42 protein-coding genes and 10 pseudogenes (2 of these 52 running past the window's edge) are annotated in these 57,671 nt (G+C 73.7%); 26 read left to right on the top strand and 26 right to left on the bottom strand.

The features are described from left to right. Window positions 1-873 carry the 5' portion of an SDR family oxidoreductase gene (locus OJ254_RS17180; RefSeq protein WP_265365199.1) on the bottom strand. Its footprint begins 42 nt before the window's first position, so 873 of the gene's 915 nt are visible here — the first part of the coding sequence; the start codon lies at window positions 871-873; its stop codon lies beyond the left edge, outside the window. A gap of 124 nt (window positions 874-997) precedes the next feature. Then, complete coding sequence (locus OJ254_RS17175; protein WP_265363036.1) at window positions 998-3,061, bottom strand: hypothetical protein; 2,064 nt, start codon at window positions 3,059-3,061, stop codon at window positions 998-1,000. Window positions 3,062-3,385: 324 nt separating this feature from the next. On the opposite strand from OJ254_RS17175, the gene OJ254_RS17170 reads away from it, so the two are divergent. The 3 genes and pseudogenes from OJ254_RS17170 (at window position 3,386) to OJ254_RS17160 (ending at window position 6,312) form a co-directional block, all read left to right on the top strand. Further along, a complete protein-coding gene (locus OJ254_RS17170) occupies window positions 3,386-3,904 on the top strand; it encodes a DUF4240 domain-containing protein (protein WP_265363035.1) in 519 nt (172 codons plus the stop codon). 64 nt (window positions 3,905-3,968) lie between these two features. Beyond that, window positions 3,969-4,859 carry a TIGR01777 family oxidoreductase gene (locus OJ254_RS17165; protein ID WP_265363034.1) on the top strand — a complete coding sequence of 297 codons (891 nt, stop codon included), beginning with the start codon at window positions 3,969-3,971 and terminating at the stop codon, window positions 4,857-4,859. A gap of 212 nt (window positions 4,860-5,071) precedes the next feature. Next, window positions 5,072-6,312 (top strand): annotated as a pseudogene (locus OJ254_RS17160) (FAD-dependent oxidoreductase). Between the two features lie 57 nt (window positions 6,313-6,369). Here OJ254_RS17160 and OJ254_RS17155 read toward each other — a convergent pair. Beyond that, window positions 6,370-7,853 (bottom strand): annotated as a pseudogene (locus OJ254_RS17155) (NsdA family TPR-like regulatory protein). Between the two features lie 337 nt (window positions 7,854-8,190). On the opposite strand from OJ254_RS17155, the gene lipB reads away from it, so the two are divergent. The 4 genes from lipB to OJ254_RS17135 all read left to right on the top strand — a co-directional run bounded on the left by lipB (window position 8,191) and on the right by OJ254_RS17135 (window position 11,226). Further along, complete coding sequence (gene lipB, locus OJ254_RS17150; protein WP_265363033.1) at window positions 8,191-8,964, top strand: lipoyl(octanoyl) transferase LipB; 774 nt, start codon at window positions 8,191-8,193, stop codon at window positions 8,962-8,964. A 146-nt stretch (window positions 8,965-9,110) separates the two neighbouring features. Continuing rightward, window positions 9,111-10,061: a lipoyl synthase gene (lipA, locus tag OJ254_RS17145; RefSeq protein ID WP_265363032.1), complete on the top strand. Its 951-nt coding sequence runs from the start codon at window positions 9,111-9,113 to the stop codon at window positions 10,059-10,061. Window positions 10,062-10,199: 138 nt separating this feature from the next. Further along, the gene (locus OJ254_RS31880; RefSeq protein WP_481004901.1) at window positions 10,200-10,505 is read left to right on the top strand and encodes an SCO2195 family GlnR-regulated protein; all 306 of its coding nucleotides are present in this window, start codon (window positions 10,200-10,202) and stop codon (window positions 10,503-10,505) included. Window positions 10,506-10,515: 10 nt separating this feature from the next. Then, complete coding sequence (locus OJ254_RS17135; protein WP_261951917.1) at window positions 10,516-11,226, top strand: DUF4191 domain-containing protein; 711 nt, start codon at window positions 10,516-10,518, stop codon at window positions 11,224-11,226. Between the two features lie 124 nt (window positions 11,227-11,350). Here OJ254_RS17135 and OJ254_RS17130 read toward each other — a convergent pair whose 3' ends face one another. After that, a complete protein-coding gene (locus tag OJ254_RS17130) occupies window positions 11,351-11,818 on the bottom strand; it encodes an RDD family protein (RefSeq protein ID WP_265363031.1) in 468 nt (155 codons plus the stop codon). Window positions 11,819-12,112: 294 nt separating this feature from the next. On the opposite strand from OJ254_RS17130, the gene glnA reads away from it, so the two are divergent. Beyond that, complete coding sequence (glnA, locus tag OJ254_RS17125) at window positions 12,113-13,522, top strand: type I glutamate--ammonia ligase (RefSeq protein ID WP_261951915.1); 1,410 nt, start codon at window positions 12,113-12,115, stop codon at window positions 13,520-13,522. Between the two features lie 205 nt (window positions 13,523-13,727). Here the strand turns inward: glnA and OJ254_RS17120 are convergent, their stop codons facing one another. The 3 genes from OJ254_RS17120 to OJ254_RS17110 all read right to left on the bottom strand — a co-directional run bounded on the left by OJ254_RS17120 (window position 13,728) and on the right by OJ254_RS17110 (window position 16,271). Beyond that, window positions 13,728-14,195: a YybH family protein gene (locus OJ254_RS17120; RefSeq protein WP_265363030.1), complete on the bottom strand. Its 468-nt coding sequence runs from the start codon at window positions 14,193-14,195 to the stop codon at window positions 13,728-13,730. A gap of 313 nt (window positions 14,196-14,508) precedes the next feature. Then, on the bottom strand, window positions 14,509-15,009 hold the full coding sequence (locus OJ254_RS17115) for a universal stress protein (RefSeq protein ID WP_265363029.1): 501 nt from the start codon (window positions 15,007-15,009) through the stop codon (window positions 14,509-14,511). A 5-nt stretch (window positions 15,010-15,014) separates the two neighbouring features. Then, window positions 15,015-16,271: an SLC13 family permease gene (locus OJ254_RS17110; protein ID WP_265365198.1), complete on the bottom strand. Its 1,257-nt coding sequence runs from the start codon at window positions 16,269-16,271 to the stop codon at window positions 15,015-15,017. A gap of 425 nt (window positions 16,272-16,696) precedes the next feature. Here OJ254_RS17110 and OJ254_RS17105 point away from each other — a divergent pair, with 425 nt between their 5' ends. Next, window positions 16,697-17,956, top strand: coding sequence for a hypothetical protein (locus tag OJ254_RS17105; RefSeq protein ID WP_265363028.1), 1,260 nt, complete (start codon window positions 16,697-16,699; stop codon window positions 17,954-17,956). A gap of 212 nt (window positions 17,957-18,168) precedes the next feature. Here the strand turns inward: OJ254_RS17105 and OJ254_RS17100 are convergent, their stop codons facing one another. The 3 genes from OJ254_RS17100 to OJ254_RS17090 form a co-directional block, all read right to left on the bottom strand. Next, window positions 18,169-18,687, bottom strand: coding sequence for a hypothetical protein (locus OJ254_RS17100; protein WP_265363027.1), 519 nt, complete (start codon window positions 18,685-18,687; stop codon window positions 18,169-18,171). Between the two features lie 164 nt (window positions 18,688-18,851). After that, the gene (locus OJ254_RS17095; protein ID WP_265363026.1) at window positions 18,852-19,466 is read right to left on the bottom strand and encodes an MFS transporter; all 615 of its coding nucleotides are present in this window, start codon (window positions 19,464-19,466) and stop codon (window positions 18,852-18,854) included. Further along, the gene (locus OJ254_RS17090; protein ID WP_265363025.1) at window positions 19,394-21,487 is read right to left on the bottom strand and encodes a bifunctional serine/threonine protein kinase/MFS transporter; all 2,094 of its coding nucleotides are present in this window, start codon (window positions 21,485-21,487) and stop codon (window positions 19,394-19,396) included. The genes OJ254_RS17095 and OJ254_RS17090 overlap by 73 nt, the downstream gene beginning before the upstream one ends. Before the next feature lie 113 nt (window positions 21,488-21,600). On the opposite strand from OJ254_RS17090, the gene OJ254_RS17085 reads away from it, so the two are divergent. After that, window positions 21,601-22,467 carry an Fpg/Nei family DNA glycosylase gene (locus tag OJ254_RS17085; protein ID WP_265363024.1) on the top strand — a complete coding sequence of 289 codons (867 nt, stop codon included), beginning with the start codon at window positions 21,601-21,603 and terminating at the stop codon, window positions 22,465-22,467. A gap of 56 nt (window positions 22,468-22,523) precedes the next feature. Here the strand turns inward: OJ254_RS17085 and OJ254_RS17080 are convergent. Beyond that, window positions 22,524-24,376: pseudogene (locus OJ254_RS17080) on the bottom strand (choline/carnitine O-acyltransferase). Between the two features lie 88 nt (window positions 24,377-24,464). After that, a complete protein-coding gene (locus OJ254_RS17075) occupies window positions 24,465-25,376 on the bottom strand; it encodes a HalD/BesD family halogenase (RefSeq protein ID WP_265363023.1) in 912 nt (303 codons plus the stop codon). Window positions 25,377-25,744: 368 nt separating this feature from the next. Between OJ254_RS17075 and OJ254_RS17070 the strand changes: the two are divergent. Together OJ254_RS17070 and OJ254_RS17065 are read left to right on the top strand one after the other, a co-directional pair. After that, window positions 25,745-27,768, top strand: a pseudogene (locus OJ254_RS17070) (oxidoreductase). Window positions 27,769-27,771: 3 nt separating this feature from the next. Further along, window positions 27,772-28,371, top strand: a complete 600-nt coding sequence (locus OJ254_RS17065; RefSeq protein ID WP_265363022.1) for a PadR family transcriptional regulator — start codon at window positions 27,772-27,774, stop codon at window positions 28,369-28,371. Between the two features lie 64 nt (window positions 28,372-28,435). Here OJ254_RS17065 and OJ254_RS17060 read toward each other — a convergent pair whose 3' ends face one another. The 5 genes and pseudogenes from OJ254_RS17060 to OJ254_RS17050 all read right to left on the bottom strand — a co-directional run bounded on the left by OJ254_RS17060 (window position 28,436) and on the right by OJ254_RS17050 (window position 31,478). Then, the gene (locus OJ254_RS17060) at window positions 28,436-28,708 is read right to left on the bottom strand and encodes a hypothetical protein (protein WP_265363021.1); all 273 of its coding nucleotides are present in this window, start codon (window positions 28,706-28,708) and stop codon (window positions 28,436-28,438) included. A 278-nt stretch (window positions 28,709-28,986) separates the two neighbouring features. Next, a pseudogene (locus tag OJ254_RS31085) lies at window positions 28,987-29,049 on the bottom strand (hypothetical protein); the annotation flags it as partial. A gap of 89 nt (window positions 29,050-29,138) precedes the next feature. Further along, on the bottom strand, window positions 29,139-29,354 hold the full coding sequence (locus OJ254_RS31080; RefSeq protein ID WP_341483623.1) for a hypothetical protein: 216 nt from the start codon (window positions 29,352-29,354) through the stop codon (window positions 29,139-29,141). Next, window positions 29,270-30,394 carry an AMP-binding protein gene (locus OJ254_RS17055; RefSeq protein WP_341483622.1) on the bottom strand — a complete coding sequence of 375 codons (1,125 nt, stop codon included), beginning with the start codon at window positions 30,392-30,394 and terminating at the stop codon, window positions 29,270-29,272. Before OJ254_RS17055 ends, OJ254_RS31080 begins: the two co-directional genes overlap by 85 nt. 176 nt (window positions 30,395-30,570) lie before the next feature. After that, a pseudogene (locus tag OJ254_RS17050) lies at window positions 30,571-31,478 on the bottom strand (Gfo/Idh/MocA family protein). A gap of 222 nt (window positions 31,479-31,700) precedes the next feature. Here OJ254_RS17050 and OJ254_RS17045 point away from each other — a divergent pair. From OJ254_RS17045 to OJ254_RS17020, 6 genes and pseudogenes are all read left to right on the top strand, one after another. Then, window positions 31,701-33,185, top strand: coding sequence for a hypothetical protein (locus OJ254_RS17045; RefSeq protein WP_265363020.1), 1,485 nt, complete (start codon window positions 31,701-31,703; stop codon window positions 33,183-33,185). Continuing rightward, a complete protein-coding gene (locus tag OJ254_RS17040) occupies window positions 33,182-34,351 on the top strand; it encodes an ARPP-2 domain-containing protein (protein ID WP_265363019.1) in 1,170 nt (389 codons plus the stop codon). The genes OJ254_RS17045 and OJ254_RS17040 overlap by 4 nt, the downstream gene beginning before the upstream one ends. Window positions 34,352-34,557: 206 nt before the next feature. Then, a complete protein-coding gene (gene glnII, locus OJ254_RS17035) occupies window positions 34,558-35,580 on the top strand; it encodes a glutamine synthetase (protein ID WP_265363018.1) in 1,023 nt (340 codons plus the stop codon). A gap of 146 nt (window positions 35,581-35,726) precedes the next feature. After that, entirely contained in the window at window positions 35,727-36,656 is a 930-nt protein-coding gene (locus OJ254_RS17030; RefSeq protein ID WP_265363017.1) for a DUF6891 domain-containing protein, read from the top strand. A gap of 31 nt (window positions 36,657-36,687) precedes the next feature. Continuing rightward, window positions 36,688-37,305 carry a rhomboid-like protein gene (locus tag OJ254_RS17025; RefSeq protein ID WP_265363016.1) on the top strand — a complete coding sequence of 206 codons (618 nt, stop codon included), beginning with the start codon at window positions 36,688-36,690 and terminating at the stop codon, window positions 37,303-37,305. Window positions 37,306-37,703: 398 nt separating this feature from the next. Then, a pseudogene (locus OJ254_RS17020) lies at window positions 37,704-38,284 on the top strand (winged helix-turn-helix domain-containing protein). A gap of 48 nt (window positions 38,285-38,332) precedes the next feature. Here OJ254_RS17020 and OJ254_RS17015 read toward each other — a convergent pair. The 3 genes from OJ254_RS17015 to OJ254_RS17005 are packed head-to-tail and all read right to left on the bottom strand — an operon-like array spanning window position 38,333 to window position 40,645. Further along, a complete protein-coding gene (locus OJ254_RS17015) occupies window positions 38,333-38,980 on the bottom strand; it encodes a DedA family protein (protein ID WP_265363015.1) in 648 nt (215 codons plus the stop codon). Beyond that, the gene (locus tag OJ254_RS17010) at window positions 38,973-39,836 is read right to left on the bottom strand and encodes a lysophospholipid acyltransferase family protein (RefSeq protein ID WP_265363014.1); all 864 of its coding nucleotides are present in this window, start codon (window positions 39,834-39,836) and stop codon (window positions 38,973-38,975) included. Before OJ254_RS17010 ends, OJ254_RS17015 begins: the two co-directional genes overlap by 8 nt. Continuing rightward, window positions 39,833-40,645, bottom strand: coding sequence for a GNAT family N-acetyltransferase (locus OJ254_RS17005; protein WP_265363013.1), 813 nt, complete (start codon window positions 40,643-40,645; stop codon window positions 39,833-39,835). The genes OJ254_RS17010 and OJ254_RS17005 overlap by 4 nt, the downstream gene beginning before the upstream one ends. A gap of 572 nt (window positions 40,646-41,217) precedes the next feature. Here OJ254_RS17005 and OJ254_RS31655 point away from each other — a divergent pair. From OJ254_RS31655 to OJ254_RS16975, 6 genes and pseudogenes are all read left to right on the top strand, one after another. Then, a pseudogene (locus OJ254_RS31655) lies at window positions 41,218-44,402 on the top strand (alpha-N-acetylglucosaminidase). Between the two features lie 34 nt (window positions 44,403-44,436). Then, complete coding sequence (locus OJ254_RS16995; RefSeq protein ID WP_261951895.1) at window positions 44,437-44,667, top strand: DUF397 domain-containing protein; 231 nt, start codon at window positions 44,437-44,439, stop codon at window positions 44,665-44,667. Between the two features lie 76 nt (window positions 44,668-44,743). Then, entirely contained in the window at window positions 44,744-46,750 is a 2,007-nt protein-coding gene (locus tag OJ254_RS16990) for a hypothetical protein (RefSeq protein ID WP_423835914.1), read from the top strand. A 70-nt stretch (window positions 46,751-46,820) separates the two neighbouring features. Next, window positions 46,821-47,765 (top strand): metal-dependent hydrolase, encoded by a 945-nt coding sequence (locus OJ254_RS16985; protein ID WP_265363012.1) that lies wholly within the window; start codon window positions 46,821-46,823, stop codon window positions 47,763-47,765. 1 nt (window position 47,766) lies between these two features. After that, window positions 47,767-48,851 (top strand): annotated as a pseudogene (locus tag OJ254_RS16980) (PDR/VanB family oxidoreductase). A 35-nt stretch (window positions 48,852-48,886) separates the two neighbouring features. Then, complete coding sequence (locus OJ254_RS16975) at window positions 48,887-49,582, top strand: TetR/AcrR family transcriptional regulator (protein ID WP_265363011.1); 696 nt, start codon at window positions 48,887-48,889, stop codon at window positions 49,580-49,582. 71 nt (window positions 49,583-49,653) lie between these two features. Here OJ254_RS16975 and OJ254_RS31065 read toward each other — a convergent pair whose 3' ends face one another. Genes OJ254_RS31065 through OJ254_RS16965 form a run of 3 tightly spaced genes read right to left on the bottom strand, consistent with a single transcriptional unit; the run spans window position 49,654 to window position 51,160 of the window. Further along, window positions 49,654-49,986, bottom strand: coding sequence for a sortase domain-containing protein (locus tag OJ254_RS31065; RefSeq protein WP_341483780.1), 333 nt, complete (start codon window positions 49,984-49,986; stop codon window positions 49,654-49,656). Then, the gene (locus OJ254_RS31060; RefSeq protein WP_341483793.1) at window positions 49,881-50,309 is read right to left on the bottom strand and encodes a class F sortase; all 429 of its coding nucleotides are present in this window, start codon (window positions 50,307-50,309) and stop codon (window positions 49,881-49,883) included. The genes OJ254_RS31065 and OJ254_RS31060 overlap by 106 nt, the downstream gene beginning before the upstream one ends. Before the next feature lie 20 nt (window positions 50,310-50,329). Then, a complete protein-coding gene (locus OJ254_RS16965; protein WP_265363010.1) occupies window positions 50,330-51,160 on the bottom strand; it encodes a hypothetical protein in 831 nt (276 codons plus the stop codon). Window positions 51,161-51,312: 152 nt separating this feature from the next. Here OJ254_RS16965 and OJ254_RS16960 point away from each other — a divergent pair. Continuing rightward, window positions 51,313-51,827, top strand: a pseudogene (locus tag OJ254_RS16960) (N-acetyltransferase family protein). Between the two features lie 29 nt (window positions 51,828-51,856). Here OJ254_RS16960 and pulA read toward each other — a convergent pair. Beyond that, window positions 51,857-54,511, bottom strand: a complete 2,655-nt coding sequence (pulA, locus tag OJ254_RS16955; protein WP_265363009.1) for a pullulanase-type alpha-1,6-glucosidase — start codon at window positions 54,509-54,511, stop codon at window positions 51,857-51,859. Between the two features lie 251 nt (window positions 54,512-54,762). Between pulA and OJ254_RS16950 the strand changes: the two genes are divergently transcribed. Beyond that, window positions 54,763-55,629: an SAM-dependent methyltransferase gene (locus OJ254_RS16950; protein WP_265363008.1), complete on the top strand. Its 867-nt coding sequence runs from the start codon at window positions 54,763-54,765 to the stop codon at window positions 55,627-55,629. A gap of 45 nt (window positions 55,630-55,674) precedes the next feature. On the opposite strand, the gene OJ254_RS16945 is transcribed toward OJ254_RS16950, so the two are convergent. Beyond that, on the bottom strand, window positions 55,675-56,745 hold the full coding sequence (locus tag OJ254_RS16945) for a LacI family DNA-binding transcriptional regulator (protein ID WP_423836023.1): 1,071 nt from the start codon (window positions 56,743-56,745) through the stop codon (window positions 55,675-55,677). Beyond that, window positions 56,730-57,671, bottom strand: partial view of a glycoside hydrolase family 13 protein gene (locus OJ254_RS16940; protein ID WP_265363006.1) — the 3' portion only. It continues 642 nt past the right edge of the window; 942 of the gene's 1,584 nt are visible here — the last part of the coding sequence; the start codon falls outside the window, past its right edge; it ends in the stop codon at window positions 56,730-56,732. Before OJ254_RS16940 ends, OJ254_RS16945 begins: the two co-directional genes overlap by 16 nt.

Below are 57,671 nucleotides of genomic sequence, written 5' to 3'. Positions count from 1 at the left end.
CACGTCCTCGAAGTAGCCGAAGCAGTCGGGACGGGAGCCGTCCGTGTCGGTGAAGTCGTACTCCTTCGCCAACTGGCCGCTGGAGAGCGACCGGCCGGTCCAGCGTGCCTTGTCGGGGTCGGCGGCCAGCGCCCGTACGGCCCGGCCGATCAGGGCCGGTGACTCGGCGATCGCGAAGTGCGGCTGCTGGGCCACCGCGTCGCGCCAGGTCTCCTCGGTCACCCCGAAGTGGTCCAGCATCGCCTCGGACCGCAGGAAGCCGGGGGTAAGCGACACCACCGTGCCGCCCAGGTCCTTCACCTCGGCGGCGAGGGCGAAGGCGATGCGGTGCGGGGCGTTCTTGGTCAGGTCGAAGCAGAGGTTCTCGCGGTAGGTGCGGTTGAAGGACGCGGTGCCGTCGGTGACCTCGACCAGTAGTCCGCCGGGCCGCCGGTTCATCAGCGGCAGCGCGTAATGGCTGGTGATGACGTGGGTGTCGATACCGAGGCGGAACATCCGCAGGCCGGCCGCCAGATCGAGGTCCCAGAGCCTGGTGTCGAATTCCAGCAGGTGGTCGCCGCCCCAGACGCTGTTGACCAGGACGTCCAGCCGCCCCTGCTCCCGGTCGATGCGCTCGATCAGCGCCTGGACCTGCGCCGGCTCCAGATGGTCGGTCGGTACGGCGATCCCGGTGCCTCCGGCCGCGGTGACCAGCTCCGCGGTCTGCTCGATCGTCTCCGTGGGGCGGCCCACCTCGCTGACCCGGTCGCGGGTCGTCCGCCCGGTGACGTACACCAGCGCGCCCGCCCGGCCCAGCTCGACGGCCATCGCCCGGCCCGCGCCCCGGGTCGCCCCGGCGACCAGCGCCACCCGCCCGGTCAGCTCCGCGGTCACCGGCCGGTCCGGCCCCGCGCCCGCGGAGGTCGCCGGCCGGCCGGCCGCGTGCCCGCCCGACGCGTGCCCGCCGGCCGTACCGCCGTTCGTCGCGTGCCCACTTGTCACGTTCCACTCCTCACTGTCAGGTGCCGGGCGCACGGGCCGGCGGCCCGCCGGTGCCTGCCCCGGCCCGGCGCAACGCGACTCTGACAGCGAATCCCGACACCTTCTGTCCGGATTCCTGGCCAAGGCGGACGCCCCGCGCCGCACCGCGCGCCGGGCCACCACCCCTACGGCCGGAACGCCCGCACGCTCCCCCGTTCCGCAGCCGTCCGACGACCTCGGCCGCGGGGGCCGGGCCGGGGGCCGGAGCGGCGAGGGCGGGGCCCTTGCCGGTGGCCCGGAGGGCTCCGGTGGCGTCGAGGCCGTCGACGTCCGGGCTGCCCGCGGCCAGCAGGTACCACTTCCCGGACGGCGACCGCCAGGGCACGTCCCCGACGACGTGCGGGCCGTAGCGGCTGCAGGCGGCGGTGCCGTCGGACCGGCCGGCGGTCCGGCCGGGGTCGCCCGGACGTACGGCAGGCGGCAGGAAGCGGACGGTCGCGCTGCCGGGCCCACGCCAGGTGTCGGCGCGGGTGCACACCCAGGTCGCGCTGCCGCCGCCCTCGGGGAGGCGCTGCACGGCGAACGCCCAGTTGCCGACGGACCGTACGCCGGCGCCCCGCAGCGCGCCCAGCCCGCAGGCCGTACGGGCCCAGGTCGCCAGGGCCGCGGGGTCGGTGGCCTCGCGCTGCCCCGCGACCGGGCCCGCCGCGCCGGCGGGCGGCGGCGGCACGTAGGTGAGGTGGACCGGGACGAGGTCGTTGAGGTCGGCCAGCAGGAAGGGCGGGACCGGCGCCCCGATCCGCGTCGAGGGGCGGAACTGCGCCACCGGCCAGTGCCCGCAGCCGCCGCCCGCCGGCGGGGGCTGCGGGATGCGGTCGGTGACGCCGTCCGGGGCGACGTGCAGCCCGTGCGGCGGGGCGCCCGGCGCCAGCAGGTCGCGGACGGCGACGTCGGAGATCCAGGGGGCGAGCAGATAGCGCATCCAGCCGTTGCCGCGGCCGATCACCAGCGCGGCACCGGTCGTCAGGTCCGCGTCGTCCACCCGCGCGAAGTGCAGGGTGGGGGTGGCGTCTTCGGGTTCGGCGTAGCGGACCAGCCGCTCGCCGTCGTGGAGGACGACGACCATGACGTTGTCGATCAGGCCGGCGTACAGCAGCTGCGGCGGATGGTCCGGCGGGCGGGTGGAGGTGCCCGCGGAGGCGGTGATCCGGGTGCCGGCGGGCGGCGCCGCCCAGACCCGCAGCGCGCGGCCGAGCAGTTCCTTGTCGCCGGCCTGCCGGCCGCGCGCGGGCCAGGCGGTGAAGTCCACCCGCGCGGTGTCGGACCACTGTTCGTTGCGGGTGCGCAGCAGCTTGGCGGGGTCCAGCGCCTGCTCGGCGGGGGTCGACGGCCGGCCCACCGGGGCCCCGTCACCGCCCGGTAGCGCCGCGACCACCGCGCCGATCGCCGCGACGGCCGCCAGTGCCACCGCGGCCCGCAGCCGCTGCCGCCGGCGCAGCAGGTCCGTCGGCCGGGTCTGGACCGTACAGGGGTCGAACTCCCCGGAGTTCAGCAGTGCCGCGGCGCCCGCCCCGGTATCCCGGTCCAGTTGCTCGGCCGCCCGCTGCGCGGCCTCCGGGTCGGTGGCCCCGGCCCGTTCCAGCAGCGCCCGTACCGCGTCCTCGTCCAGGCCCTCCAGCTGCCACAGTCCGAGGGCGGCCCGGACCGACGCCGGGACCGCGGACAGCGCCTGTTCCAGGGCGAGTTCATCGGCGCCGCCGGCCCGGGGGAACAGCCGCAGGCCCCAGACCTGGGGCACCGCGGGAAGGCCCCGGCCGGCCCGGCCCTCGTGGGCCAGCGCCAGCCGCAGGGTCCGCAGCCGCACCAGGTCGTAGCCGTTCTCGGGCAGCGGTCCGCGCTGGGCCGGCAGCCCGCCGTCCGGGTGGCGCCGGCGGCCGGTGCGCGGCAGTGCCCGCTGGACCAGGCCGTGCGCGGTGAGCACCCGGCGGTGGCGGCCCATCGACGGGGGCAGGACGAGATAGGCGAGGCGGACCAGCCGCGGGTAGTGCTCGACGAGGGCCGCCTCGGCCCGTTCGACGTCGGCCCGGGTGCGTTCGTCCATGGGCATGGCCTGAAACAGCCCTTCAGGAATTGGCAGATTTACCGACTATGCCGTATATGCCGTCGTTTGGTTGTTGCACGCCTTCCAACGAGTGATTCTTGGGGCGGTCACCCGGCGGCCCGCCCGGGCCCGCGCGACCCGCACGCCCCCGGCCACCGCCGGCGCCCGGACCGCCCGTCCTGGCGCTCCCCGCCTGCTCATCTCCCGTTCCCCGCCCCGGCCGGCGGTCCGCGCCCGGCCCCGGTCCGGGCCGGACGACGGCACGGCAGCATCCGGGGCACTCCGCATGCGGCACCCCCCGGCAGGGCAGATGCTGGAGCGGTGATGGACGAGACGGAGTTCTGGGAGCTGATCGACGAATCGCGCGAGGCGGCCGAGGGCGATCCCGAGGAGCAGGCCGACGCGCTGGTCGAGCGGCTGCTCAGGCGCGACCCGGACGCCGTCGTGGACTTCGCCCGCCACTTCGAGTCCCGCTACAACCGGGCGTACACCTGGGACCTGTGGGCGGCGGCCGCGGTCCTGCTGGACGGCTGCAGCGACGACGCGTTCGACTACTTCCGCTGCTGGCTGATCGCCCAGGGCCGGGAGGTCTTCGAGGGCGGGGTGCACGACCCGGACCAGCTCGCCGAGCTCCTCGACGACTTCGACGAGTCGGTCGACGGGGACGCCGAGGAGGTGGGGTACGCGGCGGACGAGGCGTACGAGCAGATGACCGGCGGCTCGATGCCGGACCTGGAGCTGCCCCCGCCGCCCCGCGAACCGCTCGGCACGTACGTCGACTTCGACGACGACGAGACGCTGGCCGAACGCTTCCCCCTCCTCTGGGACCGTTTCCGGCCATAGAGACTCGGGCCTCGCGCCGGGCAGTTGTCGTCGCCGGGCGCCGGGCACCAGGCAGTATGGGCGCATGCGGATCGCGATCACCGGCTCGACCGGACTCATCGGCACGGCCCTCGTACGGTCCCTGCGCGCGGACGGCCACGACGTCGTCCGGCTCGTACGGCGCGCCCCGGCGGCCGCCGACGAGGTGCGCTGGGACCCCGCGCGGCAGCAGGTCGACACCGCCGGGCTGACCGGCTGCGAGGCGGTGGTCCACCTCGCGGGCGCGGGCGTCGGCGACCACCGCTGGACCGCCGCGTACAAGCAGCAGATCCGCGACAGCCGGGTGCTCGGCACCCGGGCCCTGGCGGAGGCGCTCGCCTCGATGGACGTCCCGCCGCGGGTCTTCGTCTCGGGCAGCGCGATCGGCTACTACGGGGACACCGGGGACCGGCGGACGGACGAGAGCGCGCCGGCCGGTCACGGCTTCCTGCCGGAGGTGTGCGTGGACTGGGAGGCCGCCGCGCGGCCGGCCCGGGACGCCGGTATCCGCACCGTCTTCGCCCGCACCGGCCTGGTGGTGGCGCGCTCGGGCGGTGCCTGGGGACGGCTCTTCCCGGTCTTCCGGCTCGGGCTGGGCGGGCGGCTCGGCGACGGCAGCCAGTACTGGAGCTTCATCTCCCTGCACGACCACATCGCGGCGCTCCGCCACCTCCTGACCACCGAGGAGCTGACCGGCCCGGTCAACCTCACCGCGCCGGAACCGGTGACCAACCGGGAGGTCACCGCCGTGATGGGCCGGCTGCTGCACCGGCCCACGCTGTTCTCGGTGCCGGCGCCGGTGCTGCGGGTCGTCCTCGGTGAGTTCGCCGAGGACGTGCTGGGCAGCCAGCGGGTCGTGCCGAAGCGGCTGCTGGAGTCCGGGTTCACCTTCGCGCACCCGCGGATCGTCGAGGCGGTCCGGGCGGCGATCGACTGAGGGCGGCCCGGCCGGGCGGCCGTCCAGCCCCGATAGACGCCCGCGGCGGCCGGCAAACCGTGACGAAGGACGCTTCGACGCGCCCCGGACGCCCCCTGTCGTACACGCCGGCGGCTCCCTACCTTTCCGCACACACCACTCGGCATTCCCCGCGGCCTCAGAGGGCATGACAATGCGTGCACCCGCCGCTGGGACCGACCTCGGGAGGCCATGTGCTGCGTACCGCATCGACCGTGGACGTCGTCATCGTGGGGCCGGCCCGGCCGGTCTGGCCGCCGCCCGCCACCTGACCGGCGCCGGGGTGTCGGTCACGGTCCTGGAGGCCGCGGCGCGGATCGGCGGCCGCTCCGTCACCGACCGGCTCGACGGCTTCCGGCTGGACCGCTGCGGCCGGCCGCTGGCCGTCTCCGCCGCCGAACTGCGCCGCACGCCGGGCCTCGGAGATCTGACGCTCCGTCCGTTCGGCCCGGTGCTGAGCGTCCACAACGGCCAGCGGGCGCAGCACATCGGCGGCTCCCGGAGCACAAGGGGCGCACTCTCCGCGGCGCGCGCCCTCGCACGCGCCGACCGCCCGATCCAGGACGCCCTGGCGACCCGGCCCACCTTCCCGCCCCGCGCCCCGGACGTCTTCCTGCGGCCGCTGCTCGGCATGCTGCTCTGCGATCCGCGGCTGCGCGGCTCCAGCCGGGGGGCCGCGATCGCGCTGCGCGGCTACGCGGAGGCCGGCCGGCTGTGGCTGCCGGCCGGCGGCGCCTCGGCCGTCCCCGACCTGCTCGCGGCCGGCCTGCCGCCCGGCACGGTCCGCACGTCCGTCCAGGTCACCTCGGTCTCCACCACGGGCGTCAGCACCGCCGAGCACGGCCGGATCCCCTGCCGGGCGGTCCTGCTGGCCACCGGTGCGCGGGACGCCGCCGAACTGCTGCCGGGCCTGCGGGTGCCCGCCTTCCACCCGGTGACGGTGCTGCACCACACGGCCCCGGCCGGTGCGGGCGGCCGCGGCGGACCGGCCCGGGAGGCCACCGCGGCGATCCTGCCGGTGGACGGGCCGGTCGCCTGCACCTTCCGCGCCGGGGCGGTCGACCCGTCCCGTACGCCGCCCGGGCGGCCGCTGATCACCACGACCGTGCTCGGCGCCGCGGCGGCGCTGCCGCTGTCCGTCCTCGACAAGACCGTCCGGCCCCAGCTGGACCGGCTCTACGGGGCGCACACCGACGACTGGGAACTGCTGACCGGCCATCACGACCCGTACGCCGTCCCGGCGATGCCGGCCCCGCACGATCCGCAGCGGCCGGTACGGGTGCTGTCCGGGCTCTACGTCTGCGGCGACCACCGCGATGCCGGCACGCTCCAGGGCGCGCTGAACTCGGGCCGGCGGGCGGCCCGCGCCCTGTTGACGGACTTCGGGCTGCCGGCCCTCACCGCGGAACCGGACGCCCTGCGTCCGGCGGCCTGACCACCGGGGCCGGCCGGGCCCGGCACACCGCCCGGCCCGGCTCCCCCACGCGGCTCCTCAGCCCAGCGCGGCGACCCGCTCGCGGTAGCCGCGCACCGGCGCCGCGTCCCGGTACGGCTCCAGGCGGCGCTCGAACTCCCTGACGTACTCATGGGCGCGCACCGACCGCATCTCGGACGCCTGGAGCGCCGCCTCCGCGCCGAGCGTGCAGGCCTGCTCCAGCTCGCCCAGGCCCAGCCGCGCGGTCGCCAGCACCACCCGGCAGAACAGCCGGCTGCGGGCGAACCCGGCGGCGCGCAGCTGCAGGGAGCGCTCGGCGTGCTGGGACGCCGCGCGGTACTGCTGGAGATCGCGGTGGCAGTGCGCCAGTTCGTCGGCGAGCTGGGCCTCGTCGAAGAAACGGGCCCAGTACGGGGTGTCATCCCCGGGACGGGAGGTCTCCAGCGCCCGCTCCGCGCGGGCCAGCGCCGCCGTGCAGGCCCGGACCTCGCCCAGCACGCCGTGCCCGCGGGCCTCCGCGGAGTGCAGCAGCGCCTGGACGGCGGGCGGCGCACCGCTGCCGATCCCCTGCTGGGCGACGCGCGCCAGCTGGACGGCCTCCCTGCCGTGCCCCAGATAGACGGCCTGCCGGCTCATCGTCACCAGGACGTAGGAGCCGTACGCCCGGTCGCCGGCCGCCTGGGCCAGCCGCAGGGCCTGGACGAAGTACCGCTGCGCCAGGCCGTGCGCGGCGATGTCGTACGAGGTCCAGCCCGCGAGCCGGGTCAGATCGGCCACCGACGCGAACAGCCTGCGACCGGTGGCCTCGCCGTAGGTGCCGCGCAGCATCGGCTCGGCCTCGTGCTCCAGATAGCGCACCAGGGCCTGCCGGGCGTGGCCGCCGCCGTAGGCGTGGTCCAGCGCCCGGAACAGCTCGCCGACCGAGCGCAGGGCGGCGATGTCGCCGGAGGTGACCTTGGAGCCCTGGGTGCGGTCGACCCGGTCGGCGGTCCGGCGCTGCCGGGGCACCGCGGGCCGGCCGCCCTGGACGGGGACCCGGGCCGTGCTCTCGCCCGCGACCGCGGCCGCGCCCTCGCCGGTGACCGGCTCGCCGCGGGCCACCCGGTCGTCGGGCCGCCCGATCAGCCAGTCGCGGCTGGGCACCACGAGCCCGGCCGGGGTGAAGGCGATCTTGCGGAGCTCGGCATGGCTGCCGGAGTCCTTGCGCCACAGCCCGCTGACGATGTCCACCGCCTCGCTGGGGCTCGCGGCGAACTCCAGCCCGGCGTACACCGGCGCACAGGCGTCCAGGCCGAGGTCCTGGGCGGACAGCCGGCGCCCCAGCCGGCGGGTGAACACCTCCGCGATCAGCGCGGGGGTGGTGCCCGGGGCTGCTGGCCGCGCAGCCAGCGGGTGACCGAGGTCTTGTCGTAGCGGAGGTCGAGGCCGTGCTCGATGCCGAGTTGGTCGACCCGTCTGGCCAGACCGGCGTTGGAGAAGCCCGCCTCGGCGATGAGTGCGGCGAGCTGTCGGTTGGGAGTGTGTGCGGGTCGGTCGGTCATCAGCTTTACCGGTCTCCTGCCTGCTGGGCCGGGCGGCCGGTTTGGGCCGACCCGTCCGGCATGCTCATCGCCCTCGTGGAACGGCGTGAATGTAACGGCCTTCGGTGCCGTTCTCGCGGCCTGCGTCCCGCGTTCATCCGATCGTGTGAGCAGGGGCGGGGCTGCGGTTGCTGGCGGGCACACCGGCCGCCTGCGGGGACCGGATCCGGCCGCCGTACAGTTGCTGGGGGCGCGAACGCATCGAAAGGCATCAACGTTGCCGCACAGTGCAACAGAGGTTCGGATGGGAGCTGCCGTGACTGCGATCTCTCGGGGGGAGACCCCCGCACCCGAGGGGATGCGCTTTGTCCACCTGGGCTTCGGGGCCGACGCGGTCGACTACGAGTCGGCCTGGCAGGAGCAGCGCCGGATCCACGCGGCCCGGTTCGCGGACGAGGTGCCCGACACCTGCCTGCTGCTGGAGCACCTGCCCGTCTACACCGCGGGCCGGCGCACGTCCGACGACGAGCGCCCCCTGGACGGGACCCCGGTCGTCGACGTGGACCGCGGTGGGAAGATCACCTGGCACGGCCCCGGCCAGCTGGTCGGCTACCCCATCCAGAAGCTGCCGCGCCCGGTGGACGTCGTCGCCCATGTGCGCCGCCTGGAAGAAGCGCTGATCCGGGCCTGCGCCGACTTCGGCGTCGAGGGCAGCCGGGTCGAGGGCCGCAGCGGGGTGTGGGTGCTGGGCGACCCGGTGGAGGACCGGCCGGCCCTGGGCGGGCTGAACCTGGACTTCGACCCGCGGCTGGCGGACGAGCTGTTCGACCCGCGGCTGAACGGCCCGGAGTACGCGCCGTCCAACGCCGGCCAGCGCCGGGAGGACCGCAAGCTCGCCGCGATCGGCATCCGCGTCGCCAAGGGCGTCACGATGCACGGCTTCGCGCTGAACGTGAACCCGGACAACACCTCGTTCGACAAGATCGTGCCGTGCGGCATCCGGGACGCGGGGGTGGCCTCGCTCGCCGGTGAGCTGGGCCGGGAGATCACCATCGCCGAGGTGCTGCCCGTCGTGGAGAAGCATCTGCGCGACGTCCTGGAGAACGCCGAGCTGCTGCCCCGGGCGGTCTGACCGCCCGGCGGTGCGGGGCGGTACGACCGCCCCGGCAGCGCGGGAATGCGACCCTGCGACCCGGGGTTGCCATGCACGTAAAGACGTGCGAATTATCGGGCGTACCCTGGTGTGCGCCGAAGAAACGAAGTTGTAGGGAGCCGGTCGTGTCCGCAGTCGCACCCGACGGACGCAAGATGTTGCGCCTGGAGGTCCGGAACAGCCAGACCCCCATCGAGCGCAAGCCCGAGTGGATCAAGACCCGGGCGAAAATGGGTCCCGAGTACAACCACCTCCAGGGCCTGGTCAAGAGCGAGGGTCTGCACACGGTCTGCCAGGAGGCGGGCTGCCCCAACATCTACGAGTGCTGGGAGGACCGCGAGGCGACGTTCCTCATCGGCGGTGACCAGTGCACCCGCCGCTGCGACTTCTGCCAGATCGACACCGGCAAGCCGCAGGCGCTGGACCGCGACGAGCCGCGCCGGGTCGCCGAGTCCGTGCAGACCATGGGCCTGAAGTACGCCACGATCACCGGCGTCGCGCGCGACGACCTGGAGGACGGCGGCGCCTGGCTGTACGCCGAGACCGTCCGGCAGATCCACGCCGCGATGCCCGGCACCGGCGTCGAGCTGCTGATCCCGGACTTCAACGCGGTCCCCGAACAGCTCGCCGAGGTCTTCTCCTCCCGCCCGGAGGTGCTGGCCCACAACGTCGAGACGGTCCCGCGGATCTTCAAGCGGATCCGCCCCGGCTTCCGCTACGAGCGGTCGCTGGAGGTGATCACCAAGGCCCGCGAGGCCGGCCTGGTCACCAAGTCCAACCTGATCCTGGGCATGGGCGAGGAGCGCGAGGAGATCAGCCAGGCGCTCCAGGACCTGTACGACGCGGGCTGCGAGCTGATCACGATCACCCAGTACCTGCGCCCGACCGTGCGCCACCACCCCATCGAGCGGTGGGTCAAGCCGGCCGAGTTCGTGGAGCTCAAGGAGGAGGCCGAGGAGATCGGGTACGCGGGCGTCATGTCCGGCCCGCTGGTCCGCTCCTCGTACCGCGCCGGCCGTCTTTACCAGCAGGCCATCGAGCGGCGCGAGGTCGAGGCGTCCAGTCAGGCGGTCTGAACCCGGCCGGCTCTCCCCGGCGCGCCGTCTTGTGAAATGTGGCACATGCTGGAACCACGCGGCCCGCACTCCCCTCAGGACAGGGGGCGTGGCGGGCCGCGTCAACGTTTCATTGGTGTTTGACCGGCAGGTCATCCGTTGGTAACACCGTTGAGTGACGATGGATGCACGCACCGCTCCCACACCACTCCAGCTTCTCCGAACAGCTCAGAGGGAGTCACTGACCATGCAGGCCGCGCCGCTCCGCGCCACCCCGCCCGCCCCCTTCCCTCCGTCACCGGCGCTCTGCGTGCCGTCGAGGCCGTCCTGATGCGCGGCGGCCAGCGCACCGCCCGCCGCAACGCCTGGACGTCGGTCCTGGAGGACCGCCGCCGGGCCAAGGACCGCCACGAGGCGGCGTACGTACTGGAGGCCGCGGCGACCCGTCGCCCGCACGCCACGTAAACTTCGCTGTATGGCGAGGAAGGCACACTCCAACGGCGCTGCCGGCGCTGAGAACCCCGGGCGGCTGAAGCAGATCGCCCTGACCTACAAGATGACCCGTCGGGTCGACTCCAAGGTCGGTCTTGTCGTCGCTGGCGTAGGCATCGTCGTATTCGGCGTCCTCCTTGCCATCGGCTTCGCGATCGGCCACCCCGTCTACGCCGGAATCCTGGGCTTCGTCCTGGCCTTCCTGGCGATGGCGATCATCTTCGGACGTCGTGCCGAGCGCGCGGCCTTCGGGCAGATGGAAGGCCAGCCCGGTGCGGCGGCCGCGGTACTGGACAACGTCGGGCGCGGCTGGACGGTCACCCCCGCGGTGGCCATGAACCGCAACCAGGACGTCGTGCACCGCGCGGTCGGCAAGGCCGGCATCGTGCTGGTCGGCGAGGGCAACCCGAACCGTCTGCGCGGCCTGCTGGCCGCCGAGAAGAAGCGGATGGCGCGCACCGTCGCCGACGCCCCGGTGCACGACATCGTGGTGGGCGACGGCGAGGGCCAGGTCCCGCTGAAGAAGCTCCGTACGACCCTGCTGAAGCTGCCCCGGGTCCTCCCCGGTGCCCAGGTCACCGCGGTCAACGACCGGCTGCGTGCGCTGGGCGACCTGATGAGCAACATGCCCGTACCGAAGGGTCCGATGCCGAAGGGCATGCGGATGCCCAAGGGCGGCGGCAAGGCGCGCTGAGCACCGACCCCGATCCGACACGGGTGGGGCCCGGGACCGCGACGGTCCCGGGCCCCACCCGTTGGTCATCACCCGTTGGTCATCACCCGTTGGTCATCACCCGTTGGTCAGGCGATCCGGGCGACTAGATCCGGACCTGGACGGCCCGCGCCACCCGGTCGTGCAGCCCGCGGCCGTCCCGGTCCCAGACGACGGCGGGGATGACGAGGACGAGCAGCAGGGTCCGCAGCACCACGCGCGGCAGCGAGATCCGGCCGCCGCCCTCGGCGACCACCCGCAGGCCCAGCAGCCGCTTGCCCGGCGTGAAGCCGACCGTGCCGACCGTCAGCACGCTGAGCACCGCGAAGACCACCAGTGCCCAGTTGCTCGCCGACTGCGCCCGGCCGCCGCTGAGCAGTCCGTAGGCGATCAGCAGGCACAGCGCCCAGTCGATGAAGAGTGCGGCGAACCGGCGCCCGGGGCGGGCGAGCGCCCCCGGACCCTCCTCCGGCAGCCCGAGCCGCTGGCCGCGGTATCCGAATTCGACGCCCATGTCCTCGGCTGCCGCGCGGGGCCCGGAGATCCACGATCCGATTGCTTGCCTGTTGTCCACCCGTCCACGGTACTGCGACCGCATACGTTCCCTTCCGCGAGGGCCGGTATCCGCGCAGGCAGCGAGCCGGTGGCAGCAGCGGAAACCCGGCCTCACCACCCCGTACGCAATCCGCGTCTTTGGCGCACACTGGGGGGTAAAAGGGACCGCGCGGCGGTTAACCTCGGCGAAACAAATGGGTCATGCTTGAGAAATCCCGCCTGCCTATGGTCGGGCGAGCGCGCCACCGCACTGGTCGCGTTCCGAGTAGCAATCCCGCGTCCGCCGACCGGTGACCGGGCTAGGAGGAGTTGGATGTTCCAGAACGCCGACGAGGCCAAGAAGTTCATCGCGGACGAGGACGTCAAGTTCATCGATGTCCGCTTCTGCGACCTGCCCGGTGTGATGCAGCACTTCACGATCCCGGCGAAGGCTTTCGACCCGGCCGAGGAACTCGCCTTCGACGGCTCCTCGATCCGCGGCTTCCAGGCCATTCACGAGTCCGACATGGCTCTGCGCGCCGACCTGTCGACCGCCCGCGTGGACCCGTTCCGCCGGGACAAGACGGTCAACATCAACTTCTTCATCCACGACCCGATCACCGGCGAGCAGTACAGCCGTGACCCGCGCAACATCGCCAAGAAGGCCGAGGCCTACCTCGCCTCGACGGGCATCGCGGACACCGCGTTCTTCGGTCCGGAGGCGGAGTTCTACGTCTTCGACAACGTCCGTTTCGAGACCAAGTCGAACGAATCCTTCTACCACATCGACTCCGAGGCCGGCGCCTGGAACACCGGCTCCGAGGAGAACAACCGCGGTTACAAGGTCCGCTACAAGGGCGGCTACTTCCCGGCCCCGCCGGTCGACCACTTCGCCGACCTGCGCGCCGAGATCTCCCTGGAGCTGGACAAGGCCGGCCTGCAGGTCGAGCGCCAGCACCACGAGGTCGGCACCGCCGGCCAGGCGGAGATCAACTACAAGTTCAACACGCTACTGGCCGCCGCCGACGACCTGATGCTCTTCAAGTACATCGTGAAGAACGTCGCCTGGCGCAACGGCAAGACCGCGACCTTCATGCCCAAGCCGATCTTCGGTGACAACGGCTCCGGCATGCACGTCCACCAGTCTCTGTGGCAGGGCGGCGAGCCGCTCTTCTACGACGAGCAGGGCTACGCGGGCCTCTCGGACACCGCCCGCTACTACATCGGCGGCATCCTCAAGCACGCCCCCTCGCTCCTCGCCTTCACGAACCCGACGGTGAACTCCTACCACCGCCTGGTCCCCGGTTTCGAGGCCCCGGTCAACCTGGTCTACTCGCAGCGCAACCGCTCCGCGGCCATGCGCATCCCGATCACGGGCTCCAACCCCAAGGCCAAGCGCGTCGAGTTCCGCGCCCCGGACCCGTCCTCGAACCCGTACCTCGCCTTCTCCGCCCTCCTCCTGGCGGGCCTGGACGGCGTCAAGAACAAGATCGAGCCGGCCGAGCCGATCGACAAGGACCTCTACGAGCTCGCCCCCGAGGAGCACGCGGGCGTCCCCCAGGTCCCGACCTCCCTCCCGGCCGTCCTCGACGCCCTCGAAGAGGACAACGAGTACCTCCAGCAGGGCGGCGTCTTCACCGCCGACCTGATCGAGACCTGGATCGACTACAAGCGCACCAACGAAATCGCCCCGATCCAGCTCCGGCCGCACCCGCACGAGTTCGAGCTTTACTACGACATCTAAAGGGTGGGGTCGGGTGGCCTGGGCCTGATGCTCGGAAACCTGCTTTGACCTGGGAAAATACTGCTCGGCAGGGCTCGCTGTTCCCAGCTGTTTTCCAGGTCCTTGTGCACCGGGCGTGTACCGACCGCCTCCGCGCCTGACCCACCATCAGATACGCGAGTGAGGGCCGCCGTCTCCGGGGAGGAGGTGGCGGCCCTCACTCGCGTCATGAGCTGCTTGGCGTCAACTCAGAAGACTTCTTCGTCTCCAGGTAATCGGCCGGGTCGGTGACCTGCGGCGACGGCTGCCGTAGGTCGCTGACCTGGCCTTTTGTTGCTGGCGACGGGGTGCGACGGTCGGGGCCGCGGCGCACGATGTCGGTGGCTGTTCCCTCGATGCGCACATGGTTGCCGTCGGCTCCTGTGCCGTCGATGAACCAGTCGTAGATGAGCAACGTTGTGTCATCCGCGGTGTAGATGTGGCGCGGCTGCCGGTTCGCGATGGGCACACCGAGGGCGAGGAACTCCGCCATCGCCTGCCTGATGCCCTCGCCTCTGACCGGTTTCCCCGGCGCGGGCATGAACACCGCGTCGGTCTCGTACAACTCCCTGCACGCCTCGATGTCACCGCTGTTGTAGCGGTCCCGGAAGGCTGCCGGGAAGTCCTCGGCACGGTCAGGAAGCGGTGCAGCCATCGAGGGATCGTCTCCAGTGCAGCTGTCGCACGGGTACGCGCTGACGCGCGCTGAGCACGAGTCAGCCTGCAAAGCCTGTGCAGGGCTTGTCCGGAGTTGTGATCACGTGTCGGGGAAAAGGGGTGGAAAGGCTGAGGGCCGTTCGTGGTGCTCGACCCCAGTGATCACGGCCGTGTCCATCGGTCAGCGTCGGCCCGACGTCCTGGCCGAGAAGGCGAAGCAGCTCACCCTCCCGATCGGGTCCGCCGTGCGGTGGGGCCCCGAGCAACAGAAGGAGAACCAGCTCAGGCGACGTCCTCTGCTGGCCGGCGTACTAGCGGTGGTGTGGGGGGTGGGATGGCCGTGGGGGGATGGTGGCGGTGCTGGGTGCGGGCTCCGGCCAGACGAGGAGGACGGGGCAGGGGGCGTGGTCGACGACGAAGCGGCTGGTGGGGGCGAGGCTGCGGGGGCCGAGGTGGGTGCGGTCGCCGTCGCGGGCGAGGATGAGCAGGTCGGCGCCTTCTGCGGCGGCCACGACCTCGTGTTCGGCTCGGCCGGAGCGTTCCTGCCGGGTGCAGGGGCGTCCCAGTCGCGCGGCCGCGCCGGCCAGGAGTTGTTCGGCGGAGGCGGCGGCCAGGTGTTCCACTGCGGTGCCGGGGTCGCGGTCGGGGCGGGCGCGGCCCAGCAGTCCGGCGTAGGCGCCGTGCGCGGCGTCCGGTACCTCGTGGCCGGTGACGTGGAGCAGCACCGTGTCGGCGTCCGCGGGCGTGTGGGTGCGCGCGGCGTCGACGCAGGCGGGCCAGGTGCCCTCGACGATCCAGACGATGACGGTCACGGTGTTCAGCCTCCGATCGTGTGGAGTGAGGTCCACAGTGCCACCACGGCGAGCAGTAGGGCGGCCGGTACGGCGAGCAGGCCGAGTCGGGTGAACTCGCCCAGGGCCACGTCGGTGTCGTGTTCGCGCACGATGCGCCGCCACAGCAGGGTGGCCAGCGAGCCGGCGTAGGTGAGGTTCGGGCCGATGTTGACCCCGAGGAGGACGGCCAGGACGGCGCCGGGGCCGGTGGGGGCGGTCAGGGGGAGCAGGACCAGGACGGCGGGCAGGTTGTTGATGATGTTGGCCAGTACGGCCGCCAGGGCCGCGATGGCGAGGAGGGCCGGGAGGCTTGTGCCGCCGGGTACCAGGTGGCCCAGCGCGTCGGCCAGTCCGTTGTCGACCACGGCCCGGACCACGATGCCCAGGGCCAGGACGAAGGCGCAGAACGGCAGGGCCGCGGACCGGACGATCGCGGTGGGGGTGGTGCGGCGCCGGGCCAGCGCGCGGGCCGCCAGAACGGCCGCGCCCGCGGCGGCGGCCCAGGCCGGGTTGATGCCGACCGCCGAGGTCAGGACGAAGCCCGCCAGGGTGCACGCCACGGTGATCAGGGCGAACAGCGGCAGTTCGCGGGGGGCTTCGGTGGGCGGGGCCTGGGCGCCGGCGTCCAGTTCGGTGGCGAAGAAGCGGCGGAGGACGACGTACTCGGCACCGATCGCGACCAGCCAGGGCAGCGCCATCAGGGCGGCGAAGCGGGTGAAGCTCAGGCCGCTGGCGGCGAACGCCAGCAGGTTGGTGAGGTTGGAGACGGGCAACAGCAGCGAGGCGGTGTTGGAGAGGTGGGTGCAGGCGTACACGTGCGGTTTGGCGCGGGCGCCCAGTCGGGCAGCGGTGGCGAACACCACCGGGGTCAGCAGCACCACCGTGGCGTCCAGGCTGAGCACCGCGGTGATCAGCGAGGCGATCACGAACACCAGCGCCAGCAGGCGACGGGGGCGGCCGGCCGCCCTTCGGGCCATCCAGGCGCCGCAGGCGTGGAACAGTCCTTCGTCGTCGCAGAGCTGGGCCAGGACCAGGACGGCCGCGAGGAAGCCGATCACCGGGCCCAGCCGGACTGCCTCGGCTGCCGCGTGGTCGAGGGAGATCGCGCCGGTGGCGATGACCACTCCGGCGGCAGGGACGGCCACGACCGCTTCCGGCCAGCCCCACGGCCGGATCACCGCGCAGGCCAGCACCGCCAGGAGCAGGGCGACAGAGAGGGCTTCTGCGAGTGCGGTGTTCAGGGTCGGAGCCTTTCAGAAGATGCCGGTGGTGAAAGGTCGCGCCGGGTCGGCGGCGGCTGGCGTCGAGCACGTCGCATTCGTGGGGAACGTGCCGCACCCCTGGCAAGTAGTAGAACATTAAACTAGCTGGATGTTGCCGACCTGGCGACCGGCGCCCAATGCGGCCGCACGCGCCCGACATGCCTTCACATCTATCGAGGGCGGGCCGCGAAAGCATCCCGTGAAGCGAGGCGAAATGTGGAGGCCGTGTGAAATATGGCCAACCTGGTGACCACGTGCACGCGCGTAGACCTCGCGTGACGCCGAGGCTTTGGCGGGGCCGCCTGTCGTGTCGAGCCAGGCATAAATGACTGAAAATTGAACTAATGACCGACGGGCGCACTACGGTTTGCGGCGGTTGCTGTTCCACCGAGAGGAAACCCCTCATGACCGCCGCCGACAGCGCACCGATCACGGCCCGCATCCTCACCGGCTACCGCCCGGAGGACGGCTTCGTGGCCGTGGAGCTGAACCCGCCCCCCGCCGAATACGTCTGGCACGACGAAGACGCCGAGCAGCAAGAGGAGCGGTACGGCCCGGGCGTGGGATACCACCAATGGTTGGCCATCGACGCGCAGAGCGGTGCGGTCTGGTTCGGGGACGTCGACTGGCGGGCCTCGCGCGAGCACCTGGAGCGCCAGCTCCCCGGTGCCCCGCGCAGCGCACTCGGCGACGGGACGCTGCCGGACCCCGGCGTTCTCGTGTACCTGTTGACCCACCTTGCGCACGACGAGCAGCGCGGCTACTCCTGGCGCTTCTTCACCGCCGAGGAGTTGCATGCGCTCGCGCTGCGCATACTGCCCGCCGTACAGCGGCTCGTGGACTCGATACACCGTACGGGACCGGCCGGCGAACTGGAGTGGTCCGCCGAGGCCGCCACCGCCTGGGACGACATCGAGCAGGCCGCCACCTACGCCTTCGCTCCCTCCGGAACAGTCGTCTGGCCCAGGCTCCGGATGAGCCCGGTCCCCGCGTGGCGGGTCGAGGTCAGCGCGTTCCTCGCGAGCAACCCCGACCTGTGCGACCCGTCCTGGGGAGTGGCCACCGACGCGGAACTGGAGGCTTACGCCGACTACCGGCCCGACTCGGGCTACGGCGGGGTCCCGGGGCGGATGTGCCGCGCCGCCGACCGGCAAATCGAGGACAGTTTCACCTTCTACGGCCACCGCGCCGCCCTGTACGCCTATCGCGCCCAGGCGTGCGGCGACCGTTCCCCGACCGAGGCCCGCACCTGGCTGGAGACGACAGAGGCCGGCAGGGGCACCTGGGAGGCGGCCAAGCCTCCCGGAGCCACGCTCGCCGATGTGCCGGACTGCGTGCTGGCGGCCCTGACCGAACGCTTCCAGAACGCCGCGCACGAGGAGGGGTTGGTCCTGACGGGCCTGTCCGCCTATCTGCAGCGGTTGCGCGCCGACGAACGGGCCGCCGTCGACCGGCAGCTTGTCTACGAAGGCGAGGAGGTCGAACGTCTCGAAGGCATGCTCAAGGACTTCCGCGCCGCGCGGAACCGCACCGTGACCCGGATCCTGGCGTGGGCCGACGGCCGCGACGACACGGAGATAGCCCGCCTGGCCTCCATCTCCCGTGACTACGTCCGTGACTGGCGGGCCCGCCTGACCACAGAACGGGCCACGCCGACGTCTTAGGCGTGTGGTGAGCGGCGGCGCGGGCCGCGCAAATGGCCCCGGCGCAGACTCGGCGGTATCGGTGTCCCCTGCTACGGCGCTGGCTCGCCTATGTAGGGCAGTGACCCGGACGCGCCCATTGCTCAGAGCTACGTGCCCGCGTCGAGGAGATCGGCGGGCGACCGTCACCCGTCGACCACGTTCTGCCCCGCTCGCGCTGGCGCCGCAGACGTTCAGCTGAGGTGATCGAGATACTGCCGCACGCTGTCGGCCAGGTCGGAGTAGACCACGCGGACCCGTTCGGCAAGGTCCGGGATGGGGAGGAAGTGCAGGTAGAGGTTGGCGGCGTCGTAGCCGACAGGGGCGGCGCCCCAGCCCTCCCAGTCGAGGAGGGACAGCGGAGGGCTGGTGAGGTTGGCCCAGTGGAGGTCCCCGTGTCCGGTGGTCCAGGCGATCTCGCCAGGGGTGATGCCGGTGAACTCCGGGACGCGGCGGTGGATGTACTGCTCACGGACCGCCTCCCTGCTGGTGGGGACGTGCGAGAGGAGGTCCAGGGCCTGGTGAAGGTTGTGCCACCAGGCACCCGACAACTCGACGCTGTGCTGGAGGACCGGGCTTCGGGACACCGGCGGCGTGGCGACGTATTCGTACAGCTCCGCCCGGTAGACCCAGCCGTCGGCTGACCCCTCCTGGATGCGCTGCCGAGGAGCGATCGAAACACCGGTCCGCCGCTCCTCCCCCGCGATGTGCACCGCTTGTGCACCGGACTCCCCGTAAGCCTCACGTCGTTGCAGGTCAGAGCAGTTTCCCACCTCTACTACGACATCTAAGATCCCCCGAGGTCTGCCGAAAGGGCCGCCACCCCCGCGGGTGGCGGCCCTTTCGTGTGTGTGGCCCTTTCGTGTGGGGGGCCGGGTCAGTGGGCGCTCCCCCGGTCGTGCAGGGGGAGGGACGGGGTCGGGAGGCCGGGGGGCGTCGAGGTGGTCGGCCGGATCAGGAGGGTGGTGGTCAGGGCGGCGAGGAGGGTGAGGGCGGCGGACCACCACAGGGCGTCGGTGTAGCCGGCCACCGTGGCGGTGTTGATCGTCTCCGCCAGTTGTGGCGGGGCCGCTTGCGGGCTGATGACGCGGCCGCTGCGGGCCGCGGCGACGAGGGCCGGCGGGAGCCCGGGGGCGGCGGCCATCCGGGCCGCGATGCCCGCGGCGAGGACGCTGCTGAAGAGCGCCGTGCCGAGTGCCGCGCCCGCCTGGTCGGCCGTGCCGGTCACGGCCGCGCCACCGCCGGAGTCCGCGGCGGCGATGCCGGCCGTGGCGAGGGAGTAGAGCGGCATCAGGGCCATGCCGAGGCCGAAGCCGGCGAGGATCATGCCGGGCAGGACCACGGCGGTGTAGTCGCTGTCGGGCTCCAGGCGGGTCAGGAGAACCAGGCCGCACGCGGTGAGCAGGAGGCCCGGGGCGATCAGGTTGCGCGCCGGTACGCGGTGCAGCAGGCGGGCGGAGACCTGGGTGGCGCCGATGAGGATCGCGGCCACCGTGGGGAGGAGCGCCGTGGTGGTGGCGCTCGGGAGTAGCCGCGGACGTTCTCCAGGTACGCCATCAGGGTCGGGAAGAGGGCGAGCGTCCCCGCGCCGGTCAGGAACAGGGTGACGAAGGAGCCGAGGCGGCCCGGGTTCCGCGTGGCGTACGACGGCAGGAGGGAGTCGGGCGTCCTGCTCTGCCACAGGAAGAAGGCCAGGAGCAGGACGGCGCCGACCGCGAGCAGGGCCAGCACCAGGAGGTCGGTCCAGCCGCGCGGGCCCGTCTGCTGGAAGCCGTAGACGAGGCAGAGCAAGCCGCCGGAGCCGAACAGCAGGCCCGGTGCGTCGAAGCGGCGACGGGTGCGGAGCGGGCGGTCGTGCACCAGGGTGGCCGCACCGATCACGGCGATCAGGGCGAGGGGGACGTCGGCGAACAGGCACCAGCGCCACTCCAGGGTGTCGATCAGCCATCGGCCGGTGAGCAGACCCAGGGTCGAGCCGCCGGCGACGATCGTGGCGTAGACCCCGAAGGCCCTGCCCCGTGCCTTCGGGTCGGGGAAGTTGGCCGCCACCAGGGCCAGTACGGCCGGGGACAGCAGTGCGGCGAAGGCGCCCTGGAGGACGCGGGCGCAGACCAGCGCGCCGGACGTGGGGGCCAGCCCGCCGAACGCGGCGGCCGCCGCGTAGCCGGCCAGCCCGATGAGCAGCAGCCGTTTGCGGCCGACCAGGTCCGCGAGGTGCCCGCCGAGCAGCAGCAGTCCGGCGAAGGCCAGGTCGTAGCCGGTGAACAGGAGGTTCAGGCTGTCGGCGGGCAGGTGCAGATCGACCATGATCGACGGCACCGCCATGTGCAGGGACGTCGCGTCGAGCAGCAGGAACAGCTGCACCAGGGCGACCACCGCCAGGCCCCACCAGCGTCTGGGGTGCGGGGGCGCGGAGTCCTGGAGGTCCGGCGGGGAGGCCGGTGGGGGCCCGGGGTACGGGGCCGGCCCCGGGGGCGGTCCGAAGCCCTGCGGGGGGACGAGCTGTGCCGGGGCCGTGGGCGAGTACGCGGGCACCGGGGGTACCGCCGGCTGCGGCGGGCCGGCCGGAAGGCGCGGGTCCGCGGGCCCGGCGCCGGGTGTGCCCGCGACGGTCTCCGGGGCGTAGTCCAGCAACCGGGCCGCATGGCGGCCGAGTTGGGCCAGCACCGCGCCCGGCAGCCACTCCCCGTCCGCGTCCGGCTCCGCGCGGGCCGCGACCTGCTGGAGGGCGGGCCGCTTGGCCGGGTCCTTGTCGAGGCACTCGCGTACGAGGCCGAGCAGCGGCTCCGGTACGCCGGTCAGGTCCGGCTCCTCCTCGGCGATCCGGAAGAGGTGGGCGTTCAGCCCGGTCTCCGTGGCGCCGAACAGCAGGCGTCCGGTGGCGGCGTAGACGAGGACGGCGCCCAGGCAGAACACGTCGCTGGCGGGGGTGAGTTCGAGGCCGCGGACCTGCTCGGGCGACATGAAGCCGGGGGATCCGATCAGCATGCCGGTGCGGGTGTGCAGGCTGTCCCCGGCGAGGCTGTCCATGGCCCGCGCGATACCGAAGTCGATCACGCGCGGCCCGTCCACCGTCACCAGCACGTTGGACGGCTTGAGGTCCCGGTGGATCAGGCCCGCCTCGTGCACCGCCCGCAGGGCGAGGGCGAGGCGGTTGGCCAGCACCCGGACGGAGTTCTCGGGCAGCGGCCCGTAGTCGTCCGCCACCACGGTGGTCAGATCGGGCCCCGGGATGTACTGGGTCGCCACCCAGGGCACGGCGGCCTCGGTGTCGGCGTCGAGCACGTCCGCCGTCCAGGAGCCGCCCACCCGCCGGGCCGCCGCCACCTCGCGGGCGAAGCGCCGGCGGAACTCCGGGTGCTGTGCGTGCTCGTCCTGGACGACCTTGACCGCGACGGTCCGCCCGGCCTCGGAACGGCCCAGGTACACCAGGCCCATACCGCCGGCGCCCAGGCGGGCGATCAGGCGGTACGGGCCTATGTGCGTCGGGTCCGATGAGATCAACTGGTCCACGGAGGCAAGGTAATCCACGGTGCGCACGCCGGTACGGGATTCCACACTTCCTCCTCCCTTCCCGGGCACGGGGCCGTGTGGCCGGGGGCCCGGCCCCGGGGCAGACTGGGGATATGCCTGAATTGCCGGAGGTCGAGGCGCTGCGGGGGTTCCTGGAGGAGCGGCTGGCGGGGCGGGCGGTGGACCGGGCGCAGCTGGTGTCGGTGGCCGCGTTGAAGACCTACGATCCACCGCTGGGTGCGGTGGAGGGGCAGGCTTTCCAGGGCGTGGCCCGGTACGGCAAGTTCCTCGCGCTCCGGGCCGGGGAGCTGTTTCTCGTGATGCATCTGGGGCGGGCGGGGTGGGTGCGGTGGAGCGAGCGGCTGCCGGCGGCTCCGCCGCGTCCGGGGAAGGGGCCGTTGGCGCTGCGGGTGCGGCTCCGGGAGCCCGAGGGGACGGGGTTCGACGTGACAGAGGCCGGCAGTCAGAAGCACCTCGCGCTGTACGTCGTGCGGGATCCGCAGGAGGTGCCCGGGATCGCGCGGCTCGGGCGCGATCCGCTGGGTGACGGCTTCACGCCGGCGGCCTTCGCCGGGCTGCTCGCGGGCGAACGGCGGCAGATCAAGGGCGTGTTGCGGGACCAGGGCGTGCTGGCCGGGATCGGCAACGCCTATTCGGACGAGATCCTGCACGCGGCGCGGATGTCGCCGTTCAAGCTCGCCGCGGCGCTGTCCGACGAGGAGGTGGCGCGGCTGTACGCGGCGGTGGGGACGACGCTGGGCGAGGCGGTCGAACGGGCCCGGGGGCTGGCGCCGGAGGACCTCAAGGCGGAGAAGCGGACGGGGATGCGGGTGCACGGGCGGACGGGGCAGCCCTGTCCGGTCTGCGGGGACACCGTCCGGGCGGTGTCGTTCAGCGACTCGTCGTTGCAGTACTGCCCCACGTGCCAGACCGGGGGCAAGCCGCTGGCCGACCGCCGGTTGTCGCGGTTGTTGAAGTAGCGGCACCCCGCCCCCGCCCCGCCGCCGGGCAGCCGGCGGCGGGGCGGGGGTCGGCGTCAGGGCGTGGGACGGTCGGTGGCCAGCAGCTCCCGGAGCTCCTGTACCGCCTCGCGGAGGTGGTCGGCGAAGGCGTGCATCGGGGCGGCCACGGGGCGGGGGGTGGAGAGGTAGAGGTGGAAGCGGTCGGGGAGGAGGACGTAGGCGACGCCGATGCAGCGGGGGCTGGTGGAGCCGAAGCCGAAGTACTGGATGTGGGTGGAGGGGGCGGAGCTGGTGCTGAGGTAGTCGTCGCGCATGATCAGCCAGCCGGGGGTGCGGTAGAGGGCGGGCTGTTCGGTGACGCCGAGGTCGGCGCCGCGGCGGCGCTGGATCAGTTCGAGTTCCCAGAGGTGCTGCTCGGGGGCGTCGCCGGCCTGGCATTCCTTGGCGCGGGCGACGTGGGCGCGGGCCGCGGTGTGGAGGGCGGCGCGGCGGGTGGCGGGGTCGGTCGCCGGGTCCTCCAGGGTGGCGACGAAGTCCACGATCTCCGGGGTGACCACGCGCATGGCCTCGGTGCGGCCGCGGCGCCACTGGCGGGTGGCGATCGACTCGTAGGTGGCGCCCAGGTGCCCCTTGGCGCGCTGGTGGGCCAGTTGGTAGGCGAGCTGGACGAAGGCGTCCGGGGAGACGCCCAGGGACTTGGCGGTGTTGGCCCCGAAGTCGTCGAAGGAGACGGTCCGGGTGGCGGTGTCGGCGCCGTACCGGGCGAAGGCGGTGGCGGCGGTGCGCACCCGGTCGCGGAGGGCGTCGTCGAGGTGGAAGGTGAGGGGGTGCGGGGTGGGGGCGCCCTGGGGGCGCGCCCCGGAGAGGCGCGAGTGGTCCTCGGGCGGGGTGGCGAGCAGGGTGTCGACGAAGCTCAGGATGGTGGTGCCGTCCAGCCCGCAGTGTTCGACGTTGATGCCGGCGCGGCCGTCGGCGAAGACGATGAAGGAGAGGGCCTTGTCGAACCAGCGGTTGCCGCGGTCGCCGTAGAGGAGTTCGTCGCAGGCCGTCTGGATGTCCGCGGGGCGAAGTCCTCCAGGCAGAGGCAGAACAGGGCGGTTTCGACGGTGTCGAGGGCCGCCGCGTTGTCGGGGTGCAGGGCCTGGAGGGACGCCCGGGCTGCGGCCCATTCGGCGCGGGCCATGGTGGTCAGGTGGCCGACCGGGCCGTCCGGCTCCGCACCGGGGTCGGCCTTGAGGACGGCCTGCAGGCCTTCCTTCAGGTCGTCGAGGGTGTGCGGGGTGCCGTCGGGGCCGAGGACGTCGAGGGTGTACATGCGGCCCTGGGAGAAGACCACGATGTGGCGGGCGTCGGACGGGCCGGGCCACTCGTCCGTGTAAGGGGCGCGGACGGTGTCCTGTTCCGCGCCGGGGATGCGGGTGGTGGAGAACAGGAACTTGTTCTGTTCCATGGTCTGCGGGCGGCCGCGCTGGAGCACCGGGGGAAGGGCCTCCCGGTCCAGTTGGTGCTTGTAGTGGAGGGCGCCGGCGATGAGGCCGGCGGCCCGGTCCAGCTGTGACTGCCCGGTGTCCTGGAAGAGGAAGAAGAAGTTGGCGTTGAGGGCGATGCGGTCGCGGCGGCCGAGGTAGCGGTACGGCCAGAAGGTGTCGAGCCAGCTGTGCACGCCCTCGGTGGCGTCGTACTCCGCCAGGGCCGCGTGCAGCACCCGGCCGGGGCCGCCGGGCCGGAGGAAGGCGGCCACCTCGGCCTCGGTCTCGGCGAGTTGGCCGGGGGTCAGCAGGGGCCGGCACCAGGCGAGGAACCGCTCGCAGCTCTCCTCCAGGGAGGGCAGCGGTACCCGCGGGAGGGTGTCCTCCAGGGCGAAGGTGGGGGTGGTGGCGGTGCCCTGGGCGGTGGGCGGGAGGGCGGCGCCCTGGCTGTCGGTCACGTGTACGGTCCCCTGACTATTGGTCACGTGCGTCTCGTTTCAGTGTGCGGTGTGCGGTGTGCGGTGTGCGAGGTATGGGGCGCGGGGGCTAGTCCAGCAGCTGGTCGCCGCGTATCGCGCGGCCCTCGGCGGCCAGGTGTGCCGGGTCGACCCGGCCGAAGAGCTGGCGGGTGCGGGCGACGCTGCCGATGACGCCGGGGCGCTCGCTGTACGCGAAGATCGCCGAGTGGCGTGCGGTCGCGCCCCGCACCGGGCTGACCCGGTGCAGCGAGTAGCGGCCCTTGAACAGCTGCAGGTCGCCGGTGCGGAGCGGAAGGCGGTGGACCAGCCGCTCGCCCCGGCCCGCAAGGACGTCGCGGACGTCGTCGAAGCGCTCGTCCTGCGCGGACCGGATGTTCGGGCAGTACTCGAAGTCGCCGCCGGCCCCGGCCTGCTGGGTGAGCATGCTGACGGTGAACTCGTTGGTGTCGAAGTGCCAGGGGTGTTCCTTGCCCGGTTCGACGACGTTCAGGACGAGCGCGGAGTACGGGTCGGCGAGCTCGTACAGCCGGGGCAGGCGGAAGCACCGGGCGACGAAGCGCTGGAACGCGGGGTGCGCGTAGAGCCGGCTGATCAGGGCGTCGGCCGGGATGCGGTCCCGGGCGACGAAGGCGTTGCCGCGCTCGAAGACCGTGCGGCCGGGGTGGCCGGGCGGCAGGTCCTGGTCGACCGCGATGTTGTAGACGTTGACCGATTCGACGTCGAAGTGCGCGCGGGGCGCGATCTCGGCGCATTCGGTCCGGAGGAGCGCGCGCCGGGCGGGGTGGAGGAAGTCCGGCAGGACGGTGCAGCCGAGGGTGTCCAGCTCCTGCCGGGCCCGGGACACGACGGCCCGCGCCTCCGGGCCGTCGGGGTCCGCCAGGGGGTAGCGGCCGGTGTCGACCACCTCGTCGAGGGTCATGGTGCGTGCGGTGGTGGGGGCGGGGTCGTGCGCGGTGCCGATGCTGTTCACGGTGCTCATGCGTTCCTCTCCGCGGGCGTGGCGACGCCTGCGGGCACCGGGGTGCGGCAGGCGTCCACGTCATGGCGCGTCATTGCACGTCTTTGCACGTTGCTGCACGTTTTTGTAGGTCAACTCCCTCGCCGCTGAGGTGAGTTGGCGGGGGAGCCGAGAAGAGTTGACGTTGTCACAAATTCCGGGGCGTTGTCTGTGACACGACGCACGGTGCGGGCATCGTCACGCATTCGGTACGGCCGGCGGCGCGGGAGGACGGGCGGGCCGGCGCCCCGGCGCCCACGTCGCCTCCCTCACAGTTTTTGCAACTTGTTGCATAACAGCCTCCGCCTGGTCTAGAACCGGTGTCAGACCACCCCGTCCGAGGAGGCCCCGTGAGCCCGAAGAACCCGTATCCGCATCTGCTGAGCCCGCTCGACCTCGGGTTCACCACGCTCCCCAACCGGGTGCTGATGGGGTCGATGCACATCGGCCTGGAGGAGGCGGAGAACGGCTTCGCGCGGATGGCCGCGTTCTACGCGGAGCGGGCGCGCGGCGGGGTCGGGCTGATGGTCACCGGCGGGATCGCGCCGAACGACGCCGGCCGGCCGTACGAGGGCGGGGCCAAGCTGACCTGCGAGGAGGAGGCGGCGCAGCACCGGACCGTGACCGAGGCGGTGCACGCCGCGGGCGGGCGGATCGCGATGCAGATCCTGCACTTCGGCCGGTACGCCTACCACCAGGACCTGGTCGCGCCGAGCGCGATCCAGGCGCCGATCAGCCCGTTCACGCCGCACGCGCTCACCGACGACGAGGTGGAGCAGACCGTCGAGGACTACGTACGGGCGGCGGAACTGGCCAGGTCGGCGGGGTACGACGGGGTCGAGATCATGGGCTCGGAAGGGTATTTGATCAACGAGTTCGTGGTCGGCGCGACCAACCACCGCACGGACCGGTGGGGCGGCTCGTACGAGAACCGGATGCGGTTCCCGGTGGAGGTCGTGCGGCGGACCCGGGAGCGGGTCGGGCCGGACTTCATCCTGATCTACCGGCTGTCGATGCTGGACCTGGTGCCGGGCGGCTCGACGCTGGAGGAGGTCGTCACGCTCGCCAAGGAGATCGAGGCGGCGGGTGCGACGATCATCAACACCGGCATCGGGTGGCACGAGGCCCGCATCCCGACCATCGCGACGTCGGTGCCGCGCGGGGCGTACACCTGGGTGACCAAGCGGCTGATGGGTGCGGTCTCGGTGCCGCTGGTGACCAGCAACCGGATCAACACCCCCGAGGTCGCCGAGGAGTTGCTCGCCGACGGGCGGGCCGACATGGTGTCGCTGGCCCGGCCCTTCCTCGCCGACCCGGACTTCGTGGCGAAGGCCGCGGACGGGCGGGCCGCGGAGATCAACACCTGCATCGGCTGCAACCAGGCCTGCCTCGACCACACGTTCAGCGGCAAGATCACCTCCTGCCTGGTGAACCCGCGGGCCTGCCACGAGACCGAGCTGGTGCTCGCGCCGACCCGGCGCAGCAAGCGGCTCGCGGTGGTCGGGGCCGGGCCGGCCGGGCTCGCCTGCGCGGTGTCGGCCGCCGAGCGCGGGCACCAGGTCACGCTGTTCGAGGCCGCGGGCGAGATCGGCGGGCAGCTGAACATCGCCAAGCGGGTGCCGGGCAAGGAGGAGTTCGAGGAGACGCTGCGGTACTTCCGCGAGCAGCTGGCGCTGCGCGGGGTGGACGTCCGGCTGAACACCGCGGTGACCGCGGCCGACCTCGGGGCGTACGACGAGGTGGTGGTCGCCACCGGTGTCACCCCGCGGATCCCGGAGATCGACGGGATCGGCCACCCGAGCGTGGTCAGCTACCTCGACGTGCTGCGGCACGGCGCGGAGGTGGGCGCGCGGGTCGCGGTCATCGGGGCGGGCGGCATCGGCTTCGACGTCGCGGAGTTCCTCACCGACGCCGGTGACGGGGCGAGCCAGGACGCGGAGACGTACTTCCGGGGCTGGGGCGTGGACACCGGCTACGGCGACCGCGGCGGGCTGCGGGCGCCCGAGCGGCCCGCGCCGCCGCGCCAGGTGCACCTGCTGCAGCGCAAGACGTCCAAGGTGGGCGCGGGGCTGGGCAAGACGACCGGGTGGATCCACCGTACGGAGCTGCGGCACCGGGGCGTGACCATGGTTCCCGGGGTGACGTACGAGCGGATCGACGACGCGGGGCTGCACGTCACGGTCGACGGCGAGGCCGCACGCTGCCCGTGGACACCGTGGTGCTGTGCACCGGGCAGGAGCCGCGCCGGGACCTGTACGAGGAGCTGCAGGCGGAGGGCCGGGCGGTGCACCTGATCGGCGGTGCGGACGTCGCCGCCGAGCTGGACGCCAAGCGCGCCATCAAGCAGGGGACGGAGCTGGCGGCGGCGCTCTGAGCCGTGGCCGGACGCCCGGAACGGCGCCCGGTCTGCCTAGGATTCCCCCATGTCCCTCCCCACGCGATCCTCACCGCCCTGCTGGAGAAGCCGTCGTCGGGGCTGGAGCTGACCCGGAGGTTCGACCGGTCGATCGGGTACTTCTGGCCGGCCACGCATCAGCAGATCTACCGGGAGCTGGGGAAGCTGGAGCAGGCCGGGTTCATCCGGGCGCTGCCGTCGGCGCAGCCGTCGCGGGGGCAGAAGAAGGAGTTCGAGGTACTGCCGGCGGGGCGCGCGGAGCTGACCGCGTGGGCGTCCGGCGAGCAGGACACCAAGCCGGTGCGCAATGCGCTGGTGCTGCGGCTGCGGGCCGCGGCGGTCGTCGGGCGGGCCGGGCTGGACGCCGAGCTGCGGCGTCATCTGGCCCTGCACGAACGGCAGTTGGCACAGTACGAGGAGATCGAGGAGCGCGACTTCGGGGCGGTGGCCGGCCCGGAGGACCGGCTGCGGCGGCTCGTACTGCGGGCCGGGGTCGGGCTGGAGACCTTCTGGGTGCAGTGGCTCCAGGAGGCGCTGGCCGAGGTCGAGGACATGGAAGCGGGCGGGCGGCCCGGGGAGTGATCCCGGGCCGCCCGCCGGTGTCGTCAGCAGGTGGCGCGAAGCGCGGGCGTGTGTCGGCGGGCCGTCAGCAGTTGTCGTAGAGCAGCGCGCGCACCAGGCGGCAGGTCGTGTCCGAGGGGGCGTGCACCCCTATCTGGGCGGCGGTGCTGCGGATCCGGTGGTTGGAGGCCTGCTCGGGGCGGTACACGCCGGTGTCGAGCAGGGCGATGGCCAGGCGCATGGCCTTCAGGCGGCGGTTGTGGGATTCGTACCGCTCGCGGGGCCAGCCGGCGGGCAGTGGTTTCTTGGGCAGCGGGTGGGCGGGGAGAGGCTTCGTCATAGTTACGGCAACAGCCACGGGCGACCTCCTGGAGCGCTGGGAAAACCCTCACTGACTGGTTCCCATTCTACCGGCCGGCACTGACAAAAGCCCCTGGCCAGAGGCGATTTGGGGCCTCTGGCCAGGGGCACGGTGCGGGTCTTCGTCAGGCCGTGGCGGCGCTCGCCCGCAGCGCGGTCTTGTCGGGTTTGCCGGCCGGGGTGAGCGGGATGACGTCGACGACGTGGACGGCCGCCGGGGCGTACATGGGGCCCTTGTGCGCGGTGACGAAACCCGCGGAGGTCGGCGAGGTCCGCGGTCCGGCCCGGGGCGGGGACGACCGCGACGTGCACCTCCTCGGCCTCGTCCGCGGTGCGCACCCCGTAGACGGCGCAGTGGGCGACCGTGGGGTGGGTGTGCAGCAGGTCCTCGATCTCCGCCGGGTGGACGTGGCCGCCCACGACGATGATCACGTCCTTGAGCCGGTCGACGAGGTAGAGCCGGCCTCGGCGTCCAGGCAGCCGACGTCACCGGTGCGCAGCCAGCCGTCACCGGGCAGCGCCCGCGCGGTCTCCTCGGGCTGCTTCCAGTAGCCGGTCATCACGCCGGCGGAGCGGATGTTGACCTCGCCCGGCTCCCCCGTCGGCAGATCGCGGCCGTCCGCGTCCCGGACGGCGATCTCCACGCCCGGCAGCGCGCGGCCGACGGTGATCCGGCCGCCGGCCCGGTGGGTACGTGGTCCTCCGGGAGGGCCACGCTGATGCTCATCGCCTCGGACATGCCGTACATGCCGTGGAGCACCGGGCCGAACGCCTCGGCGGCCTGCAGCAGACGGGAGGGCGAGGCGGGGCAGCCGCCGTAGGTGATGCGGGCGAGGGAGCTGAGGTCGGTGGTGGGGAGGGTGGGGTCGTCCAGCAGGCGGTAGAGGAGCGGCGGCAGCAGCCACAGGTCGGTGATGCGGTCGCGTTCGACGGCGGCGAGCACGGCGGCCGGGTCGAAGGAGCGGTGCAGGACGACGGTGCCGCCGCCGGCGAGCGTGAGGTCGGACAGGATGCCCGCCAGGTGGGCGAGCGAGGTGCAGGCCAGGAAACGGGCGGGGGCGGCCGCGGGCTCCGGCGCCATCTGGGCGAGCATGGCGCCGTAGGGGGCGTGCGCCATCCGGACGCCCTTGGGGATGCCGGTGGTGCCGCCGGTGTGCCGGATGCACCAGTCGTCCTCCGGGCGGACCCGGCTGGTGACGTCGGGGGTGGCCGGGAGCGCGGCGCAGGCGGCGAGCAGGTCCGCGCCGAGGGCGGGGGCGGGCGCCGGGCCGAGGGTCATCACCTCGGGGTGCGGGCCCGGCAGCTGCCGGAGTACGTCCCGTGCGGTGGTGTGCAGGTCCGGGTCGGCGACGAGCAGGGCCGGTTCGACGCTGCCGGCCACCCGGGCCAGGGTTTCGGCGGCCATGCCGTCGTAGAGGAAGACCACCCGGGCGCCCAGGAGGTTGACGGCGTAGCGGACCGCGAGCACCTCGGGGCGGTTGCCGCTGAGCAGGCAGACCGTGTGGCCGCGGCCGATGCCGTGGGCGTCGAGCACCGCCGCCATGCGATGGACGGTGGCGTGCAGTTCGCCGGCGGTGAGGTCGGCGTGGCCCTCCGGGCCGGTCAGCGCGAGCCGCTCCGGCTCACGGGCGAGGGCGGCCAGGATGGTGTCGACGTAACTGGTGAAGCCGGTGGCGGGTGGCATTGACGGTGTGCTCCTCGGTGCGGTGCGGTGCGCGGGTGGTCGGCGGCCGGACGGTGACCGGCCGGGACGCCATCGGCCGGCCTGTTCGGCCGGTCGGTGACCGGACGGTGATCGGCCGGCGGAACCGACGCTACGGCCGATCTCTCATGCCCTCCACGACCAAATGCGCCATGTACTCATGACCGTTGGGGCATGAGTGGCGTGAGGGACTCCTCCGCCGCCGCCAGGATCTCGGTGACCCGCAGGCCGAAGTGGACGTCGCAGGCGTTCGGCAGACCGGTCTCCGCCGCGGCGAGCAGGGCGTCGAGGGCACGGTGGTAGGCGGGTCCGGGGCGTGCCGGCGACGGGGCAGGGTGGTGACGCCGGCCGTGCCGCGCAGGGTGACCTCGACGCCGGCCGCGGCGGGCGGGGCGGTCAGCCCGACCGTCGCGGTGCTGGCCGCGCCGCTGCCGTGCCGCATCGTCAGCAGTACGGTGTCGGCCGGGCCCCTGGTGGCGGTCACCTCCTCCGCGTCGCCCAGGACGGGCAGCAGGACGGAGAGCGCGTGCGGGCCGACGTCCCACAGGCCGCCCTTGTCACGGCGCCACGGCGAGTGGGCGTACGGGCTGGTGGAGCCGTCGGAGAAGACCGGCGCGAGCCAGTCGGCGTGCGCGGTGAACCAGCCGCCCGCGGCCGCCTGGGCGGCGATCCACTCCCCTTCCTCCGCGCCGAAGCGCGCGGTGAAGAAGACCACCGACGCCACCCCCGCAGCGTCGGCGGCCTCGGCGACCGCCCGGGCCTCCGGCACGGAGGTGGCGACCGGCTTGTCCAGCAGGAGGTGGCAGCCGGCCCGCGCGGCGCGCACCGCCAACGGGCCCTGGACGGCCGGCGGCAGCGCGATCGCCACCGCGTCGCAGTCGGCGCACAGCTCGTCGGGGCTCTCGTACGGGCGGGTGCCGTGGGCCTGGGCCAGGGCGGCGGCGGCCTCCGCGCGGCGCCCCCAGACGCCGGCGAAGGTGACGCCGGGGTGGTCGGCGAGGGCGGGGGCGTGGACGCTGCGCGCCCAGGGGCCGGTACCGAGGAGTCCGATGCGCGTGGTCGTCATGCGGCCAGTCTCCCCCGGGGCGGGCGGCGGACAGCCGATTCCCGGGGCGGCCGGGCCGTGTCCCCGGGCCGTAATCGGCATGCCCGGTGTGCCCGCCCGGTGCTACGTTTCCCCCAGCCGGCCGCGGGACTCCGGTGCGACTTCCGGACCTGCTCTGCAAAGCAACGATTCGCTGTTCGTGCCCCCCTTCCCCGGCCGGCGTCCGACGACGGGGAGGACGGGGTGGAGAGCTGCCCGGATCTGGTGGCGGCCGAGGACGTGCTGCTGTTCGTGAACGCCGCGATCACGGCCACCGGACAGCGGGAGTTCCGCTCCGGCGCGGCGGAACAGCGGCTGTCGCTGGACTTCCTGCACGCGTACGTACGGATCAACTACCGCCCGCTGTACGCCGCTTCGCTCGCCCTGGACATCAACGACCACAACGCCGCGCTGATCGTGCGCCGGCTGCTGGAGACCGCGGGCGAGGCGACGGCGGACGAGCGGCGCACCGAGGGGCGGCTGATCGCGGCCCGGCTGGCGCGGCTGCCCGCACCGCGGGTGTACCGCCTGTTCCGGGCGCTGCGCGCGGCCGGGGTGAACAACCGCCGGACCCGCGCGATCATCCGCGACTGGGTCGCCGCGCGCCCGGACCCGGCGCTGGACGCGGTGAAGTACCGGGCCGGCCTCAAGTCCGCGGCGCGCCACGCCCATCTGCCGCTGCGCGGGCCGGGCGAGGACGGCGGTGAGCTGGGCGACTTCCTGTTCGCGCCGCGCCGCCGGACGCGGTTCACCACCCCGTTGCTGGACGCCTGGCGCCGGGCCCACTACGAGCAGGGCGCGCTGTACGAGCTGCCGTTCACCGTCGCCGAGGGGTTCGCGGCGGCGCACGGCATCGGGCGGCGGGCCTTCCTGGAGCGGATCGCCCCGCGCATGACGCGGCTGGAGCGGCTGCGGGTGCAGGAGTCGGCCCGTGCGCAGGGCGCCGGGGTGGACCGCGAGCTTTCCGGGATGCCGCTGACCCGGCTCGCCTCGTACGTCCTGGGGCTGCCGCTGGACGACCGGGTCGCGCGCCGGGCCGAGCTGACCGGCGCGCTGCGGGCGGCGGCGCGGCGGACCGCCGGGGCGCGGGCCGGGACGTGGGGCCGGGTGGCGGCCGTACTGGACGACAGTTACTCCACCACCGGCTCGCGGCAGAAGCGGCGCCGCCCGCTGGCGACCGCGCTGGCCTGCCACTTCCTGCTGGAGGCGCTGGCGGAGACGTATCTTCCGCTGTGGACGTCCGGGCGGCGGGACGCGCTGCTGGCCCACCCGTACGGGCCGACCCCGCTGGGCATGCGGGTGCTGGACGCGCTGGAGCACGCACCCGAGCGGCTGGTGATCGTCTCGGACGGCTGGGACAACGCGCCGCCCGGGCTGGCCGGTGAGGTGCTGCGGGTCTGGCGGACCCGGCTCGACCCGCGCGGCGCCACCTCCGTCGTCCACCTCAACCCGGTGTACGACGCCGAGGACTTCACGGTGCGGCGGCTGTCCCCCGTGGTGCCGACGGCCGGGGTGCGGGACGCGGAGGACCTGCCGGCGCTGGTGCAGCTCGCGCGGTTCGCCGAGGGCCGGACCGGGCTCGCCGAACTGCGGGCCCATCTGGACGAGCGAGTGCGGCAGTTCCTGGCGGAAGCGGAAGCGGAGAGCGTGCGGCGGACGGTGCGGCGGACGGAGGGGGCCGCGGGATGAGCAGGCTGGATCTGAGCGGGCTGCGGGCCCGGCCGGCCCAGGTGTGGGGCGCGGTCCGGCTGGTCCCGCTGGTGCGGGACGAGCCGATCACCGATCTGCGGCTGCACCGCGAGCTGTACGAGGACGGGCCGCTGACGGTCCGGGGCGAGCGCGGTACGGCCTACACGGCGTACGTTCCGCACGGTTTCGTGGCGAACTGGACCGGCGACGGGTCGCCGGCCGCCGCGTACGGCTCGCAGCTGGGCGAGGAGCGGGACCCCGTGGTGTGTGCGCCGCTGCACCTCCCGCGCAAGCTCGCCCAGCGGCGGCGCGGCAAGGACGACGGGAAGGGGCGGGCGACCGGCGGTCCCTCGGGCGGGCTGCGGTTCCTGCCGCTCCATCTGGCGCTCGACGGCTATCTGGCGCTGCACTTCGGCGGACCGTCGATCGTGTGGGAGGAGTGGACCCGGCGGGCGGTCCGCGACGGGCTCTCGCCGCGCGCGGAGCGGGCCTACCGGGGCGAGGCGGTCCCCGGGCTCGACGACGCGCTGCGGGTCTTCGAGATCCATCCCGGGCAGTGCGGGGTGCTGGTGTACGTCGCCGACGCCCTGGCCGCCGCCTTCGTGGTGCCGCATCCGGACGACTACCGGGCGCTGCACCCGTCGCTGCTGCAGGACCTCTATGGCGAGCTGATGTACCAGTACGCCCTGTACGGCGGGCCGGTGCCCGAGTTCACCGTCCGGATCGCGGCGGAGTACGTCACCTCGCTCGCCGAGCTGCGGTCCGCCGCCGAACGGCGGCAGCGGGAGTGGGAGGAGCAGCACGCCGTCCTGATGGCGGGTGAGCTGCTGGACGAGTCCTACGAGGTGCGGCAGGTGTACCGGATGGGGCGGTTCCGGCTGTCCCGGTTCCTGCCTCCGTTCGCGCTGCACCGCACCCAGCACATCGGCGAGACGATCACCGACGGCAAGGGGCGGGTGGCCTACCTCAAGACGTTCCGGCTGACCGACAAGCAGGTCCGGCGCGGTCATGTCCTGCACCGGCTGGCGGCCCACGACTGGCACGTGGGCCGCACCGCGGAGGCGATGGGGATCAGCGGTCCGGAGCTCGTCCGGCGGGTGACACACCTGGGTTTCGAGGGGCTGCTGAAGCAGCACACCGCGGGCCCGGTGAAGCGGCGCGGCTGAGGTCTGCGCCACAGCATCAGCCGCAAAACAGGAGATAACCGACCATGGATTCCTGGGCAGATCGGGATGAATCCCTTCCGAATGGCGGGATGTCCGACTGAGTAACCTGCGGTTCACATATGGGCAACGGACGAGAAACGGCTCGTTGCGAGAGTGCGAACGTACGCCCGCACGCGTACCCGCACCTACCCGTATAAGAGGACCCCGTGACCATCAAGGCCGAGTACATCTGGATCGACGGCACCCAGCCGACCGCCAAGCTCCGCTCCAAGACGAAGATCTTGGCGGACGCCAGCGAGCTGCCGCGCTGGGGCTTCGACGGGTCCAGCACGAACCAGGCGGAGGGCCACTCCTCGGACCTCGTCCTCGAACCGGTCTTCAGCTGCCCGGACCCGATCCGCGGCGGGGACCACCTGCTGGTGCTGTGCGAGGTGCTGAACACCGACCTCACCCCGCACTCCTCCAACACCCGTGCGCTGCTGCGCCCGGTGGCGGAGAAGTTCGCGGACCAGGAGCCGATCTTCGGCATCGAGCAGGAGTACACCTTCCTCAAGGGCGAGCGGCCGCTCGGCTTCCCCGAGGGCGGCGGCTACCCGGCACCGCAGGCCGACTACTACTGCGGCGTGGGCGCCGACGCGATCTTCGGCCGGGAGATCGTCGAGAAGCACCTCGACCTGTGCCTGGCCGCCGGGCTGGGGCTGTCCGGCATCAACGCCGAGGTCATGCCGGGCCAGTGGGAGTTCCAGGTGGGCGCGCTGGCCCCGCTGGAGGTCTCGGACCACATGTGGGTGGCCCGCTGGCTGCTGCACCGTACGGCGGAGGAGTTCGGCGTCACCGCGTCGCTGGACGCCAAGCCGGCCAAGGGCGACTGGAACGGTGCGGGCGCGCACACCAACTTCTCCACCCGCGCGATGCGTGAGGGCTACGACGCGATCATCACCGCCTGCGAGGCGCTGGGCGAGGGCGACAAGCCGCTGGAGCACGTCCGCCAGTACGGCACCGGCATCGAGGACCGGCTCACCGGTGCGCACGAGACCGCGCCCTGGGACGAGTACAGCTACGGCGCCTCGGACCGCGGCGCGTCGGTGCGCATCCCCTGGCAGGTCGAGGTCGAGAAGAAGGGCTACATCGAGGACCGGCGGCCGAACGCCAACGTCGACCCGTACGTGGTGACCCGGCTGATCGTGGACACCTGCTGCACGGAGCTGGCGCGGCGCGAGCAGGTCTGAGACGGGCCGTAGTACGTGCGTGGGGCCGGACCGGTGGGTCCGGCCCCTTCGCGTGTCCGGCGTCCCGGGCCGGGCGTCCACCGCCCGCGGTCCCCGCGCCCGGCCCGCGGGGCGGCATTGTCAGTGGCGGATGGCAGGCTGGGATCATGCTTGCGATCAGCGTCAAGACCGAGTCCGGGGCGGACCTTTCGCGCCCCACCGCCGCGGAGCTGGCCGGGCTGCTGCGGCGGATCGGCGCCGACGGCGACCACTTCGCGGTCGTCGAGCGGCTGCCCGACGAGGACCAGGTGTACGTGCAGACCTGGCGGGACGGCGACGGCCCGTTCGCCGTGGAGCACCGCGACGGCGCTCCGGAACGGCACTTCACGGCCTCGACCGGCGACGCCGAGCGGGTCGTCGAGGTGTTCCTGGACTGGGCCCGCGGCGGACAGGCCTGGCGCACGGCCCTGGACTGGCGGCCCGCCGACCTGTTCTCCACACCCGGTCTGGACCCCGCGATCCGCGCGGAGGCCGAGGAGCGGGCCCGCGCCGGCATCCGCTCCGGCTTCCGCGCTTTCCACCAGGTCGTGCAGGACGTCCGGGACGGCTTCGACCCCGCCGAGGCCGAGGTCTCGCGGGAGGAGGCGCGGCGGATCGTGGCGCGGTTGTGGGAGGAGCGGCTCGCCGAGCAGGCCGGGTGGCCGGAGGTGACCGACCCCGACCGGGTCGCCCGGGCCTTCGCGGCACTGGCGGACCGCGGACTGACCGCCCGGATGGACTTCACCTGCTGCAGCGGCTGCGGACTGGCCGAGATAGGTGGCCAACGGGCCGAGGGCGACCGGGGCTTCGTCTTCTTCCACCACCAGGACACCGCGGCGGCCGCCGAGGGCCACGGCCTGTCGGTCCGCTACGGCGCCTACCCCGGCCCCGGCCAGGACGCCGGGGAGGTGCCGAGCGAGCGGCGGGCCGAGGTCGGGCAGGCGGTGGCCGCGGCGCTGACCGAGGCGGGCCTGCCGGTGCGGTGGGACGGCGATCCGGACCGCGTGATCGACCTCGCCCCGCTGGACTGGCGCAAGCGCCTGCCGACGGGGGCCTGAGATGACACCCCGGCCGCCCCGGCCGCCCCGCGTGCCCTGGGCCGCACCGCTGTACGTCGGCGCCGTCCAGCTCGGCGCGTACGCCACCGCGCGGCTGCCCGCCCGCCGCCGGACGGAGCTGCTGCGCGCCCACTCCACCAACGTCGCCAATCTGCGGGCCGGCCGCTGGGGCACGCTGCTCACCAGCGCCGGGTTCGTCGAGGAGCCGCTTCCGGTGCCGTACGGCGTGGCGCTGCTCGCCGTCCTCGGCACGGCCGAGCGGCGCTGGGGAGTGCGGGACGCGGCGGGGGTCTTCGCGGCCGGCCACCTCGGCGCCAGCCTGCTGGTGTACGCCGGCCTGCGCGCCCGCAGCCACCCGCGCGGGCCCGGGGACCCGACCCCGCACGCCGTCGACGTCGGGGCCAGTTACGGCTTCTACGCCACCCTGGGCGCGCTCGCCGCGTCCGTCCCGCACCGCGGCGTACGGACCGCCGCCACGGCCGGCCTGCTGGCCCTGGGGACACGGCCCGTACTGCGCCGCGGACGGACCTTCACCGACGCCGGCCATCTGACCGCGCTCGCCCTGGGAGTGGCGACCGGAGCCGGAATACGCGCAGGACGACACAACCGGAAAGGGGCAAACCAGAGATACCCGACAGCGGCCCGCTGACGGACCGGCGAGAGCGCATTTCGGCCACGCGCCAGTCACCGCCCCTCCCTCAACTCCCCTGCACACAGGTCGAGTCGGAACCGAATCGCGCCCGGTCCGGCGGTATGTGCCGCGCGGGTGCGGTGGATTCGCGTCACACCGCCACCCACACGAGGGACAGATCACCGACTGTCTGGTTCAATGGGGTCATGGCCAGCCTCACCGATACCGCGACAGGTCGCAGCGACCTCGAGCCCTTCTGGCCGTCCCGGCAGGCGCACGCTTTCGACCGTCTGTGTTGCCGCGCGCACTGAGCGCGGGCCCGCACACCATTCATCGACGCCGCTGACCGGCGTCCCCAGCCCTGCCCGCGCGCACGACGTCCCCGACGCCCCTCTGCGCGAAAGAGCTGACTCCTGATGACGAACGTCCGTACCCTCACCGCCGGTTCCACGACGGCCCCCTGTCCCCCCTCACCACCCCGCACCCGAACCGCCACCGACTGCGCGCCGTCTCACCCGACGAGGTGCCACCGGTGGCCGAACTGCTGAACTCCGGCGCCACCTGGCTGCCGGCGCCGCAGCACAGCCTGCCCGCACTGCCCGGTCAGCCGCCGATGGTCGGCTACCTCGTCCTGGTGCCGGCCGACCAGGCCACCGCCGCGACCGCGCCGCCGCCGGCCGCACCGTCCGAGGCGCCCGCGCGGACCGGCGACGCGATCGTCCGGATCGACCCCGAGCAGCGCACCGCCCAGGTGCTGGGCCGCCCGCTGGACCTGACCTACCTGGAGTTCGAGCTGCTGGCCCATCTGGTCGCGCATCCGCACCGGGTGCACACCCGCGACCAGCTGGTGACCACGGTCTGGGGCTACGGGCACGTCGGGGACGGCCGCACCGTCGACGTCCATGTCGCCCGGCTGCGCCGCAAGTTGGGCGTCGAGCACCGGTCGTCGATCGTGACGGTGCGCCGGGTCGGCTACAAGTACGTCCCGAGCACCTGAGCCCGGCACCGGCCCGTCACATACCGGCGCCGGAACCGGTCCGCCGGGTCAGACGCCCTCCCGCTCCCCCTGGAGCGGGAGGGCGTGCCGCACCCCGCGCCGGTGCACACACCCCACACACCCCGCCACCAGCAGCCCGGCCGCCGAGGCCAGCAGCATCCCGCGGGCCGGCGACCCGGCCAGCGCGGTACCGCCGAGGCCGCCGAGCGCCGCACTGCACAGCGCCCACAGGCCCGCGCCCACCGCGTCCAGCAGGACGAAACGGCGCAGCGGGTAGCGCACGCTCCCGGTGGAGAGCGCGGCGACGACCCGGCCACCGGGCAGGAAGCGGCCGGCGATGACCAGCAGCGCGGCGTGCCGTTCCACCCGTGCCCGGGCCCTGGCGTGCCGGGCCCGGCCGCGTTCGCCGCGCAGCAGCCGGGCGACGGCCCGGGGGCCCGCGTACCGTCCGACGGCGTAGCCGAGGCAGTCACCGGCCAGCGCCCCGGCCGCCGCGACGCCCGCCAACAGCACGAGCAGCGGCAGGTCGGGGCCGATGAGCACCGCGACCAGCACGACGGTGGTCTCGCTCGGCATGAACGGCAGCAGCGCGTCGAGCCCGGAAACCAGCAGCACGACCAGCCAGAGCCAGGGCGAGCCGAGCAGACCCTGCAGCGTGCGGGCCAGCGCGTCGAGGTGGTCGAGCTGGTCAAACATGGACCCGCGCGGGCCGCACCGCGGCCGGTACCGGCACGGCCGCCACCGGCCGCCCGTACAGCGCCGCCCGTTCCGCCCGCGCCGCCAGCTCCCGCCGGTCCGCGCCGTCCGCGGTCGTCAGCACCGGATGGGCGGTGACGCGTACGGTCAGCGCGCGGGCGGCGAGCACCCGGCGCAGCGAGCCGAGGAAGGTGTCCTCGCCGCAGAACGCGGCCACCGTGCTGGGCCGCCCCTGCTGGGCGTACTCCAGGGTCACCGGCCGGACCGGCGCACCGGCGTCGAGGGCGGCCTGGAAGGTGGCCCGGCGGAACACCCCACGGCCGGCCGTGCACCAGGTGGTCGCCTGCGGAAACACCGCCACCGACCGCCCGGAGGCCAGCAGCCGGCTCAACTCATCGACCGCGGCCGGAAGTTGACGAGGATCGGTGCGATCGATGAAGAACGTACCGGCGCGCCGGGCCAGACCTCCGACGACCGGCCAGCCGCCGACCTCGCGCTTGGCGAGGAGGGTGACCGGTTCGACGGCGAGCAGGGCGGGGATGTCGAGCCAGGAGATGTGGTTGACGACGAGCAGGGTGCCGGGGCCGCCGCCCGGGGCGGTGAGCGGCCCGGCGCCCGGCGGCCCGGCCACCGGGGCCGGGCCCGCCAGGCGGATGTCCAGCGCGTCGAGCAGAGCGGCGGCGTGGGCGCGCAGCCGTACCGGATCCGCCATCCGCCCGCCGTCCGTCAGCGCCCGGCGCACCCGGTGGCCGAAGACGGCGGAACGCCGCACGGCCTCGGCGGCCGGGACCCGCGGCAGCGCGTGCCGGGCGCACTCCGGGGTGCAGTCGGAACCGACGTCCCAGGGACCGTTCACCGCTCCCCCAGGAAGTAGCGCCGGTAGCGGTCGCCGAGCCGTTCCATGTCCAGCACGACGAAGAAGTCCGCGACGTCGAACTCGGGGTCGTGGGCGGGCGCGCCGCAGATGAACGCGCCGATCCGGAGGTAGCCGCGCAGCAGCGGCGGCAGCTGGGCGACGCTGGCACGCTCCGGGACGGGGACCGTGGCGCGCCAGGGGCGGTGCGGGGTGACCTGCAGCTCGGGCGGGGCGGCGTAGCGGGTGCGGCCCAGTTCCCAGGCGTGGACGGCAGCGGTACCACCGTCGGCGAGCGGCACGGAGGCACAGCCGGCCAGATAGCGGTGACCGGAGAGCAGCGTGTAACGGGCGAGCGCGGCCCACATCTGCGTCATCACCGCACCGTCGCGGTGATCGGGGTGCACGCAGGAGCGGCCGGCCTCGATGAGCGCGGGCCGCAGCGCGGCCAGGGCGCCGAGGTCGAACTCACCGTCGGAGTAGAGCCGCGGGCTGCGTCCGGGCGGCAGCAGCCGGTAGGTGCCGACGATCTCGCCGCTGGCGGTGTGGGTCACGACGAGGTGGTCGGCGACCTCGTCGACGTCGTCGATGTCATGGCCGGCCAGCGGGGTGTGCAGGGTCGCGCCCATCTCCTCGGCGAAGACGAGGTGCCGCAGCCGCTGCGCTGCGCGGATCTGCTCGGGGGTGTGGGCGATGTGGGCGGTGTAGCCGGCATCCGCGGGTTCGGAACCCGCGGATGCGGATGCGGATGCAGATGCCGCAGGGGCGGCGGGAGCGGGGACGGTGGCGGACGCGGTCGGTGCCATGCGCATGGGAGCCCTCCATGGGGAGTGACCTGGCCCTTCTTTACGCGGCAGACTGTTCCCGGGCCGGACCGCCGGGCGCGTGAAGGCAAGGGGGCGAACGGGTGAGCCTCCGCGGAACACTGCGGTGTCTGCTTCCCACGTACCCGTCTCTCCCGCCGCGGGTGTTGCTCACCGTTGCGCCTGCGGCGGGCTGGGTGTTGTTGGGTGCGGTGACGGGCCTCCGGGGCCGGTTGTGTGGACTGCTGACGCTTTACGTCCACACAACCGGCCCCTCCGGCCCGTCCCCTCCCGTGAGAGGGAAAGTGAAGGACGGTGGGGGTGCACGTAATGCCCACACGCGCGCAGGCAACAGATGACGCACACCCCCAACCAGCTCTCAACTCCCACTCACGGGAGGGGCTGGACCGGAGGACGAAGTCTGGAGGGCCGGCACCGCACCCGACAAACAAACGCCCGCCGCCAGGCGCAACGGCGAGACGACCCGCGGCGGGAAAGACGGGTACGTGGGAGGCGCCGCAAAGCGCAACGGCGAGACGCCACCATGGCGCCGCAGCCGAGTACGTGGGAATACTTGGCCCATGGGCCAACCGTCACGACGTGCGTTGTTGGGGACAGCCGGAGCGATCGGTGCGGGGGCAGCGCTCGGAGGGGCCGCGCCGGGTCGGGCCGCGGAGCGTGGGCGACGGGGCGCGTCCTTCGATACCGCTCCAGCGCGGACCGCGCTGGAGCGGTTGCTGCCGGAACACGCCGACCAGTTTCGGCTGGTTCCGCTGGTGTCCGCGGGGCGCGCCGACCGGTTCCGGGTCGACGGGACGGCCGGCCGGATCACCGTGGCGGGGACCTCCCCCGCCACGCTCCTGACCGGCGTCCACTGGTACCTCAAGTACACCTGCCGGGCCCATCTGTCCTGGGCCGGTGACCAGGTGGCGCTGCCCGCCAGGTTGCCCGCACCCCGTTCCCCCCTGGAGCGGGGCAGTACCGTTCCGCACCGGTTCGCGCTGAACGACACCCACGACGGGTACACCGCCCCGTACGCCGACTGGGCGCGCTGGGAGCGGCTGATCGACGTCCTGGCGCTCCACGGTGTGAACGAGGTGCTGGTCACGCCGGGTACCGAGGCCGTCTACCACCGGCTGCTGACGGGGTTCGGGTACTCCGACGCCGAGGCCCGTCGCTGGCTCCCGGCGCCCTCGCACCAGCCGTGGTGGCTGCTGCAGAACATGAGCGGTTACGGGGGACCGATGAGTCCCGAACTCCTGGGCCAGCGGTCCGAGTTGGGGCGGCGGATCACCGGGCGGCTGCGGGAGCTGGGGATGCGGCCGGTGCTGCCCGGGTACTTCGGCACCGTGCCGGACGGTTTCGCCGCCCGCAACCCCGGCGCCCGGACCGTCCCGCAGGGCACCTGGTCGGGGCTGAAGCGCCCGGACTGGCTCGATCCGCGGACCGGAGTCTTCGCCGAGGTCGCCGCCGCCTTCTACCGGGAGCAGGAGGAACTGTTCGGACCTGCCGGGTACTTCAAGATGGACTTGTTGCACGAAGGCGGCGATCCCGGGGACGTACCGGTGGCGGAGGCGGCGCGGGCCGTCGAGCGGGCGCTGCGTACCGCGCACCCGGACGCCACCTGGGTGATCCTCGGCTGGCAGGACAACCCGCGCCGGGACCTGCTGGACGCCGTCGACCACGACCGGATGCTGATCGTGGACGGGCTCGGCGACCTGGACACGGTCACCGACCGGGAGCGGGACTGGGGCGGGGTGCCGTACGCCTTCGGGTCGATCCCCAACTTCGGCGGGCGCACCACGATCGGCGCGAAGACCCACATCTGGGCGGAGCGCTTCCCGGCCTGGCGGGACAAGCCGGGCAGCCGGCTGGTCGGGACCGCCTACATGCCGGAGGCCGCCGAGCGTGACCCGGCCGCCTTCGAGCTGTTCAGCGAACTGGCGTGGCGGGAGCGGCCGGTGGACCGCGCGGCGTGGTTCGAGGGCTATGCCGCGTTCCGTTACGGTGCCCGTGACCCGCACGCCCGGGCCGCGTTCGCCGCACTGCGCGGCAGCGCGTACGAGATCGCCAGCAAGGACGGCCGGCCGCACGACTCCGTGTTCGCCGCCCGGCCCAGCCTGGCCGCCCGTTCCGGGACCACCTACGCCACCCACACCCGGCCTTCGACCCGGCCGCGTTCGACACCGCGTTCGGGGCGCTGCTCGCGGTCCGGCCCGCGCTGCGCGGCAGCGACGCCTACCGCCACGATCTGACGGACGCCGCCCGGCAGGCGCTGGCCAACCGTTCCTGGCAGTTGATCGGGCAGCTCCAGGAGGCCTACCGGCGCAAGGACCGGGCGGCCTTCCGGGCGCTGTCCGGGCTGTGGCTGCGGCTGATGCGGCTGAGCGACGAGGTCGCCGGCGCGCACCGGCACTTCCTGCTGGGGCCGTGGCTCGCGGACGCGAAGGCGAGGGCGTCCGGCCCCGAGGAGGAGGCCCAACTGGAGCGTTCCGCACGGGCGTTGATCACCACCTGGGCGGACCGGGCCACCGCGGACGGCGGGGCGCTCGCCAACTACGCCAACCGCGACTGGCACGGGCTGATCGCCGAGGTCCACCTCCCGCAGTGGCAGGCGTATCTGGACGAGCTCGCGGACGCGCTGGCGGCGGGCCGCCCGCCGAAGACGTTCGACTGGTACGCCCTGGAGGAGCCGTGGACCCGGGCGCGGACGAGCCATCCGCTGCGTCCCACCGCCGATCCGTACCGCACCGCCCGGCGGGTCCACGACGTCCTCGCCGCGGCCCCGTACCAGGGCACGCTCACGGTGGCCGCCGAGCCGGCCGCGCTGCCTCCGGGCGGCCGTGCCACCCTGACCGCGGCGCTGCGCAATGAGAACGGCCTGCGGGCCACCGGCCGCGTCGACTTCGCGCTGACCGGGCTGCCGGCCACCGCCGACGGGCCGGTCACCCTGGCGTCCCTGCCGCCCGGCGGCACCGGCCGGGCCCGCTGGCGGATCACCGCCCCGGCCGGCCCGGCGAAGGCGCCGCTGGAGCCCCTCCCCTACCGCCTCACCGCCGACTACGGCCCCAAGGGCGAACCCCGGGTCCGCGCCACCCGGGACGGCACCCTCTTCGTCGCCGGGCCTCTGGACGCGGAGCTGCGGACGGTGACCACGAACGCGGCCGTCTTCGGGCAGCTCGGCGACCGCTTCGCGATCAACGGCTCCGGGGCGGATCTGTGGCGGTCCACCGCGGAGTTCGGCGCGGTGTACCGGCCGGGCTCCCTGGTGGCGGGCGGTGCGATGACGGTCGAGGTGACGGGCCAGGACCCGACCGCGCCCTGGGCCCGGGCCGGCCTGCTCGTCCGCAACGGCCTCGCCCCGTCCGGCCCGGACGCACGGGACGTGCCGGAGGCACAGGACACAGCCCTGGGCTTCCTCAATCTCTCCGTCACCCCGGCCAACGGCGTCGTGCTGTCCTACGACGCCGACGGCGACGGCCGGCTGGACACCTACCGCCGGCTCACCGGCGTCACCGCGCCCGTCCTGCTGCGGCTGACCCGCGGGCCGGACTCCGGACACGCCGGTACGTACACCGGCGCCTGCTCCACCGACGGCGGCGCGACCTGGCGGGAGATCGCCACCGTGACCGTGCCCGGAGCGGCCGGCCGGCAGGACGCCGGGCTGCACCAGACCGCCGCCAACTCCGGTTCCGGGGACCGCGGATCGGCCGCGTTCCGTCACTGGGCCGTCACTGGAAGCACGCGCGGCCACCGCGTACGCTGACCCGGAACCGCACCACGAGCGAGGGGATCCCGGTATGAGTGCCGCAGCTGAGAAGGAGTGGCTCTACGCCCTCGACATCTCCGACGCCGTCTGGCAGCGCCCGCCCGGGGACGCCGAGGAAGCGGTGGAGATCGCCTTCCTGGAGCGCGGCGCGGTGGCCATGCGGAATTCCACCGAGCCCGACGTGGTGCTGCGCTACACCGAGGCGGAGTGGCGGGCGTTCGTACTGGGCGCGAGGGACGGCGAGTTCGACCTGGAGCGCTGAGCGCGGCCCGTCCCCGGGGGCCGGCCGTCGGCCGCCCCCGGGCCCGGTCACCCGTCGGGGCGTCAGCCCGGTACCGGTGACCATCACAGGATTCACTCGTTTCACGGAACGTGAAGCAGCAGCAGCCCTCCCCCGCGCGTCCGGACCGCACCCCTCCGGCAGCCTCGCGGACATCGACGAGGTCATCGATGTCGAGCAGGCCGAGGCGGCGCTGGTCGAGCACTACCCCCGGCTGGTCCGGCTGGCCTATCTCGTCCTGCCGCCCGGCCGGAGCCGCAGCCGCCGGGTGCTGGCCGCCCACGGCGTGGTGCAGCGGGCCCTGCCGCGTCAGCGCAGCTCCACCCGGGCCCTGGGGCTGCCGGGCCAGCGCGCCGGTGCGGAAGCGGCGATCGACCCCGGCTACGCCTTCGTCCGGATGCGGGTGCTGCGCGCGGCGCTCGCCGCCACCCCGCCGCGCCGCCGTCTGCCGGCCCCGCCGCCGCTCCTCCCCCAGGTGTGGGGACTGCGGCTGTACCCCCGGTCCGGCGGCGCCGATGAACTCGCCCTGGACCAGGCGCTGTCGGCACTGTCCGGGCCCGGCCGGGCCGCGTTCGTGCTGCGTGATCTGGAGCGGCTGAGCCCGCCCGAGGCGCGCCGGGTGCTGGAGGCGGCCGGGGTGGCCGAGCCGCGGGAGGCCTGGGACGAGGCCGAGCGGACCGCGACCCCGGCCGGCAGCCGGGACCGCTCGCTGCTGGAGTCGCCGGAGTTCGACCCGTGCGCGCTGCAGGCCCGGCCGACGGACCTGATCCGGCGGCGCCAGCACGGCCGGGCGGTGCTGGCGGCGGGTGCCGCGGTCCTGGTGTGCGGGGCACTGCTGGGGCTGCCGGGCGACGGCTGGGGCCCGGACGGCGCGGCCGCCCCGCCGTACGCCCGGAACGCCGCGTCCGAAGCCGCCCTGGATCCGGGCAAGTTGACGGTCACCTCGGCCACGGCCTGGGAGACCGCGGCCCGCCAGGACTTCGCGGCCTGGCCGGCCCGCGGGGACCGCGTCCACGACAAGGCCCTGCTGCGCCGTGCGCTGGCGGTATGGGCGCGGCCCGGCTCGGGGGTGCAGCTGTCGGCCACGACGGGCACCCCGACCGGTCCCGCGGCGGGCCCGCCGCAGCTGCTCTTCGCGGGCGTGGTGGACCACGCGGTGGTGGTGCTCTTCCACGACGGTCTGCGGGTGGTCCGGTACGCCGAGGCGGCGGACGGCGAGGGCCAGGGCGAGGGCACCGGCGCGGCGCTGGACTTCGCCCGTACGGACGGCGCCGTGGCCGACACGGCGAGCGCCGTGGTGGTGGGCCGCACCCAGGGCAACGTCCGTTATCTGACCGCTCCGTGGGTGAAGGGGAAGGCCGCGCTGGTCGATCTGGCCAAGCCGGAGGCGGCCGCCCAGCCGGTTCCCGTCGGGGCGGACGGGCTGACCGGGCCGGTCCCGGTGCCCCGCCCGGACCAGAAGTGCACGAGCTGGCCGGCCCTGCGGCTCGGCGGCCGTCTCCTGACCGACCTCGGCGAGCTGACCCCGGCCCGGCTGACGTACGGCAGGCCGCGCAGGCCGGGTGAGGTGTCCGCCCCGGACGCCAGGACGGCCTGGGCACGGACGGCCTGCGAGCTCGCCGCGGTCCGCGGTCAGGGCGTGCGCAGCGTCAACGCCTGGGAGTTCGCCCGGCAGCCGCTGCCCGGCGGTGCGGGCAGTGCCGCCTGGCTGTGCACCCGCGCGGAGACCTGGCGGGGCGCGGGCAGCCGGACGCTGGCCCAGGTCCAGACCCCGGCGCCGAACGGGCAGCCGTACGCCCCCGGGGCGGTGACCGCGCGGGCGGAGGGCGGTACGGCCTGCGGTCCTCGGTCGCCGCGGGCGCTGGCCGGGGTGCTGTGGAAGGCGCCGGCCGGCCAGTGGTGGCTGCTGGCGGCCGGCAGCGACCAGGTCAGGTCGATCACCGCGTCCGGTGCGGTGCACGGTACGGCGCCCGGCCGGTTCCTGACGCTGCCGGCGAAGGCGGGCGACAACGCGGAGCTGTCCGGTCGGCTGGCCGGCGGCAAGAAGGTCGACGCGGTGGGCTGACGGGAGCAGCGCCGGATTTTCGTCGTGCGAGGGGTATCGACAACTCCTTACCCGCCAGTACATTGACGCCATGTCTAACAAGGCCTCGTTGCGGCCCCAGCCGGTCGCGTCCGAGCACACCCCGCTGAAGGCCCGCAACGTCGCCTTCGACTGGGCGGACACCCCGTTGCACTGGATCCCCGGCGACCCCGCCAGCACCCATACGATCAACGTGCTGCACCTGCTGCTGCCGGCCGGCGAGCGCTGGTTCGTGCATGTCTACAAGCAGGCGCTGCCGTACGTCCGCGATGCCCGGCTCCGCGCCGACGTCATCGGGTTCATCGGCCAGGAGGCGATGCACTCCCAGGCGCACGACGAGGTGCTGCCGCACCTCAAGGACCAGGGGCTGGACCCGACCCCGTACACCGCGCAGGTGGACTGGCTCTTCGAGAAGCTGCTCGGGGACCGAACTCCCCCACTGCTAAAGGCGTGGGTGGTACCCCCATCGCCGGGCCGGGCCCGCCGGTGGTGGCTGCTGGAGCGGGTGGCCCTGATCGCCGCCATCGAGCACTACACCGCGTTCCTGGGCGACTGGGTGCTCAACGCCGGGGCGCTGGACGCCAGGGGCGCCGATCCGGCCATGCTCGACCTGCTGCGCTGGCACGGCGCCGAGGAGGTCGAGCACCGGTCCGTCGCCTTCGACCTGTTCGTGCACCTCGACGGCGGCTACCGGCGCCGGGTCCGCACCTGGGCCACGGCCTTCAGCGCACTGGTCTTCCTGTGGCAGCGCGGCACCCGGTTCTTCATGGAGAACGACCCCACGCTGGCGGACGGCCGGGCCACGTTCCGGGAGTTCTTCCGCGGCGGGCGCGACGGCGTACTGCCGACCGCGGGCGCCATGGCCCGCTCCATCCCGCAGTATTTGAGCCGCAGTTACCACCCCTCCCAGCACGGCGACACCGCCCAGGCCGTGGCGTATCTCGCCGGCTCCCCCGCCGCCACCGCGGCCGAGGCCCGTACGTCCGGAGGTGCCTGAGATGCCGCGCATCGGGACGGTCGTCGCGGTGGGCGCGGCGGCCCTGGTCGCCCGGCGGGCGCTGCGCCGTCGCGTGCAGGCATCGCCGCTGTGGCCGCTGCCGGCCCTGGACGAGCCGATATCCGGCCGCGGCCGGGCCGGCGCGCGCGCCGGTGCGCGACGGCTGACGGTCGTGGAGCGGACGGCGGAGGCCGAGGGAGTGCTCCGCCTCCGCCTGGAGGGCACGGATCTGCCCGCCTGGGAGCCGGGCGCGCACGTGGACCTCGTGCTGCCCTCCGGCGCGGTCCGCCAGTACTCGCTGTGCGGTGATCCCGCGGCACCGGGTTCGTACACCGTCGCCGTCCGGCTCATCGAGGACGGCCGGGGCGGCTCGCGCGAGGTCCACGAGCAGTTGCACGAGGGCACGGAGGTGGAGGTCCGCGGCCCCCGCAACCGCTTCCCGCTCGCCGACAGTCACGCCCACGTCTTCATCGCGGGCGGCATCGGCATCACCCGATCCTGCCGATGGTCCGGCAGGCCGAACGGGAGGGGGTGCCGTGGCGGCTGCTGTACGGCGGGCGGTCCCGGGCCTCGATGCCGTTCCTGGCGGAGATCGAGAAGCTGGCGGGGGCCGGGGCGGGCCGGGTCACGGTGGTCGCCGAGGACGAGGACGGCCGGCCGGACCTGGCCGCGCTGCTCGCCGGTGCGCCGCCGCACGCGGCGGTCCACTGCTGCGGCCCGCAGCCCTTGATGGACGCGGTCGCCGCGCTGCTGCCGGAGGGCCTCACCCTGCACACCGAGCGGTTCGCCCCGGCGGCTCCCGCGCCGCCCGGCGCGGAGCGGTCGTTCGAGGTGGAGCTGCGGCGGACCGGCCGTACGGTCACGGTGCCCGCGGACACCAGCGTCCTGCGGGCGATCCGCGACCAGGCGCTGCCGGACCTCCCGTACTCCTGTGAGCAGGGGTTCTGCGGCACCTGCCAGCAGCGGGTGCTGGCCGGCGAGGTGGACCACCGCGACGAGCTGCTGACGGACGCCGAGCGCGACGACTCGCTGCTGATCTGCGTCTCGCGGGCCCGGGGCGGCGCACGACTGGTACTGGATCTGTGATTCCGCGCCGCGCCCCGGGTCGTTAGGGTGTCCGCATGACGACCGGGGCGCGGCGCAGGATGGGCGTCGAGGAGCGGCGCGATCAGCTGATCGCGGTCGCCCTCGGCCTGTTCAGCCACCGTGCGCCCGAGGACGTGTCGATCGACGAGATCGCCGAGGCGGCCGGGATCTCGCGGCCGCTGGTCTACCACTACTTCCCGGGCAAGCAGCAGCTGTACGAGGCCGCGCTGCGGCGCGCCGCCGAGGAGCTGGCCGCCCGCTTCGTGGAACCGCACGAAGGGCCGCTCGGCGCCCGTCTGTTGCGCGTGATGGAGCGTTTCTTCGACTTCGTGGACGAGCACGGCCCCGGCTTCTCCGCGCTGATGCGCGGCGGCCCGGCGATCGGCTCGACCCGTACCAGCGCCCTGATCGACGGCGTCCGCCAGGCCGCGTACGAGCAGATCCTCGCCCACCTCGCCCTCACCGACCCGCCGCCGCGGCTGGAGTTGGTGGTGCGCTCGTGGATCTCCCTGGCCGAGACCACCGCCCTCCTCTGGCTGGACGGCCGCCGGGTCCCCCGCGCCGAGCTGGAGCGCCAGCTGGTCCACGATTTCGCGGCGCTGGCGGCGGTGAGCGCGGCGTACGACGACCGGATGGCCGGGATCGTCCGCCGCATCCTGGCGGACGAACCGGCGGACGGGATGTTCGCGGACCTGGTGGGCCGCTTGATGGCGCTGCCGCAGCCGGTATAGGCGGGCGCCCGTGGGGGTGCTGGCCGTGCGGCCGTCCCCCTGGGGCTCGGGGGACGGCCGCCGGATGACGTCTAGGCCTTGCCGGTGAGGCTGGCGAACACCACCACGTTGTCCGGGTAGTAGTGCTTGCCCTGGTCGTAGTCGCCGCCGCAGGTGATCAGGCGGAGGCCGGCGTGGTCGAGGTTCTGGTAGACCTCCACGGTGGGGAACTTGTTCTTCGGGTACTGGGCGACCCGGTCGACGGTGAACTTCGCCGTGCTGCCGTCCTTCCGGGCGACCTCGATGCTGTCCCCGCGCTTCATGGACGACAGCTTCCGGAACACCGACGGGGTGCCGTTCCAGGTGACGTGGCCGGCGATGACGGCCGGCCCTCGGGCCCCGGCGTCGGCCCGGGCTGGTACCAGCCCGCCTTGGCCGGATCGCGCGGGGTCTCCATCGTCCCGTCCGGGTGCTGTCCCAGCGTCTCCAGCGTGGACGACACCTTCAGCGCGGGGATGGAGAGCCGTACCGGCGCCGACGTCGGCATGCTCGCGGCGGCGGCGCCCGGTCCGTCCGTCCCGGGCGACGCCTCGTCGTGGGCGGTGTGACCGCTCTGGCCCGGCGGCTCGGCGGGGAGCGGCCGCGGCGGCACGGAATCCTGTCCTCCGCACCCGGCGACGAGCACGGCGGCCACCGCCGCGGCGAGCACGCCGCCGACGGCCCGGCGGCTTCGGCGTCCGGTGGTCACGGCGGCCCTGGTGGGGGCGCTCATGCGGCGGCCCCGCCGTTCTCGGCGGGTACCGGGGAGAGCTGCGCGCGGCGGCGGCGCAGGAGGACCAGCGTGCCGGCCGCCGCCGCGGCGGCGGTCCCGCCGGCGCCCAGCAGCGCGAGCGGCACGCTCTTGCCGGCGGGCGGGTCCACGGGCCCGGTCCCGGTCTCGACCCCGCCGACCGGGATGGAGCCGACCGCGGCGCCCTGGACCTCACCGCAGTTGGTCGGGGCGGTGGCCTCCTGGGGGAGCTTCGGGTCGAGTTCGCTCTTGCCCGCGCCGTCGAAGTCGTACTTGTTGTTGCCGTTGCGGTCGATGCCGTGCTGCACGATGTGCAGGTCCTTGATGTGGTCGACCACGTCCTGGGAGACGGTGAGGGTGCGCTCGTAGGAGAGCTTGCCCTGGGCGTCCGCCGTCGGCATCCGGTCCACGGCGAGGCCGCTCTTGGCGTCGGTGGAGCCCCGGGTGGTCAGCGAGATGTTGATGTTCCCGTACTGGACGGTGGCTTCGGTGTTGTCGATGACCCCGTCGCCGTTGGTGTCGGCGCTCGGATCCGGGCAGTGGAAGTCGTGCCCGTCGGTGGAGCCGTGGAGGTGCTGGGCGTGCGGCTGCCCCGGTACGAGCCCCTCGGACTCGATCTTCACCGTCAGCTGGTTGCCCTTGAGGCTGAGCATCGCGACGCCCTTGGAACCGGAGTTGTTCAGCTGTGCCAGGTTGATCTGGTAGGCCCCGTCGGCGGCTGCTGCCGGGGAGGCGGCGCCGACCGCGAGGGCCAGTGCGGCCGGCAGGGCGGCGAGTGCGGCGAGGCGGCTGGTGCGCGTGGGGATCACGTTCGTTCCTTTCCGACGGCCCTCCACGGCGGGAGGACCGCATCATCCAGGTGCGAAGCGACACCTCGGCGAGGTATCACCCTCTTATTCGCAGCGCCGGCGCCTCAGGGCGGCTGGTGCGGGAAATTTGTCGCTACGGCACAATTCCGCGCATGGCAGAGAAGATCACGTTCCGGCCGGCGGACGACGGCGATCCGCAGGTCCTCGTCGGCCTGTACGACGCGGCCGCGCGGTGGATGCAGCGGTCCGGCATCGAGCAGTGGAAGCCCGGGGGAAGAGCGAGGAGCACTTCCGACTGCGGATGAAGGAGGGCGAGGTCTGGCTCGCGGAGGCCGGCGGACGGATAGCGGGCGGCTTCGAGCTGTGGTGGACCGATGAGCCCGCGTGGGGGCCGCAGCCGCCGGAGGCGGGGTATGTGCACCGGCTGATGGTGGACCGGGAGCGGGCGCCGGCGGGGACCGGCCGGGCGATGCTGGCGCATGCGGAGCGGCGGATCGCGGAGGCCGGCCGTACCTGGGCGCGGCTGGACTGCCTCTCGTCCAACCCGCGGCTGCGGACCTATTACGAGGGTGCCGGGTACACGGTCGTCGGGGAGCAGCCGGGCAAGGAGGATGGCGGCGGAAGTCCGTACGCCGTCACCCTCCTTGAGAAGCGGCTGGGTGGCTAGCCGGTCGGCCAGGGGGCAGCGGTGCGGGCTCAGCGGCGGTGGAAGACCGCGACCGTGTAGGGCGGGACCGTGAAGGTGCCGGTGGTCTCGTCGTACGAGGCGGTGGCGGTGGTGCGGTCCGCGCCGTGGGCCTGGACGGGGTGCAGGGCGTAGGGGTGGCCGGCCAGGGCGGCGACGGTCTGGTGCTGCGGGTGCGGGGTGGCGTTGAAGACGATCGCCAGGTCGGCGAGGCGCATGGTGAGCACGCCCGGCGTCTCGTCCTTCCCGGAGAGGGGGAAGGAGAGCTGCGACTGGACCGCGGCGGCGGTGCGCAGGCCGAAGGCCGGTTCCGTGGCGTGGATGCGGAGGAGGTCGCGGTAGGCGGCCGAGGCGCCCCGGATGGTGGCGCAGTCGGGGCGGAGGGCCGGGTCGGCCAGCAGGGGCTTGGCGTAGGGCCACTTGTCCTTGTTGTCGGCGGCCGGTGGCAGTCCGCGGCCGAAGCCGTTGCCGTCGGCGCAGTCCCAGTGGAGGGCGTTGAACCAGTCACCGCTGTCGAAGGAGTTGCGGTCCAGGGACTTGGAGCGGAGGAGGTCCGAGCCGGCCTGGGAGAGCGCGGGGCCTTGGGACAGCGCCGCGGTGGCGAGTGCAAGAACTTGCAGGCGGGCGCGGTCGGTTGGGCGGGTTCCTTGCGGAAGCTTGTAGGCGAGGGCGTCGTAAAGGGTTTCGTTGTCGTGCGCGTCGGCGTACGCGAGGGCGTCACCGGGGGCGGCGGCGTACCCGGCCGGGGCGCCGTTGTAGTCGACCTGCGAGCCCTTGACGCGGCGGCCGGCGGTGTCGGTGAAGGTGTAGTCGGCGAGGTTGCCGGTGAGGCCGACCTTGAGGAGGTCCTGGTAGTGGCGGAGCCGGGCCCGCTGGGCGGCCGGATCGCCGTTCGCCGGTGAGGTGTTGGGGGCCGTGAAGAGGCCCGAGCCGAAGCCCTGGACGCGCGGGTCGGCGTCGAAGGGGCCGCCGCCGCGCACCGCGTCGCGGGCCCGGTCGTCGAAGGTGGCGATGCCGGTGCCGGCCATGTTCCGCTGGGTGGCCTGGACGAAGCGGGCGTCGTTCGCGGCCTCGCCGAAGTTCCAGCCCTCGCCGTAGAGGATGATCTTCTTGCCGTCCACGCCGTCCCGGGCCGGGGTGAGCGCGTCGAGGGCCTTGCGGACGGCGAGGATGTTGGCCTTCGGGTGGTGCCCCATGAGGTCGAAGCGGAAGCCGTCGACCTTGTACTCCTTGGCCCAGGTGACGACCGAGTCGACGACGAGCTTGCCCATCATGGTGTGTTCGGGCGCGGTGCCCGAGCAGCAGGTGGAGGTGGCGACCGTGCCGTCGTCGAGCAGCCGCTGGTAGTAGCCGGGGACGATGCGGTCGAGGACCGAGTGCGGGTCCTGGCCGGAGGCGGCGGTGTGGTTGTAGACGACGTCCATGACGGTGCGCAGGCCGATGCCGTTGAGGCCCTGCACCATGCGGCGGAACTCGACGGTGCGGGCGGCGCCTCGGGGGTCGGAGGCGTACGAGCCCTCCGGCACGGTGTAGTGCAGCGGGTCGTAGCCCCAGTTGTACGCGTCGCGGGCGGCCGCCCTGGTCACGCACTCCTGCTGGCTCTCGGAGTCGGGCGCGTAGGAGGCGAGGTCGCAGCGGGGGCGGTCCTGGTCGGCGCGCTTTTCGGGGACGGTGGCACCGTCAAAGGCCGGCAGCAAGTGGACGTAAGAAGTTCCGGCCGCTGCAAGGGATTTCAGGTGCCGCATGCCGTCGGACCCGCGGTCGGTGAAAGCGAGGTACTGGCCGGGGTGGCGGGAGGTGCGGTCCTCGACGGAGAAGTCGCGGATGTGCAGTTCCTGGATGCGGGCCCGGCGCAGCGGCACCGCGGCGGGCTTGTGCAGGCCGGCCCAGCCCGTGGGGGCGAGCCGCGGGTCGTCGAGGTCGACGACCAGGCTGCGGGCGGAGTCGGCGGTCAGGGCGGTGGAGTACGGGTCGGTGACCTTGTTGGTGACGGTCCTGCCGACCGTGGGCGCCCAGACGGTGACGAGGTAGCGGTAGGGCTTCCCGGCCCAGTCGCGCGTGCCCTGGACGCGCCAGACCCCGCTGCGGTCGTCGCGCCGCATCGGGACCGTGCGGCCGTCGAGTTCCAGGGCGACGGTGCGGGCGGTGGGCGCCCATACGGAGAGGGTGGGGCGGCCGTGGTGGAAGACCGGTCCGAGTGCGGCGTGCCGGGCCCGCGCGCCGTAGAGGTCGTCGAGAACTCCGGGTATCTGCACGCCGGTTGTGGTGCGCCGGCCGTCCGCGGTGCGCTGGGCGGCGACCAGGCGTCCGCGCAGCGCCGTACGGGCGAGGCCGCGGTCGCGGGGGTCGACGGTGAAGGCCGGATAGCCGGTGAGGTGCGGGAAGGCGGCCCGTTCGGCGGGGGTGAGGCGGCCTGGGGTGAGCCGGAGGCGCCTGCCGGCCGCCCCTGCCCGTCCGGTGTCGAACTCCAGCTGGGCGGCGGAGGGTTCGGCGCCCTTCCAGACCACGGTGTCGCGGTCGATCCACTGCGCCAGGGCCGGCTGCGGTCCGGACGGGGCGGCGTGCGCCGGCTGCGCGGTCGGTGCGGTGAGGAGGCCGGTGGCGCCGAGGGCGAGGACGAGGACGGCGGCCAGGCGCCGGCCGGGCCGGCGTGCGGTGGAGGACATGGCTCATGGTTCTATCCGCGACGATCCAGCGTTGCAAGACCTTACGCAAGACATTGCAAGGGTGTTACGTTGCTGGAGCAGCCGGCCCGGCCGGCCGGAGGCCCACCACAACGGGCCCTACGCGCCCGGCCGGCCGGACCGGCCCCATCGGCTCCCGTCCGCGTCCCGCACGGCCCCGTGAAGTGGCGCATAGTCACCCATGTCCCCGAACGGCCCGAGTTGCCCGAGCCCGAGCGGGGAACCCGCCCCCCGTGATCGACACACCTGACAACGACACCACCGCCACACCGGACCACGACGACGCGACCCGCCGCTACTACGAGACCGGCGACGTCGATGCCTTCTACGACGCCGTCTGGGGCGGCGAGGACATCCATGTCGGCATCTACGCCGAGGGCGACGAGCCGGTCGCGGAGGCCTCGCACCGTACCGTCGAGCACGCCGCGGACAAGGTCGCCGACCTGCTCGGCCCGCACGCCACCGTGCTCGACCTCGGCTCCGGGTACGGCGGCTCGGCCCGCGCGCTCGCCGCCCGCTTCGGCTGCCGGGTCGCGGCCCTCGACCTCAGCGAGGCACACAACCGGCGGCACCGCGCGGCCAACGCCCGGCGCGGCCTGGACGGTCTGATCGAGGTCGTCACCGGCTCCCTCAACGACCTGCCCTACGAAACCGGGCGGTTCGACGTCGTCTGGTCCCTTGAGGTCCTGTGCCACGTCGAGGACCGGGAAGGCGCCTTGAGCGAGGCGGTACGCGTGCTGAGACCGGGCGGCGCCCTGGTCTTCTCGGACATCATGGCGCCCGGGGAGCCCCCGGCCGAGGCGGTACGGCCCGCGTTCGCCCGGCTCGGCGTGCGGACCCCGGCGACACCGGACTTCTACCTGCGGCAGCTGTCCGAACTCGGCCTCAAGGGCGCCGACTTCGAGGACCGCACCGCGGACCTCGCCACCCACTACGCCCGCCTCGACGAGGACGTCCACCGGCGCGCGGCCGAACTGCGGGACCGGATCAGCCCGGCCTACGTCGACGACCTGCTGGCCAACCTCCCCCTCTGGACCGACGTCACCCGCCGCGGCCTGCTGCGCTGGGGCCTCTTCCACGCCCGGCGCTCCGCCGTCTGAGCCGTACACCCGAGCCGGCGGGGCAGTCGGCACCGGCGCCGGCGGTCACCCCGGCGCCGGCCCCGTCGACCCCCGTACGACCAGTTCCGGCTGGAAGACGAACTCGGTGCGGCGGGCCGGGTCCCGCTCGCCGCGGTCCCGGTCGTGGATCTCCTCGATGAGGGCCCCCACCGCGGCGGTCGCCATCGCGTGCACCGGCTGCCGGACCGTGGTCAGCGGCGGGTCGGTGAAGGCGATCAGCTGGGAGTCGTCGAAACCGACGACGGAGAGGTCGCCGGGCACGCCCAGGCCCCGGCGGCGCGCCGCACGGACGGCCCCCAGCGCCATCAGGTCGCTGCCGCAGACGATGCCGGTGCAGCCCTGGTCGAGCAGGGAGGCGGCCGCCGCGTCACCGCCCTCGACGCTGAACAGCGTGTGCTGGACGAGTCGTTCGGCCTGCCCCCTCGACAGGCCGAACGACTCGCCCAGCGCCGCCACGAATCCCTCGGCCTTGCGGCGGGACGGGACGTAACGGACCGGACCGACCGCCAGGCCGATCCGTTCGTGCCCCAGCTCGGCCAGGTGACGCACCGCCATCCGGGCCGCCGCCCCGTCATCGGGCGAGACGAACGGCGCGTCGATCCCGGGGTGGTAGCCGTTGATCAGGACGTACGGCACCCCGCGGGCGGTCAGGCGGGCATACCGGGACGGATCCGCGCCGGTGTCGGCGTGCAGACCGGAAAGGAAGACGATGCCGGTGACGCCGCGCTCCTCCAACTGCTCGACGAGTTCGTCCTCGGTGGCCCCGCCCGGCATCTGGGTGCACAGGACCGGGGTGTAGCCGTGGCCGGCCAGCGCCTGCTCGATGATCTGCGCGAAGGCCGGGAAGATCGGGTTGGTCAGCTCGGGGATGACCAACCCGACCAGACCCGCGCTGCGGCGCCGTAAGCGGACCGGCCGCTCGTGGCCGAGGACGTCCAGCGCGGCGAGCACCCGCTGCCGGGTGCCCGCCGCCACGCCCGCCCGGCCGTTCAGCACCCGGCTCACGGTCGCCTCGCTGACCTGCGCCTGCGCGGCGACGTCGGAGAGCCGGGGCGGGTGGTGCGGTGGACCGGACAGGGTCACTCCGCCCACCAGACGGTGGTGTCGGCGGGCAGTTCGACGTCCGGTCCGGCGGCGTCCAGCGGACCCGACGCGAGCAGGACCCGGCCGGGGGCGGGGATCGAGACCGCCTCCGGGGTGGTGTTGGCCGTGCAGACCAGGCCGCCGGGGCGGCGGAAGGCCAGGACGCCGGCGGGGGCGTCGAGCCACTCGACGGCGTCCCCGGCGCCGAGACCGGGGTGGCTGCGCCGCAGGGAGAGCGCGGTGCGGTAGAGCTCCAGGGTGGAGGACGGGTCGCCGGTCTGCGCCTCGACGGTGAGCGGGGCCCAGTCGGCGGGCTGCGGCAGCCAGCTGCCGCCGGTTCCGAAGCCGTACGGCGCCGCCTCGCCGCTCCACGGCAGCGGCACCCGGCAGCCGTCGCGCAGGCCGTCCTGGCCGCTGTTGCGGAAGAAGGACGGGTCCTGGCGGACCTCGTCGGGCAGGTCGGTGACCTCGGGCAGCCCCAGTTCCTCGCCCTGGTAGACGTACGCGGAGCCGGGCAGGGCCAGCATCAGCAGGCCGGCGGCCCGGGCCCGCGCGAGGCCGCCGCCGAGCCGGGTGCGGTGCCGCACCACGTCGTGGTTGGAGAGCACCCAGGTCGTGGGCGCGCCGACCGGGCGCATCGCGTCCAGGGAGGAGTCGATCGCCTCCCGCAGCGCGTCCGCGTCCCAACCGGTGTTCAGGTAGTGGAAGTTGAACGCCTGGTGGAGCTCGTCGGGGCGGAGGTAGAGCGCGGTGCGTTCGGCGGTGGGCGTCCACGCCTCGGCGACCGCGATCCGCTCGCCCGGGTACTCGTCGAGGACGGTGCGCCACGAGCGGTAGACGGCGTGCACCCCGTCCTGGTCGAAGAAGGGCAGGGCCTGGTTGCCGAGGAGGGTGAGCTGCTCGGCGTGCCCCATGTCGGGCAGCCCCGGGGCCTTGAC

The sequence above is a fragment of the Streptomyces endophytica genome, from assembly GCF_026153355.1.
GTDB classification, from domain to species: Bacteria; Actinomycetota; Actinomycetes; order Streptomycetales; family Streptomycetaceae; genus Streptomyces; species Streptomyces endophytica.
Note: the sequence above shows the minus strand (reverse complement) of the source record. Positions and strands in the feature narration are given on the sequence as shown.

Coding starts and splice junctions, on each gene's coding strand:
- OJ254_RS17030 (WP_265363017.1), top strand. CDS start 35,727: ATGCTTGCGATCAGCGTCAAGACCGAGTCCGGGGCGGACCTTTCGCGC.
- OJ254_RS17015 (WP_265363015.1), bottom strand. CDS start 38,980: ATGTTTGACCAGCTCGACCACCTCGACGCGCTGGCCCGCACGCTGCAG.
- OJ254_RS17005 (WP_265363013.1), bottom strand. CDS start 40,645: ATGCGCATGGCACCGACCGCGTCCGCCACCGTCCCCGCTCCCGCCGCC.
- OJ254_RS16975 (WP_265363011.1), top strand. CDS start 48,887: ATGACGACCGGGGCGCGGCGCAGGATGGGCGTCGAGGAGCGGCGCGAT.
- OJ254_RS17165 (WP_265363034.1), top strand. CDS start 3,969: ATGCGGATCGCGATCACCGGCTCGACCGGACTCATCGGCACGGCCCTC.
- pulA (WP_265363009.1), bottom strand. CDS start 54,511: ATGTCCTCCACCGCACGCCGGCCCGGCCGGCGCCTGGCCGCCGTCCTC.
- lipB (WP_265363033.1), top strand. CDS start 8,191: ATGCGCTTTGTCCACCTGGGCTTCGGGGCCGACGCGGTCGACTACGAG.
- glnA (WP_261951915.1), top strand. CDS start 12,113: ATGTTCCAGAACGCCGACGAGGCCAAGAAGTTCATCGCGGACGAGGAC.
- OJ254_RS17055 (WP_341483622.1), bottom strand. CDS start 30,394: ATGCCACCCGCCACCGGCTTCACCAGTTACGTCGACACCATCCTGGCC.
- OJ254_RS17085 (WP_265363024.1), top strand. CDS start 21,601: ATGCCTGAATTGCCGGAGGTCGAGGCGCTGCGGGGGTTCCTGGAGGAG.
- OJ254_RS17135 (WP_261951917.1), top strand. CDS start 10,516: ATGGCGAGGAAGGCACACTCCAACGGCGCTGCCGGCGCTGAGAACCCC.
- OJ254_RS16985 (WP_265363012.1), top strand. CDS start 46,821: ATGTCTAACAAGGCCTCGTTGCGGCCCCAGCCGGTCGCGTCCGAGCAC.
- OJ254_RS17120 (WP_265363030.1), bottom strand. CDS start 14,195: ATGGCTGCACCGCTTCCTGACCGTGCCGAGGACTTCCCGGCAGCCTTC.
- OJ254_RS16995 (WP_261951895.1), top strand. CDS start 44,437: ATGAGTGCCGCAGCTGAGAAGGAGTGGCTCTACGCCCTCGACATCTCC.
- OJ254_RS17105 (WP_265363028.1), top strand. CDS start 16,697: ATGACCGCCGCCGACAGCGCACCGATCACGGCCCGCATCCTCACCGGC.
- OJ254_RS17075 (WP_265363023.1), bottom strand. CDS start 25,376: ATGAGCACCGTGAACAGCATCGGCACCGCGCACGACCCCGCCCCCACC.
- OJ254_RS17170 (WP_265363035.1), top strand. CDS start 3,386: ATGGACGAGACGGAGTTCTGGGAGCTGATCGACGAATCGCGCGAGGCG.
- OJ254_RS17040 (WP_265363019.1), top strand. CDS start 33,182: ATGAGCAGGCTGGATCTGAGCGGGCTGCGGGCCCGGCCGGCCCAGGTG.
- OJ254_RS17175 (WP_265363036.1), bottom strand. CDS start 3,061: ATGGACGAACGCACCCGGGCCGACGTCGAACGGGCCGAGGCGGCCCTC.